This window comes from Paenibacillus sp. J31R30, assembly GCF_059692115.1.
Genome location: NZ_JCAUAV010000002.1, coordinates 230,686 through 288,356, shown reverse-complemented (window position 1 = coordinate 288,356; position 57,671 = coordinate 230,686). Strand labels below are relative to the sequence as shown.

Here is a 57,671-nt window from a genome sequence, read left to right as displayed (position 1 = left end):
ACACGATGCCGCTCAAAAAAATAAAAACGGGAACAGCAAAATAACTTATTTTGTTCATAAATAAAATAAACAGCTGCGTGCTGCTGCCTTTCAAAGCTGGATCCACTGTCCAGTCTGCCGTTACATGAATCATTACAACAGCAAGGATGGAAATTGCTCTGACAATATCAAGCTCCGTGATTTTTGCTTTTGCCATGTCGGTTAGCTATCCTCATTTCTTAATGAATACCCTTTTACTATAGACATTTTCGACATGTTTCGCAACAATTTCATTCCATGCCAAAAAGCCCCAAACCATAGCTTGGGACTTCATAATTGCTTAGTCTGCCCTACTTTGACTTGCCGTCTTCGTGCTGCGAGCAGAAACCTCATAATCGTTAATCCGACTACGATCGTCGCCGATGCCATGTACATAAACGTCACCAACCCCAACTTGCTATCTGTTCCGAGTAGTAGTCCATGCACCAAGGATAATATAAAAATCGGATACGACAAGAAATGAAGTGCTAACCAGAGCTTTCTCTTCAATTTATTTCTAATATCTGTGGTAAATAGCACTACCAATAATCCATACATGGCGAGTGTCCCTATACCGTTCAAGAGCGGATTATGTTTTGCTGTAAAAGGAATTAGGAGCTCCGCCCAGTCGAAAGGCATGAAAGTATCTATAATGAGAAGAAACGTGTGCATGAGGGCAAAGCAGGTCCCCGTGAGATTCATATAGCTATGCCAGCGGAGCAATCTGCCTTTTGTGTGCCCTTTGATTTGAGGATAACTGTAGATAATACCAATAGCTATTCCAGTAAGCAAGGTTAGATATGAAAATATACCAAAGGTTCGAATGAGCATCCACGTAGGCAATTCAACGAAAAAATGAATCATAGACTACTTACTCCCTCCAATCCAGTCCAGGTAAGCTCCAGCTCCATGCTGCCAAGGCGTGGCTTCACATGAAACACATCACCTTCGGAGGTGTATACAATAGCTTCCATACCATGCGTTTGATGCTGAAAGAGGGAAACTCCTGCTTCGACCCCAAGTATACACAGTGTTTTTGCCCATACTTCACAGGCGGTCAAATCTTGGCCGACAACGGTACATTGCACGACAGAAGATGTGCTCGGCTGCATCGTACGTGTGTCAATGAGGTGATGCTTCTCTCCTTCACTCGTCTGCCAACGCCTGCGCAGGATGCTGGAAGTCGCTACAGCACCGGTTATGAGTTGAAGCGTAGCTTCTTGCGAAATATCAGTTTCAAAAGGATTTGCAATACCAATGCACCACGGCTCGTTCTCCGACGCTCCTCCCCACACCACTACGTCACCGCCCGCATTCATGAGCCCCCTGCCTACTTGCAAATTCTTACGCAGAAGAGTTGCTATTTGGTGAGCTGTCCAGCTTTTCACAATCCCGCCGAAATCCAGTTGTTGACCTGCCGGGATTCGAACCGATTTCATCCTAGGATCCACTTGCAGTGCCATACGTGTCCCCGTACGGGATGGTTGTTGTTCAAGCTCCACTAACCTTGCCTGTATTCTCTCAAATGATTGTCTATACCCCGCTTGCTGCAAAGCATGTCCAACACAAATGTCAAAAATGCCATCCGTTTGTTCCTTATAATGATTCGCTAGCTCTAGCACCTCCATCATGCAATCAGAAACGAGACTAGGCTGCCCGCTTCGCGCATTGATATAGGAGCATTCACTAGAGGATAGGAAACGGCTAAACCGTTGTTCTTCCAAAGTAAACCTACTCAATATGGGGTTTTCAAGTTGAGCTATTGACGTTTCTGATTCCAATAGAACCTGCATGTGTGAATTCATTGCGCGAAATGTGAGTTCTTGAAGCATGCGGCCATCCTCTCCTATCCATTCACGTTGCTAGGATGCGTGACTTCTGGTATGCGGCTGTGTTTGGGACTGTGATTGTATTCCGCTGCGTTCCATCTTATTATCTGCGTTTCTACTATTGAATAACTCTGTCGACGGTGTGTTGACCTTCGGCTGTGTAGCCATGATTATCGAATTCAACTTTGCATTAGAAGCTTCTCGAACCGCACCAAGAAATTCAGGACTTTCTTTGACTTCCTGAAATAAATAGACCACAATCATCGCACTTACGAGTCCAATCTGCCATTTTGTCCATTTGGAGGATGCTTTCATTCCTAATCCATCCCATCTCTCTGAATAAGATTCTAAGGCTAATTATACGCGGATAAAGGCTTAAATTCCTGAGTAAACCCTAAAAATAAGCTGAAAACTCCCTGAAGTTATGTTTGAAGAATGGGCGCTTTCCGTCCGAAGCCTAGGCACAAAGGGAAATATGTCCTCATATGATGGAGTAGTTTACTTTGCTTGTTGGCAATAAAATCTACCTTTAAACGACGGTCGATCATCCTTGAATGGCCTCGATAGGGATTTTCTCATGCTGGAAGGAGTGTTCACTATTGACCACCAGAACGAAAGTTGGCGTATCCATTCAAAGCACCAGCATCTATTTGGATGATCGGACCGTTGTTCTAAGTGAAGCCATTGCAAGAAAATGGAAAGTTCCGTCCAATCAAATGATTACCATGCGATTCGGATCATACCAGCAGGATGTCAAAGTGGTCACAGCTGCTGTACCGAATAGCCTCCGTGTCGACCCTGCACTTGCATCCAAGATTGGTCTACACCAAGGGGCACGGCTTAACATCAACTATAAGCCAAATTCGAATACAATGTCGATCGGACCTTTAATTGGCGTCATGATTAGCCGTGTTAATGCGAGTTCACCAAGCCGCCCTTTTGGTCCTATCACCACTTTTTGTAAAGAATTGACCGATGCTTGTAATCAAGTAGGGGCTAGTGTGTGTTTCTTCCCTCCACAAGAGATGCGAGCAAACCCACACACACTTTCTGCCTATTCGTATGCTAATGGTTCTTGGAGTAAAAAAACGTTCCCGATTCCCAATGTTATTTACAATCGACTCACCTCGCGCAAGTACGAGAATATGCCCAATGTTCAGCAGTTCATGAAGGACGTCAAATCCAGGTATGGCACGGAAATCTTTAATGAGAAATATTTGAACAAAACAGAAGTTTTCGAGGCTTTGCGTAAAGATAGCTCATTGCACACCTACTTGCCTGAGTCGCATCTTTTCAAAAACTTTCAAATGCTGAAGTCTATGGCTGCTCGCCATAGTGCTCTTTTCCTTAAACCGATTACTGGAAGTCTCGGCAATGGCATAATTCGTATTCGCAGAGAAGGTCTAGGTGAATCGTATACGGCTCACTCAACAAGCCTTGCCGGTGTACGCAGACAGACATTCCCTTCACTGCTAGCCGTCTTCCAATCCATTTCTGGGAAACTCAAGACACAGCGTTATCAAATCCAGCAAGGACTTGATCTCATTACTGCGGAGGGAAATCCAATTGACTTCCGAGCACTTGTTCAACGCGGTGAAAAAGGAGAATGGGAAATCACCTCCATTGTAGGTCGGATTGCAGGCAGCCAGCACTTTGTCTCTAACCTTGCACGCGGTGGAAGCTTATCAACGGTTCCTGAAGCTTTAGCCAAAGCCGGCTTCTCCACGCCAACACGTGCCTCCATTATACGGAAACTACGCAAGGCCTCTATGGACATAGCCAAAGGGATCGAAACCCAAATTCCCAGTCACTTCGGTGAACTAGGAATTGATCTTGCTGTTGATCGATCAGGCCGAGTTTGGCTTCTGGAGGTCAACTCCAAGCCATCTAAGGATGATAATACAGCACTTAACACCGACCCGAATAGTAAAAATAAAATTAGACCGTCCGTTAAAACGCTAGTCAAATACGCTCGTTTCTTAGCGAAGTATTGAGGTGAAACATGCGATTGCGAACACAGCGACCCTTGTTGGGGATCATGGTAACTGAACTAAACAGAGAACTCCCGTTTGCCAACACGCGCTTCTATCAGAATCTGACGACGCACGGAACTAACGAGGGGATTGATGTGTTTGTCTTCTCACCAAATCGCATCGACTGGAATCAGAAAATGGTAAGGGGCTACATGTACGATCGCTTACAGCAGGCATGGCTTACAAAGCTGTTCCCCCTTCCGACTCTCATCTATGATCGTTGTTTCTTCAGCAATAAACACAGTTATCTTACCTATCAATATCATGTACGCAAGCTGCGTGCGATGCCCTCTATTCGGTTTCTTGGCTACGGCCTTGGCGGAAAGTGGGAAGTGGGGCAGATCTTACAGAAGGATCCTGACTTACATCCTTTCTTACCAGAAACCATCAGACTCCGAAGCGGACAACAGCTCGAAATCTGGTTGCAGCGTAAGGCAGATGCTTTCTTAAAGCCACAGGGGGGCAGTCAAGGCAGAGGGGCGTTGCACATTCATAAAGAAGGACACTTATACCACGTACAGGGACGAGATGGACGTAATCTCCCTATCTCAGAAGAGTTTGAGGAGTGGCATTCTTGTTGGCAATGGCTGAAAAGCTTGTTAGGCTCGCGGCCCTATCTCCTGCAAGAATATTTACAGCTTCACTCGATGAATGGGATGGCCTATGATGTCCGATCCTTAGTGCAGAAAAATGGTCACGGAAACTGGGAACATACGGGTATGGCTGTTCGCGTTGGCAAACCTGGAAGTATCACCTCCAATCTGCATGGCGGCGGCTCCGCCGAAGATGTGAGTGATTTTCTAATCAGAGAATTCGGTGAAATGAAGTCTCATCAGCTGATTAACACAATTGCCAGGCTCTCACAGCACATTCCGTCTGTACTGGAGTCTTATCACGGTCGACTTGCAGAGCTTGGTATTGATTTGGGGATCGATACCAGTGGACGTGTGTGGATCCTTGAAGTGAATTCGAAGCCGGGTAGAACGATTTTTGCCCGTTTGCATAATGAGCGAGCACGTAACAAATCAATTGCTAATCCGATCCACTATGCTGGATTTTTGTTAAACAAACAGCTGAGCTGAGCTAGCTAAGCTTTGTTTGAACGTGCTCATTGGGGGCAGAGAGCTATATCTGCCTGTTTTGACACGGAAAGCCCCGTAGGGCAACAAGTTTAGGAGGGTAACCTAATGAGTTTGACATCGTGTATGCTCCACGCCGTACAACGAACAGATAGATCGGTCTACTTAACGAGTGATCTCGCCAAAGCTTTACGGTTAACCGGAATCAAATCCATTACTGTAAAGGTTGGGAGTAAAGGTACTTCGTTACCGGTCCGTTTGATCAAAAAAAGTGGTCAGCATATGTACATCCCGCTTTCCTTAATGGCCTCCTTGCGTATACCTCGCACTGGGAATGTGTTAGTTTCAAACACCAACAATAGAGAGCTTCGTATCGGTCCACTTATCGGCGTTTTAACGAATGTGGAGAGCGGTACTTCGCCCTTCGGCTCCAAAACGGGCTTCATTCGCCAAGTCATAAATACAGGTTCACATCGTTCGTTCAGCTTCGCTTTCAGTCCCAAGAGTGTGAACTGGATTCAAGAGACGGTATCTGGTCTGATTCCGAAAGAAGGCGGAGGTTGGATGCGTAAAACATTCCCGCTTCCGGACGTTATCTACAACCGGCTTTCCAGCCGCAAAGCGGAGAAATCCGCAGGTATGGAGGGATTTAAAAATCGCTTCGTACAAAGAGGTATTCCGATCTTTAACTGGAGCTTCTTTGATAAATGGGATGTGTACAAAATGTTAGACGGCGACGATGCCTTCCGTTTCGTACCTGAATCCAGAATTAATCCCACTGCCGAGCAAATTAAAGAAATGCTCGATAAACATAAATTTATTTATTTGAAGCCTACAGCGGGCAGCCTTGGCATCGGCATTTATCGGGTAACTTATAATCCGAAGCGCGGTTATTTCGTTCGCTATCGTAAAGCGAATAAGAATGTTTTGATTCGTTATGCCAAATTCGAGGGCTTGATGCAAATGCTGGGTACAGGACGGGGACGCTTAGCTAGCTATGTCGCCCAACAAGGCATTCGACTCATCGAAATTGATAATTGTCCCATTGATTTCCGCTTCCACTTGACGAAAAACGGCAATAATCAATGGGTTGTAGCTGCGATTGGTGCTAAGAAATCCGGCAAAGGCAGCGTGACAACACATATCCGAAACGGTGGTCAGTTAATGACACCTGAGCAGGTTCTACGTTTAGTCTATGGCGGTCGCGCAGAGCAAATTCTAGATAACGCTAAAGAAACAGCGATTAAGCTTGCACAGGGGATCGAAAATAATTATGACCATTTGCTCGGTGAGTTAGGCTTCGATATCGGGATCGATCAGAATGAAAAAGTGTGGATGTTTGAAGCCAATGCGAAGCCAGGCCGATCGATCTTCAAGCATCCTTCGCTGAAAGATGGGGATGCAGCCACTATTCAAAGTGTTTATGAGCACTGTCTTTATTTGAGCCGCTTCCGCTCAAGGAGGGAAAACTAATGGGTTTTACCCTTCATGAGAAAGCACCTAGACCTACGCTGGCCATCCTCACGGTAAAAGACAGCTCCCGCGTATTTCGTGGGAACTTAGACAATTTTTTGGATTTGATCAAAACAGGTGAGCGTTTTGGCCTCGACGTCTATGTCGTGACTGCGAAAGACTTCAGTATATCGAACTCCGAGATGTACGGTTATCGCTTTCATGCGGGCGCTAATAAATGGAGCAGGGAACTCGTTCCCTCTCCTCAAGTTGTTTATAATCGAATACCCTACCGAAAAATGGAAATGAGACCTGAGGTTCAGCAAACCATTCAGGCCTGTAAACGCAGCACTAGCATTCATTTGTTCAACCCTTCCTTTTTTAATAAATGGACATTATTCAGTTGGTTAAATAGTGCCAAGGAAAGCAAGCCCTATATGCCAGACACACTTCAAATGAACGAGGTATCCGATCTCTCACAATTACTACAGAAACACGCTGTGCTTTACTTGAAACCAGTAAAAGGCAAAGCCGGGATGGGGATCATGCGAATTGATCGCGTGACCAACAAGAATAATCAATCGCAATATCGTCTAAGCCGTCTAGAAGATAAGAAAATGGTCTATAGCTTTCATAATTCTTCGGACGACATCTGGGATGAATGGGATCAGAAGCGCGGTGGCCAGGATTATATCGTCCAACAGGGGATTACCCTTACAAGATTCAAAGAACGTGCCTATGATCTGCGCGCATTAGTTCAGAAAACAGCGAAGGGCGAATGGAGCGTTTCTGGAATTGGAGCTCGTGTAGCTGGCAAAGCAAGTATCACAACGCACGTTCCACGCGGCGGATCGATCGACGAACCGCGGAAGCTGTTGACTTTTGCTTTCGGAGCTAAAGAAGCCAAAAACATTCTAAAACGAGTACGAACTGCGGTGATTACACTCGCTACTCAAATTGAGAAGTCCTCTGGCAATCCACTTGGAGAAATGTCCATGGATATTGGCGTTGACACGGCAGGACACATCTGGTTTTTTGAAGCTAATTCGAAGCCAATGAAATTCGATGAACCCCGAATTCGTCGGAAATCGCTTGAACGGATTATTCAGTACAGTCTGCATTTGATCAATAATCGGAGAAGAAGGTGATTATGCTTGGCTCAAGAACGACTAGGCGTACTCGCTATCTATTTAAACAACTCACGACTTGAAGAGCTTGCCTACTTCAAGAGGCTAAGCAAGGAAGGCCAGAAGCTAGGCGTTCAAGTCGAAGTGTTTACTCCGGCGGATGTACAGGGAAACGCAGTGCGAACACTCACATTTGATTCTAGCCGAGGAAGATGGCTTCGGAAGATCACGTCATTACCTCCTATTATCTATGATCGCTGCCGCTATAAAGCCGCGGCGAATTATCATATGCTTCAAGCCTTCCGCAACCGCCATGCCAAGCTGATTTATTTAAGTAAGCCGCTCGCCAATAAATGGGCGATGCATCAAACACTTTCACAAAGCAGCGCCATTCGTCCTTATTTACCAGCGACAGTGCGATACAGCACCATACATGAGTTGATGAGGTTTCTGAAGAAGTATAAGCTTATCTATGTCAAACCGAAGAATGGCACCGGAGGAAGAGGCATCATGCGAATTGAACAGCTTTCCTCCGATCTATATTTATTGCAAGGAAGAAATCAATACCGATCGATCATCGCGCCCTTCAGAGCCAATGAAAGACAGCTTGCGATTAAGCTGCATACGTTGAATCTGAGCCCTGATTATGTCGTGCAGCAAGGGATCCATCTGACACTGAATGATGGCCGTGTGCATGACTATCGTTTACTTATTCAGAAAAACGGTCAAGGGATGTGGGAAGTGACCGGATGTGCCGGAAGAATTGGCCCTCATCGCAGCATTACCTCCAATCTTCACGGAGGCGGCACTGCGGTCACGCAAGATCGATTATTAGGCTATCGCTTCTCTTCCCATGAGAAAATAGAATCTATCAAAGATGAGATGAACGATTTTGCTTACAAGCTTGCTGACTACCTAGAGGTCAAATTCGGCAAGCTTTGTGAGCTAGGTATGGATATCGCTGTCGATCCCAAAGGCAATGTATGGCTTCTCGAAGTCAATCCGAAGCCTTCACGCGAGGTTTTTCGCAGAATTGGTCAACACGCGACCTACCAGAAGGCTGTTACAAGACCATTGGAATACGCCCTTTGGATGCTGGGGCAAAGAAATCAAAACTCCGATAATTAATCCCGATAAACACCAGATGACACACCCCTGAGACCAACCCTCAAAAAATAATAAAAAACCTAAGACAACGAGATGACACGGAAATCTCGCGGCCTTAGGTTTTTCTTCATTTCTTTTTAGATCCCGTTACATATGCCCTAAATGCCCCATCGTCTGCACAAATAGTTGCTCAATATGCTCATCATCAAGGGAATAATATACAGTCTTTCCTACTTTGCGTCTTTTGACAATATGCAGGTCTCTCAAATACCGCAGCTGATGTGAAACGGCAGATTGCTCCATCCCAATCCGCGTCCCAAGATCATGAACACAGAGCTCCTTACTCAATAAAAAGTAGATGATTTTAACACGCGTTGGATCTCCTAGTGCTTTGAAGATCTCGGCAATGCCAATTGCCTGCCCATCTGTTAGTTCACTCTCAAGCTCCGCTTGGGACCGCTCCATATGCTCGCAGCTGCAATCGTCGGTCACCGTGCTTGCCTCCAGCAATCCTTTATCCATACGAAATCCCCCTAGCTTCATCACTTATTTTATACAGGAAGAACGCTATGATTGTTCGTTGATTTTTCAATTTGTATCGTTGCATGCGTAATGCCAAATTGCTTCTCAATAACCGTAATCCCTTGTTGAAGAATTTCCTGACTGTCACGATCATCCTGGATAAGCAAGTGACAACTCAAAGCTTCTATCCCAGAAGTAATCGTCCATACATGCAAATCATGGACATCAACGACACCATCAATCTCTTCTAAAACTTGTTTAATGTTTCCAATGGAAATGGAAGTTGGTGTCCCCTCCATCAAGATGTGCAGCGTTGATTTCAAGACGCTCCAGGCGCCTTTTAAAATAAGTAGAGAAACAATGATGCTGATGATAGGATCTGCCACATACCACCCGAAGAGCAGCATAAGCGCACCGGCTACTATCGCACCTACTGAGCCTAAGGCATCACCTAAAATATGCAGATACGCGCTGCGCATATTCAAATTGCCATGCACATCTCCTTTGCGCATGAGCGACCAAGCACTTAACAAATTAGCAAGCAGACCTATGCTTGCAATCACCATCATGGATCCACTAGCAACGACAGTAGGATGCAAGAAGCGTTCAATGGCTTCCCAAATAATGAGTCCCGCAATAACAAATAACGTCACGGCATTAAAGAGTGCGGCTAAAATTTCAAATCGGTGAAAGCCGAAGGATAAGCGCAACGAGGTCGGCTTCGCTGCAAACCATAACGCAAGCAGACTTAGAGCCAATGCGCCAGCATCACTTAGCATATGACCCGAATCAGAGAGCAGCGCTAAACTATTCGTCCATAGACCGCCTGCAAATTCGAGCAGCATGATACCTGCCGTTATACCCAGCGCAATGAGTAACCCTTGTTTATTCCCCGTGTGCCCATGGTGGTGGCCATGCCCGTGATGGTGGTGACCATGATGATGATCATGGTTATGGCTGTGGCTATGACTGTGGTTATGACTGTGGTTATGACTGTGGCCATCGTGGTCATGATGATCATGACTTTTGTTCTCATCTCCATGGTCATGTCCATTTGCGTGTTGTTTACCAGAATCGTGCTGATGCATGGCATTCCCTCCCTAGCTGCTCACTGCTTGAGCCATAAATGATGATATTGTAAAATGATATTTAATATATGAATGATTGCTCATATGTTTATAATAAAGAAGCAGACTTGCCAGTGTCAATAGGCTTCACCGAAAATGAGAAAAACTTGTACTCTCTTATGTGGAAAAAGCCGCTAGCGCACATTTTTTGTGCGCTAGCGTGCGACAGCCGGCGAGACTGCTTTCCTTGCGCTCATTTTTTGTGCGCTAGCGTGCGGCAGCCGGCGAGAACTCTTTCCTTGCGCACATTTGTTGTGCGCTAGCGTGCGGCAGCCGGCGAGACTGCTTTCCTTGCGCACATTTTTTGTGCGCTAACGTGCGGCAGCCGGCGAGACTGCTTTCCTTGCGCACATTTTTTGTGCGCTAGGGTGCGACGGCCGGCGAGACTGCTTTCCTTGCGCACATTTTTTGTGCGCTAGCGTGCGGCAGCTGGCGAAACTGCTTTCCTTGCGCACATTTTTTGTGCGCTAGCGTGCGACAGCCGGCGAGACTGCTTTCCTTGCGCACATTTTTTGTGCGCTAGCGTGCGGCGGCCGGCGAGACTGCTTTCCTTGCGCACATTTTTTGTGCGCTAGCGTGCGGCAGCCGGCGAGACTGCTTTCCTTGCGCACATTTTTTGTGCGCTAGACACACAATAGGCGCAGAGCCTGCTCTTTGAATTTTATAATTTCTAATAAATGAAAAAAGACCGATTCAACAACTCACGCGAAGGTGAGCTCGAATCGGTCTTTATCATGCGGGATTTACTGTTTAAGTCCCCGTTCCTACCTTATTCGCCCCTGCTTCAATCACGTCAGGATCCAACGTAATTGTTGCACTGAATACGGTCGTGGATATCGAAAAATCCCCCGTTATTCCCCCGCCCGCACCTGTATAAGTTTTGGAGGCACTCGTCGGGGCAATGACAGCCGTATCTCCGTTAATCAGGTTTCCTTCATTCCTTATGATGTTAAATATCCCTACAAAAGAAGGCATTCTGATCAGCACCTTTATCTCTCAATGTGCTATAGTGTATGCCCACCAATGCTGCTTTGCGACTGATTACACAGATTAGGTAATATGATCAAGCAATTCGGCAAATCGACCAAGACGCATATGTGCGCCATCAAGCTCGCCGGCTTCTCGGAAGCCAGCATAATCGCAAGCTGCAACGGTCAGGTTATTACGCAAACCTGCTTCTACATCCGATGAACGATCTCCAACCATCCAAGCCGACCCAATCCCGTGGGTTTCGAGCAGTATTTTGACTAAATCTACTTTAGATCTTGTTTGATACTCACCCGCACTGTATAACCCCTCAAATAGATGCGCAAGTCCCATCGCTGCAACTACTTCTTTCACATATGTCTCTAATCCATTGCTCGCAACAAATAATCGGACGCCTTGGGCGTGCAAGGTCTGCAAGGTTTCAGCCACACCTTCATATAACTCTCCGCGGCCCTCCAGAAGCCCTTGGACCTGGTATTTGATCAATAGCTTGTCGGCTTCTTGATGTGTAGCAATCGGTGCTTCTGGCATAACACGCATCCAAATATGTTCGAGCAGCATACCCAAAGCCCCTAGGATTCGTTCTTCTGGTGGAGTTTCCCCCTGGAAGAAGCCTCTGGCACGAAGCTCGTCGAATGTCGCATGGTAAGCTGGCAACAGTAAGGTTTCGGTTTGAAATAAGGTCCCATCCAAGTCAAAAAGCATCGCTTCCGGCAGTTGTCCCCGAGTCGTCATCTTCTTACTCCTTTATATGTATAAAATAGTTGTAATGATCTTAGTTAAGAATGGCAAACATACCCATGTAAGTCAATGTACAATCATGGAAAAATGGTTATTGCCGATCTCAAAAATTTCAGTTATGATTGAAATGAGAATAATTTGATCGAAAAATGAAACATTCATGCAAAATATTTTAACTACTTCTAAATAGTCTTACAAAAAAATCTTCTCCCCCTACAACTTACATTCATGAAAGCGAGGAATACGATAATGAATCTTCATATTTTCCAAAACCAACAAGAATTGAACGAAGCCGGTGCTGGTATTATCACTTCCCTGGTTCAAATGCAGCCGAGAGCTGTTCTCGGCTTAGCCACTGGCGGTACTCCCGTCGGTATTTATGAAGAGCTTGTCAAAGCTTATGAGAAAGGCCGTGTTAGTTTCAAACAGGTTACGACCTTTAATTTGGACGAGTATGTCGGATTGCCAGAGGACCACTCTGAAAGTTATCACGCTTATATGAAGCACCATTTATTTGCCCATATCGATCTTCCCGCTGAATCCGCACATATCCCCAATGGCAATGCGACTGATTTGGAAGCGGAGTGTGAGCGATTCAATCAACTTTTAGATGATGCTAAGCAAATTGATCTGCAAATACTAGGCCTTGGCCATAACGGTCATATCGGCTTTAATGAGCCTGACGATTCCTTGATCAGCGGTACTCACCGTGTGGAATTAAAAGAAGAAACACGCGAAGCGAACGCGCGTTATTTTGATTCGATCAATGATGTGCCTACGCACGCTTTGACGATGGGGGTTGGCACCATTCTGAAAGCCAAAACCATCCTATTAATTGTACGCGGCACAGATAAAGCCGAAATCGTACATCGTGCGCTTACTGGACCGATTACAACCGAAGTTCCAGCGACACTGCTTCAGACGCACCCTCACCTAGTTGTTCTTCTGGATGCTGAGGCTGGGAGGTTGTTCGAATGAGCGAGCTTCTCATCTTAGGTGCCAAGGTTGTTACGGAACAAGGTATAATTGAAAATGGGTTGGTTCATGTAATTGATGGCAATTTAGCCTACGTAGGTGAAGCCTCTGGCTTGCATGCGGACACTGCTAGTCCAAGTGCCGTACGTATAGACGCAGCCGGCAAATGGCTGCTTCCTGGCTTCATCGACGTTCACGTGCATGGCGGCTATGGCGCCGATTTCATGGAGGCGAATCCAGAGACATTGGATACGATCACACGTTATCATGCCTCGCATGGCACAACTGGCATGCTGGCAACAACGATGACGGCTACGCATGAAGCGATAGAGCGTGTGCTTATTGAAGTGCACAGCTATATGAAGCAGGGGATGCCTTATGCGCAACTGCTTGGCGTGCACTTGGAAGGTCCTTTCATCTCGCCCAAATGGGCGGGCGCTCAAGATCCAAAGCTCATGGTCACGCCGCAGCTGCCATGGCTCCAAGATTGGCATGAGCGGTTCCCACAGCTCATGAAGCAGTTGACGTTGGCCCCCGAGCGCGAGGGGGGCCACGAGATGATCGCTTGGCTGCGCGATCATGGCATCGTTGCCGCATGCGGCCACACGGACGCCTCTTACGCCGACATTCAGTCGGCTGTGGCAGTGGGGCTCTCGCATGCGGTGCACACCTTCAACGCGATGAAGCCGCTGCATCATCGCGAGCCCGGTACCGTCGGTGCGGTACTCACCGACGCACGCATCAGCGGCGAGGTGATCGCCGATGGGATTCACGTTCATCCAGCAGCGATCAAGCTGCTGACGATGGTGAAGCAGCCGCATGGCTTGCTGCTGATCACGGACGCCATGTCCGCCGCCGGGCTCGGCGACGGGCAGTACGACCTTGGCGGCCAAGCCGTAACCGTGCAGTCGGGCGTGGCCCGGCTGACGGAGGGCGGCGCGCTCGCCGGCAGCACGCTGACGATGATCGATGCGCTCCGGTTTATGGTGCGCGAGGTCGGTGTCAGCGTCGCAGACGCGAGCCGCTATGCGAGCGGCAATCCGGCGAGGCTGCTTGGCCTCGAAGCGACGCACGGCTCGATTGCCGCGGGCAAGCAAGCCGATTTGCTGCTGATCAGCTCGGAGCTTGAGCTGGAGCAGGTTTGGGTTCGCGGCGAAGCGATGGAAGCATAATCATATTGGGTCTCGCTATATATATGTCCAAAAGCCAGCTCATCCGAGCTGGCTTTTATTGTTTAAAATAAGGAAACAAAAACAGCGCCATAATTGGCGCTGTTTTGTCTGCAATACCGGCTATGTTCGGTAAAGCGCTGCATGATTCAAATCCAGCCTACTACTGCTTACTGCTTGAACATTTAAATATCTTTACCAGCGTCGCTCAGTTGCGCGATCGTTTCGCCAGACAGCACAATTTCAACATCCGGTGTTTCAATCTGCAAATTAATTTTTCCAGATGCAAGCTCTGACACTGCTGTGGTTGGTATGTTCACATACTGTTCATCTGCCGGGTCTTCCGGCAAATCTGATATCACTATTTTGGCAAAGTTGCTTTTGCGTTCCTTCGCATCTGCTGCAATTTCCTGTTGTATAACGCAACTTGTATTAGATGATCTCGAACAAGACAAAAAACGCCTATCTGTCCCCATCCGCAGTGGGATGAGTTCTTGATAGGCGTTATATATGTTCATAAATCTGATCCAAGCAATAGACCTTAAAAAATCTTCTTCGCCACCCGATCATCCTTCAAAATTTCTACAGCTTCCCTGAAGCGCAGCGAATGCACAATCTCCCTTTCCCTGAGAAATTTCAAGCTATCCTGTAAATCCACATCATCCGTTAGGTCGATTAACCATTGGTAAGTCGCTCTCGCCTTCTCCTCGGCCGCTATATCCTCATAAAGGTCGGCGATTGGGTCACCCTTAGCTTGTATGTAGGCTGCCGTCCAGGGGACGCCTCCGGCGCTCTGGTAGAACAGCCCGCGATCGTGAGCAACATAGTGATCATCCAATCCTGCAGCCTTAAGTTGCTCAAGCGTGGCATCTTTCGTCAGCTTATACACCATCGTAGCAATCATCTCAAGATGAGCAAATTCCTCCGTACCGATATCCGTCAGCAAGCCCACGACCTTATCCGGAATGGAGTATCGTTGGTTCAAATATCGCAGCGCCGCAGCAAGCTCCCCATCTGCCCCACCATATTGTTCAAGAAGCAGTTTGGCCATCCGAGGATCACATTTGCTAACTTTAACTGGGTATTGCAGCTTTTTTTCATAAATCCACATGGGCTATCCTCCTTCTTAAACTTGCCACGGCCAAGGTGTTTCTACCCACTGCCATGGCGCTTTCGTGAAGCTATGTCCGAAAGGCATCAAAGGGCCGAATTCCAGTTCAAACTGCTGAACCATGTGCATACGCTTATGAGCAAATTGATTATATTGTTGAATCACACTCAGATCGTCGGGATGTGTATCCAAATAGAGCGTCAACTCCACCAATACAAAATCCACGGCTTGCAGATCACGAAGCTGCTTGTAATAGGCTTCGGGTAGCACATGCTCGCTCATGTGGATTGGCCTCCTTCATCAGCTCTTGGCTCCTGCACAGGCATCGGGTAAGGCCCGTAAAGCGCTGGCCAGAGTGTCCCTATTCTCAAAGCTTCATACGGGCTAAACTGTGGCAGTCCTGGCGGTTGGAAATGAATATATAACTGCGGCGGCGTATTATACCATTTCACTCGGATCGGTGGACAAGGGTCGCACGGTCCGATATACGGGTACCACTTTTTAAATTGTGAGTTCATATGTCTCCTCCTTTTCAGAGCCTATATGACTCGTTATATGCGGCATAACTTGACCAAAATCACCGATTTCCCATCTTTTTCGAGGAGACGCTCTTTTTTCTAATTGTAAAAGGCTCTTGTTGAGCAGCTTAAGCTAGTTTCCCCGCTCATATCCCCAGCACAGCCTACCCTCCTGTCTCCATCTGATAAAAACAAAAAAAATCCCTCTCCAATTGCACCCACGCAATTCAAAGAGGGATCTCGGTATTTCTCAATCTAATTTAATATTAAAATTCAACACGCCTGCTTTGCGAAGCGCTTGATATATAATGACGACCAAGGGACCGAGGAACAAGCCGGCAAAGCCTAGCCACTCAAAACCGATGTACAACGAAATGAGCGCGGCGAGTGGATTGATTCCGACAGCATCGCTAAGCACTTTGGGCTCTATAATCCGGCGGAGGATGATAAGTACCAGGAAGAGGACAAATAAGCCGATCCCCATACCCGTATATCCCAGCAGCAACTGATAAATAATCCATGGAATGAAAATAATGCCGGTCCCAATCACAGGGAGGAATTCCATCACCATCACCAGCAGCGAAATCGCGAGCGGATACTCTGCTCGAAGTAAGAGCAGTCCAATGAAGGTGAACAAATACGTAAATATCGCCATGATCAGCTGCGCGCGAATGAAGCCAAAGATAGCCTCACGCAAATAAATGAGCATATGCTCCATTTTCTCTCTCGTTTTCGTCTCAAATATAGACAGAAACGCAGCCTTCATACTGGCCATGTTGTACAAGCACAAATACAGGGCGATCACGTATACGATCAACAAAATGAATAAATTAGGGATTTTACCTGCCATATTGAGGAAAAACCCGGACACTCCGCTCAGGATACTTGTTAAAGCGCCTGTTAGCGTTTCTGTACTGCGTTCCAGCCAGGACTGCACCTGGGCTGCCATTTCTGGCGATAAAGACTCATAGAATACTTGGGTTCGCACGACGGCTTGATCCACGTATTTATTGACATCCTCCATATAGTCAGGTGCTTTACGCCCGAGATCGATCAGCTCCGTTACGACATTCATCCCAATGAAATAGATGACGGCGCCCATCAGAAGAGTAAAGGCTGTGCTAATGATAGTTGCGGCGATAAAGTGTCTCATTTTCGCGGCACGCATCAAGAGAGACGTCAATGGGTCTAAGAAAATAGCTGTCACCAATGCTAGGAGAAATGGCAGTCCTATAGTGAACGACACGTATAACAGCACTAATCCTAACACCATGAGTATGGCTGTTTTAGGTGACATAGGGACTCCTCCGATTATTCATTTCCCGGTTTGACACTATCGATATTCGTTATATGTATACGAACAATACGCAACCGATCAACCTCTGTTACTTCAAACACGTGGTTGGCGTAAGGTACTTTTTTACCTTTGACAGGAGCGCCCTCCACTTTCTTGAACAGCCACCCGCCAATTGAATCTACATCATCATCCTCAATTTGGAGGTCCAGCATATCATTCAGATCTTCCAGCAGAACACGACCATCGACAGAGGTGTATTTGTCCTTGACTTCCACACCTGGCCGCTCGTTCACATCAAATTCATCATGCAATTCCCCCACGATTTCCTCGATGATATCCTCTAATGCCAAGAGGCCAGCAGTCCCGCCGTACTCATCAACAACGATAGCGAGTTGGGAATGCTTTTTTTGCATGAGCTTGAGCACACGGCTAACTTCCATCGACTCCGGCACATTTAAGATGGGACGAATAAAGGTCTTGAGCTCCTGCTCGACGTCCGGATCTGCTGTCAGTAAATCCGCAATATGTACAAAACCGACAATGTTATCTTTGTGCTGATCAGCAACAGGATAACGTGTATGTTTGGTTTCGTGTACGAATCGTAAATTATCGATAAAACTTACTTCCAGAAACAGACAATCCATATCTGTCCGCGGCAGCATCACTTCCCGCGCGATGAGATCGGAGAATTCAAATATATTATCAAAAAGCGTCATCTCATCTTCATTGATATGGCCGCTTTTGACACTTTCATCCATCAGGATTCGTATTTCTTCCTCTGTATGTGCGGCCTCATGCTCACTCGCAGGCTCGACACCAATCATCGCGAGAAATTTATTCGCTGCCCCGTTTAGTACCCAAATAATCGGACTAAAGATTTTATAGAAAAACAATAAGGGCGCAGATAGCCACAAGGATGTCAATTCTGGCTTTTGAATCGCAAAGGATTTAGGAGCCAGTTCACCAAGCACGATGTGCATGAATGTAATAAAACCGAAAGCAATAATGAATGACAAAGTCGTTGTATACACGGATTCCCCTAAGCCAAATACATGAAAGAGGGGTTCCATAATCAGATCATGAATCGCTGGTTCTCCAACCCAACCAAGTCCCAATGAGGCAAGTGTTATTCCAAGCTGTGTAGCAGATAGATACCTATCAAGCTGAGACGTCACCTTGCTCACATATTTGGCTTTAGCACTGCCTTCATTAACGAGCTGTTGAATCCGAGATACTCGAACCTTAACAAGCGCGAACTCCGCTGCAACGAAAAATCCATTCAGCAAGACGAGCACGATAACGAGGAAAAGATTGAGAACGATTGAACCGAAATCAAACGACGTATGTAGCAAATGTATTTCTCCTTCGGAAAAGTGATTAGATAATAGCTTTACGGCTTTTGAAATCCACATTGCGATAGTACGAGTCAGCAACAAGCAGGTTGGGACCGCAGCAGGATGCGGCACTACAGAAGCAGTTCACGCGCTGGTTCAGCGGATTATTCTCCCAACGTGCAAAGATGGCATCAAGCCCATCATCGTGTATATTTCCAAGCGGAGGCTCATTAGCAAAATCGGTGACGAAAACTTCGCCTGTGAACGTACTAACGTTCAAGCGGTTTCGTCCATCGGGGTCGTTACGAACCGTTACATTCTGTTCCTCGCGTAGACGCTTAACTAACCTGCGATCCTCCTCCAACTCATTACATGCGAAGAAAGGCAGTGTTCCGAACAGCATCCACATGTCTGGATTTCGCTCATCTAACAAGCGATGGATACTCGCGCGCAATTCATCCAGCGAGACCATCGGAAGATGTGAAGCGAAGGAGCTCGCATACATGGGATGTACCTCGTGACGCTTGCACCCCATTTCATTAATTAGCTGATGAATCTCTGGCAATTTCAAATGGGTCCGCGTGTTAATCATCGACTCCGCAGAAACGTACAAACCGCCTTTGCTGAGTGCGATCGTATTACTCACCATTCTCTCATACATCCCTGCAGCCGCCCCTTGCCCCACAGGACGCTGGGCATTCACAAACCCGACTTGATGGAAATCATCTGCATTCAAATAATTGAATGAGATATGCATGACATCGAGATAAGGCGCTAGCAGCTCATACCGCTCCAAATCCAAGGTTAAATTGGAGTTGATTTGTGTGCGAATCCCCCGCTCCCGCGCATACTTGAGGATCGGAAGCATGTAGTCCTTCACGATCTTGATGTGGTAAGAAGGCTCCCCGCCTGTTAGACTGATCGTTTCCAAGTGCTCGATCTCATCCAGCTTTTGCAAAATGACCGGCAACGGGATACGCGGCCCCTCTGTCATCGTTAGTGAATCTCCAACCGCACAATGCTCACAACGCATGTTACACAGATTGGTGATGGTAAGCTCTATACTGGTTAATACATGTTTCCCGTATTTCCGATACGACCGAATGGGATCCCATGGATCATAATGGGGAGTTAGCTCCGGTAATATGGACTGTGTTATGTTCCTATTCATGCTGTTTACACCTGACCTATCATTTCCTATTCAAGAACATGTTACTACCTTTTATGCCTATACCTATGCCCTTTATTGTAACTTATGATTCACAAAAAAGGAAACAGGGGCAGGAATTGCAGATGTCGCTAACGCTTATCCGCTTTCGCTTGGTGCTTAACGCGAAGCCACTTCGGTGCCCACCAATTTGCATTACCAAGCAGCTTCATCAGGGCAGGCACGAGCATGACGCGTACGATCGTGGCATCGATCAAGACAGCAAGTCCGAGACCTAGTCCCAACGCCTTCATAATTTCGATATCCGTGAAAATAAACGAGCCCACAACGACAACAAGAATGAAAGCTGCGCTTGTAATCAAGCTTCCTGTTTTTTTCAAACCTTCAGCCGTACTCTGATCGTTATCTCCGCTGGCCTCATATTCTTCCATGATGCGCGAAATGAGGAAAACTTCGTAATCCATCGATATGCCAAAAACGACACAGAAGATGATCACAGGCAGCGTTGCACTTACATAGCCAATCGACGTAATGTGCAGCATGTCCGCCATATACCCGTATTGGAAAACTAAAACAACAATGCCTAAACTAGCCCCTAGACTAAGCATATTCATTAGTACAGCTTTAAGTGGAAGCAAGACTGATCGGAAGGCGATCAGCAGAACAAGATAAGTAATGCCCATCACGAAAATTAATACGGCAGGAATCTCCTTTTGAATTCGGTCAATGATGTCCAATCGGTAGGCAGGTCCGCCTGTGACGGCAGTCTCTAATCCCTCTTTATCCAGCTTGCGAAGCTCTCGAACTAATATATCTGTTGCTGGATCATCGGTATCTTTCTCAGGTACAACGACCAACAAAGCAGTATGGTTTTTCGCTAATTGTGTGTTTTCCAGCTGCTTTTTAGCATCTGAACTGGCAAATAGACCGGCTAGCTCGGCATCCGAATGCGAACCTAAGACACTTAGATAGCTCTGCACTTCTTTGACACCAGCGACAGCTTTAACGCGATCAGCATAAGCATGGATTTCACCAATGGAAGCTGAAGACCACACTTCATCTTTAGTATGTATCACGATTTGAATCGGACCTGTCATGCGAGGGTCATAGGCCGTCTTCATCAGTTCTGCTCCAAAACGGGATTCATAGCTCGGAGGAAGCACCTCTGCGTTCGGCACACCTAATTTCATATGACCGATGGGCGTCATGCTATAAATCAGCACACCACCAACTAGAACAACCAAAACAACTGGACGTTTCATCACCGTATAAGCAATTTTTTCCCAGAACAAGGAAGTTTCTTGCTTGCGGAATCGTTTAGGAATGACCTGCAAGGAGTTAATACGATGTCCTAGAACACCTAGCAGGGCTAGCAGCACTGTATTGGCCACAATCACGGAAATGGAAACAACGACAACGCCACCGAGACATAAAGAGCGGAAGAAGGTCAAATCTACAAAAAGCATACCCAATAAACCAATCAGTACAGCGATTCCTGAAAAGAATATTGATTTCCCGGCTGTTTGACTCGTCATGGCTACGGCGTCGGCGACATTGCCCTGAACTTTGAGCTCCTCACGAAAACGACTGACCAGGAAGAGCGCATAATCGATCCCGACAGCAAGCCCCAGCATCGTCACCATATTCGGTAAAAAATTCGATAACGATTGATGCTGTGCGATAAAATAGGTAACCCCGAGTGTAAGGGTCACACTCATGATACCCACGATCATGGGCAGGAGCGCACCAACGAATGTCCCAAAAACAATCAGAAGCACAATGAGGGCAATTGGTAAACCAATCGCCTCCGATTTGGCAATATCATGTTTGCTCGCTACTTGCATGTCATACAGAACGGCCGGTCCCCCAGTTACATAGACATCCATTCCTGCGGGCGGATGCACAAGCGATTTGAACTCCGGATACTTCTCAAGCGCCGGATCCGTATCCAACGTGAGTGACACCGTCACAGCTTGAACATCCTGATGTCCTTCAATTCGAGAGCTAGATACGAACTTCACACCCTCTACATAAGGAAGCTCTTTCAGTTTAGTAAGAGAGTCCATAATGGCATCTTGCTGGGCTTTCTCCGTTACATGAAGACCGTTAATCCCCTGATAAACGAGATTTAGTTGTGTTCGCGGTACGCCAAGCTCATCCCTCATTTGAATCAATCCCAGATCGGATTCACTCCCTTTCGGTGTAAACCCATTGTCCTTGAGCATGCCTGGCGTTTTCTGCGCGAAAACAGCAAAGATGAGCATTAAGATGATGCCGATCGTTAGGACAAGCCAGCGAAACTTATACATGGCATGGCCCCATCTCCAAAACTTCCCTTGTTCCGTTGATTCCCGCATCGTTCTTCCCCCTTGATCTACAAAAAGAACCTGGTTTCCCAGGTTCTTCATCCAATAAGTACTATAGCTGTTCTAAAAAATGGTTGGTATGGTTGAATCAAATTCCGATTCGTTCACCTTAATTTCTCCAATTTCGGAAATTAAAATCGATAGCTTGACCGAAAGATCGATTTCATAAGGTTCTTTAAGCACGGTGCCTGCTTCATCCTGAAGCACGCGAATCGTCGGTCTGTGCGGAACAGCCATATTCAACTTGGATACAATTCCGTATTCTCCTGTATTCAGGCGAACCGTAATACCTAATGGGTAAATGGCAATTTTGTCTCGGAACAGTGCAATCTGACTTTGATCATACATCGTGCCTGAACCAGCAAATAATTGCTCCATCGCTTCATGCGGCAATAACGGTCTTCGATATACCCTTGTTGTCGTCATAGCGTCATAAGAATCGACAAGTCCAATCCATCTGGCGAACTCATTGATTTCACTCCCTTGAATCCCTCGTGGATAGCCGCTGCCATTAATCCGTTCATGATGCTGTAAAGCACAATGTGCAGAAAGCAATGGGATATTCGGCTCATCCTTCAATAGATTGAAACCATAGGTCGTATGATTCTTCATCTCCTTGAACTCATCAGGCGTTAGCTGGGATGGCTTGCGCAAAATCCCTAACGGAATTTTGGTTTTCCCAATATCGTGCAATAAGGCACCCAATCCAAGTGTTTCCAGCTTTTCCCGGCTGTATCCATAGCTGATGCCAAGCATGATTGCATATATACTTACATTCACAGAGTGCTGGAATAAGTAGTTATCCTTCACATTCATATTATTTAGCATGACCATAGCACCTTCATGCGCACTGAGATCATCAATAATCATCTTCATGACATCGCGAAAATTACGCCCAATATCATAATAATTAACGGCTCCGCGTTTATTCGAATCCTCCATTACTTTCTTGAAGGTATTGCGAATCTCCGAAACCGCCCTGCTTCTTGTTTCATCTTGAATCACATCTTCTTGAATAATGTCATTCGTTCTAGCGTCTTCTATATAGATATAATCGATCCCATACGTGAACAAGCGATCGAGGAGTCTCTGTGTAAGCTCAACATTAATAGCCAGAAGGACCATACCATCATCGTTGTATATATTCTTGGCCAGCCTCATTCCAGGTTGACACATGTTGATCGGCATTAACAGCATTTCAGGACCCCCGCCTAGGTGAGCATTACTTTCTATTTAAATGTAATAGATTTTATTCAAAACTTCAATATAAAAAACCGCGTCTTTCGACGCGATTCGCTAGTATTACGTAATATTTTACTTTAAAAACATATATAGCGCAAAAATAATCGCAATTGCAAAACGATAATAGGCGAAGTAAGTTAGCTTCATCTTTTGTACAAATTTAATGAAGGATACGACAGCAAGTAAAGCAACAACGAAAGCGACTAGAAACCCTACAATAAAAAAGGCCAAATCGTCCGAGGAAAGGGCGTCATAATTTTTCAAAAAGTAAACGCCGGAAGCTCCGAACATGATAGGAATCGCCATAATGAACGTAAAGTCAGCTGAAGCTGCACGGCTTACACCAGACAGCATACCACCCGCAATTGTTGAGCCTGATCGAGAGAAACCTGGCCAGATCGAAATGAGCTGCCATAACCCGATGGCAAAGGCTTGTCGATACGTCAAATCATCTAGGACCATCGTCTTTGGCTGTTCCTTCTTCTGCTCAGCAATGATCAACAGAATACCGCCTAACACAAGTCCAACTAACACCGTTGTTGTGTTGAATAGCTTCTCATCCACAATATCATTAAATAAGACGCCGATCACACCAGCAGGCACGATACCAATTAGAATGTGTATTAAATTCAGCTTTTTCCCTGTTTTGCTTTCACTTTTCCGTTTCACAAGTCCAAATAACGAGAGGATTCGCTTCCAATAGATGATGACGACTGCCATAATGGCACCCAACTGAATCACGAAATCAAAGGTTTTCATGACTTCATCATTTTGTGTGTTTAATAAGCTTTGCGCCAAAATCATATGTCCTGTCGATGATACGGGTAAAAACTCAGTTAAGCCTTCAACGATCCCAATGATGATCGCTTCAAAAATTGTATGCATAATTGCCCCCTATGACCTATCCAATATGATGAATCTTCTTCCAATTTCCTATTCTACCTGTTTGTGACTGGGTCTGACAACATCTGTGAATCTAAGATTGTGGCTGCTTGCGATCGCAGCCTCATCCTGCAGTTGATCCGCCAGTACATCACGGATAAATTCTGGCAGCATATAAACGATCTGCTTGCCGCGGCCCAGCGATAAATACCCGGAGCCGAACGTAAACATATCGATCGTACCTACGAGATAAGAGCGTTCTGGATCTAGCAGCTCCTCGCCCACATGCACAGCGAGGATGCGCTCGTAAGGAGGGCGCGAGGCATCCACTTGGACGGTTATTCCGTCCACACAGAGTACGCCGAGCACCTCCCCGCGGAAGCCGTAGCCGCGTATCGGCTTCTCCATGAATTCGTCAAGCAGCGACTCTTCGAGCGCTTGACGAATATCCGCGCCGCTGAGCAGCATGCGGCAGGGATTGATCGGGCCGGGGCAGATTTCCAGCAGCCGGCCCCGGGTCAAGCCCCCCTCCTTCAGTCCCTGAAGGAGCTGCCCGCTGTTGACCAGCCCGATCTCCGCGCTGGTCCAGCGGCGAATACCCGCGGCAAGCAAGTTGCCGAGCGGGGATTCGCCGTACCAATCCAGGCGCAGCGGCTGCCGCAGCTGCGCGACCTCCACCGCCAGCGAAGCTGCGCTGGCGATGCGGTAGTGCTCCAGCAGCGTGGTAACGCTGCTGTCTTCTTCGCTCGCGTCCGTCATCGGGACGACGCGGCCGTTCATCTCCACGATCCGGCGCTGCGCCGGGTCGTAGGCAAGTTCGATGTGGCCGGCATACTGTCCGAACTTGCCGGCCGCGCAAATATAAGTGCCGCCGAGCAGAAGCGGCTCTTCGAGCAAATGATGGGTATGTCCACCCAGAATCAGATCGATGCCCTCCAGCTCCTCAGCCATCCGCTGATCCATTCTCAGGCCTAGATGGGACATAACGATTAAAATATCCACCTTGGGGCGCAGAAGGCTCACATGGGCGCTCACAGCCTTCATAGGATCGCTTACATGCCAACCAAGCAGCTCATAATAATCCTGATAAGCCGCTGTAACACCAATTAGACCTATACGAAGTCCCGACTTTTCAATTGTCAGCGACGGCAGCATCCAATCCGGCGTCTCTTTGGTAGCGATTTCGGTAATATTGCTGCCGATAATCGGGAATTGCGCGTGTTCCAGCACAACCTCTCTCAGCCAATCCGGCGTGAAGGTTAAGCCTTCATTATTTCCCAGAACCATCGCATCGTAGCCAGTTGCATTCATAATTTCTAAATTCGCGATGGCATTCGTTCCCTCCGTCTCTGGAAACATCCGATCCATGTGGTCGCCAATATCGAGTGTCAATACCTGTTGTGGCGGCCAGAGGCGGCGAACACGATCAAAATAGGCGCTTATTTTGGGCATCTGTTCAAAATGACTGTGAATATCGTTCGTATGTAATATGACTAGCCGTTGCAAGTGGGCCGACATCCCGTTCACCTCTCTTCATACTCAACAAGTTCCTAGCATGTCTCTATGTTATGCAAGTATCCTTCTGCTCATTTCTTGAATTTCAATTCATCGAGGGACACTTTGTTTTTAAACCCATAAGTCGCTTCTTCCCCCAACGCTGGTTCGTTTAGGAACCATACCTTTACAATACTTTTAACATTGAGACATTCGCTGCTTCCATCTGGTACGTATAGACGAATGGGATACCCTTTCTGGAGCGGTTGTCCCTCTTGGGCATATAGAAATAAGGCTTGATCAACCTGTGACCACGGAATCACCGCTTGGAACTCATCTACGGCTTCCACCTTCACGTGGCTTGGCTCCTCACTGTTCATCGTTTGCGACTGGCTTCTCCAGCTGTGGTACCAACCCTTGAGATCAAAGGCATCGCCCTCTACGGCCGGTACGCGCTCTTGAATGTTCAAAGTTTGTCCCGCCAAGGCGACCATTTCATTTACCGTAAAGGTTTCCATCTTCCTATGTATGTCAGACACTTCTATGACTAAATTAGTTTGCATACTAACATCTCCTTCCAACTCCAAAGGCATTTACTTCCAAACGATCACTCCATTATACCATTTTCAGGGCAAAATATGATATGCTGTAAGGGATTCTAACATCTATCGCTAGGAGAAACAAATTGAACCTACATATCCAACTTTTCGCAGGTCTCGTAGACCTATTCGGAACTTCTAATCTGACGATTTCTGTTGAACAAGAGTTCATCACGATCGCACAATTGAAAGAGAAAATCCTTACTGACTATCCTGCAGCCTCGGCGCAGCTTCATATATGCTTTTTCGCCAAAAACCAAGCTTATGCCGGTGATCAGGAGACCGTTTCCGCTGCCGATGAGCTTGCTCTCATACCGCCTGTTTCAGGTGGACAGCCTTCCTTATATGAAATCACCCATACATCGATTGATGTTGTATCCGTAACCGCGAAGGTGAATCATCCCAACCATGGTGCTTCTCTCGCTTTCATTGGTACCACACGAGAAATGACTTATGAGCAGCGAACCGTGCTATTGGAGTATGAGGCTTATGTGCCGATGGCATTGAAAACGATGGCAAGCATCGGGGAGGAAATGGATGCCAAGTGGCCCGGCACCTTGTGCGCCATTACGCATCGCTTAGGTAAGGTTGCGATTGCAGAGGCGAGTGTCGTCATCGCCGTGTCCTCACCTCATCGCGCTGATTGCTATGAAGCCAGTCGATATGCAATAGAACGCTTGAAACAAATCGTACCCATTTGGAAAAAAGAAATATGGGAAGACGGGTCCGAATGGAAAGGCAGCCAAACTGGACCTTGGAACCCGCTTTCAACACCTGAAGCTTAATCATGACTTGATCGGAGATGACTTAACTTGGATCCTCATTTACATACAGATGCTGTCTCTGACATTGACTCGCGCTATTCGAGACAAATTTTATTTCCCCCCATCGGCCTTGAAGGGCAGCGAAAGCTAGGCCAAGGACGCGTTGCGATTGTTGGCATGGGCGCTTTAGGCACCGTTCTTGCTAATCATATGGTGCGTGCAGGCGTTGGCTTTGTTCGCATTATTGATCGTGATTTTGTAGATAGAAGCAATCTGCAAAGGCAAATGCTATACGATGAAGAAGATGCTTCCGCTACAATCCCCAAGTCGATCGCCGCAGCTAAACGTCTACAGCTTGTCAATTCAGCTGTTGTAATTGACCCTCATGTCTGTGATCTTAATGCAACGAATGCGGAGCAATTACTGCATGATGTTGATGTCATACTCGATGGCACGGATAATTTTGCCGTCCGCTTCCTGCTCAACGATGTCAGCTTGAAATTAGGGATTCCTTGGATCTACGGCGGTGCTGTTGCCTCAAGAGGTGTCTCATTAACGATTCTCCCTGAACAAACGCCTTGCTTGCGCTGCCTCTTCCCACAAGCGCCAGCTGCAGGTTCTACGGATACTTGTGATACAGCCGGAGTCATTGGCGGTATCATACATGTTGTTGCGTCATTTCAAGCCACAGAGGCACTCAAGCTGCTTGTAGGGGCAACTGAGCAGCTCAATCTCAGCATGCAGCAATGGGACTTATGGTTCAATCAAAGCTCAGCCATCCGGGTATCTGGGGCTAAGAAGTCGGATTGTCCCGCATGTGCACATCAGCAATATGAGTACTTGGATGCCATTCTCGAAAGCGATACGATTCAATCCTTATGCGGGCGTAATTCGGTTCAAATTCATCCAATCATTCCTAGTACACAGCCGCTTGAATACTGGGAGGAACGCCTGAAACCCCTAGGTATTGTTGAGAAAAACCGCTTTCTATTGAAGTTTCATGCTTCTGACGATATTCAAATGATTCTCTTCCCTGGCGGCCGCGTTCTCATACAAGGGACTGAAGACCTAATTCAGGCCAAAAGTCTTTACAGCCGTTATATAGGGATGTAGTATTACAATATACCTACAAGATACTAGGACTTGGAGAGGAGCTTCTATGCGTGTACATGTGCTTCAACTTATCGTTGGTGATCAATTGATTTCCGATTCCTACAATGCAGTAGGCCTAAATCTTCTATCTGCCGGCACGGTTCTTGATGCTGGAGACATTTCGATGCTCAATCGCCACAGTGTGGATTATGTTGATATAGCTCCTAGAAGCAGTGAAATCGAGAAAGTGGTTGAGGAAGCCCCATCCAGACAAGCCAACATGTTGCAGGTTGCCTCTTTTAACAACGCTATCGAGGGAATCAAAGAACTATTTGAAGTATTACAAGACGGGGGTTCTATTCGTAATGAGGTTGTAGAATCCGCTTTCAATCCGATGATTGGGAGCATTCAAGAAGAGAAAGATGTGGTTTCACTTCTCTTATCGTTGACAAGCCAGGATGAGTACACCCTTCAGCACAGTGTGCAAGTAGGTATGTTATCTTATTATATTGCCAAATGGATGAACAAATCCGAGAAAGAAGCTTTGCTGATCGGTAAAGCAGGCTACTTACACGATATTGGGAAATGTAGAATACATCCGGATATTTTGAATAAACCGGGCAAGCTGACGAAGGAAGAGTTCGAGGAAGTTCAGAAGCATACCATTCATGGTTATGATATTATTCGTAAGTCATTAAAGGATGATACGCTTGCACTTGTTGCTCTTCAGCACCACGAGCGTATGGATGGTTCAGGCTACCCCCTCCGGAAATTTGGAACAGACATACACTCCTACTCGCGTATTGTCGCAGTTGCAGATGTCTACAGCGCAATGATCTCAAGCAGAGTCTATCAACAGCGACGTGATCTTCTGCATGTTCTCAAGGAGCTGCACCGTATGAGCTTTGGTGAGCTGGATCCCAAAATCACGCAAGTATTCATTCGCAATATGATTCCTAATTTTATAGGCAAGAAGGTGTCTTTGAGCGACGGACGCGAAGGTACAATCATCATGACGAACCCTTCTGATTTCTTCCGACCGCTCATTAACATCGACAATCAGTTCTTGGATTTATCGCAGCTCGCTAATGTTGAAATAACGAAAATTGCGATCTAATCGAACTAATTGGCCGCCTGCTTCTTAAATAATTAGACTGCTCACCGAAATCGCAATCCCAACATATACAGCTGCAAGTAAGGTTCCTACGGCTACATTCCCTTGCTTCAACTGATCTGATAGCTTCATGCCGGGGGTTAACCAATCAAAAACCCAATATGAAGCTATTAAACATGCGTACCCAACCGCAAACCAGAGGCTCATATGCCAGATGGAGGAGTTCGTGTAGGCAGCAATGGCTAGAATGATCGCTGTTGCCACGAACTTACCACCCATGGTGATGCCAACGGCCAAATTGCCGCTATTTATTTCTTCCATATCACGATAGGGTGTCATTAAACTAAACACGTACATCCCTGCAAACTGTAGTAGGACAATGACAAATAAACTAATAATAATATCCAAAACGATCACTCTGCCCACCCCCGAAATTTAGCCATGGATTGATCAAAATCTGTATAATCATGTACTTCTTCCAGCACAACGCTCACTTCTTTTTTATCCTTGAACGTTTTGTACCGATCTTCTGGAATCGGCTGCTTGACCTTCTGCCCCGTTGGTAATTCAACTACGGCAAAAAATCTAAATTTGCTGTCCATCTCTGTTTTATAAACCCCGACCAAGCTCACATCCGTCTTTATTTCTACTTTCAACTCCGCTAAATCTTTGTCTGCTTCTTCTTTGGTTTTGAAAGACTTGATGGGCTTCCATTGCGACAAAGTGACTTCATTCTTTCCTTGACTATCCGCATGCATCGAAGCCTGCATAAAGCTCAATACCCAAATGGTATCTCCCGTAGCAAAATTCTGATCATTAGAAATGCGATCATTGTTCGGCAACAGCACCATGTCACCATCGATTAAATCGCCAACCTTAACTTGCTGAACCTGGTAGTCCCATGGCACCTCACCATTTGAACTAGTTGTGACTGCAGCTGCGTTACCTGATGTTACATTGCTTAGAACAGATGGTTTCTTATCGAATGCCAGGCTAAACAACCAGATGATACCAATGATTCCGATAAGTCCTACTGCCAATAGCATGAATCTTCCTTGTTTCAAGGCGCTTTCACTCCAATCGCCACAAATTGACTTGCATTACCCGTGATGATTCCACCAGCTCTTCCCAGAAGGCCGCATGGCGTACCATTCAATACAAAAAGGCCAGTTAATAAATGACCTTGACCATGCTGGAAGGAAAGCCGCGGCAAGTCAGCCCTCTCTTGATACACACGCTTGAAGAACACACTCGTATCGAAGCCTGCTTCATCCTTGAATTCCAGCTCTCCTTGTTCGTTATACAGCTCCACAGAGCCGCCCTCACGACCATACATCGACTTGGACACATAACTACCTACGATAACGGGTTCCATGTACGTAGCCAGCATGTAGGTCTTGATCACGTCGTGGTCCTCTTGGGTGAATAACTCAGACTGTCTGACATGAAGATCCCAGATTAACGCCTGTAAGCCTTTGGATTGCAGCACCACAGCGTGCAAAGGATTAAACAAGTGAACGAACTGTTCTTCGATTGCATACGACAGTGCTTCTCCCCCGTCGTCGACCCCCATCCATTCCTTCGGATACAAGGCAAACATACGATGAATGGTCTGATCCGCACCAACCTTGACCACGCCCTCATCAATCCATAAATCCAAACAATCCACACAAGTCATCTCTCTCTGGCTATGTGCCACAAGTGCACGTATTGTACCAGAGTCCTCCTCATGCTGTCCGTACGCAATACAGGCCGCGTAATCGGGAGCCTCAATGTCCCAAGCGGCTCTTACGAGCTCTTTCATCCCCACATTGGGTGAGTCAACACCATATTGCTCACATAGCCAAGGAGTAGCAATTGCTGCCTCTACATAGCCTGTAGGTGTATCTGCGTTCAATTCAAGCAATTTAATCGCGCCGTCCTGACTGATCGTAAAATCAAATCTAGCATAACGGCTAATGAAGCCTTCTTCATTCAGTTCCAGCCGATCCAAACCATCCCACAGCACTTCTGGGATCGATAATTCTGCATAAAGCTCTCGATTTCTGTGTACGTAACGGGCCGCTTTATCGAACACCTGCCACAGTCCTGAAGCTGCTTGAATAAGCTCCTGATAAACCCTATTTGGCATCACGACAAGTTGATCAATCCAGTACTCTTCCTTCTCCAAATTGGCCCACGTGAACCCTAGTTCAGCCAATTGCTGAACTCTCAAGTCTCTGTCGGGTGCTGGAGTCCCCCATACTTCAAATTCCATGCAATTAACCCCCGGAGCTTGAGCTAGAGGATGAGCTAAAGCCACTTGATTTTCCACCTATGCTGCCTGATGAAGTTGAAGTTGACTTGGTGCCACTGGATGAAGTGCTGCCGCTTGAATTAGAACTATTGACAGAATTGCCAGAAGAAGTTGTCGTGCTCGTGTTTGATTTGTTCGTTGTAGACGATTTATTGGATGTAAAAGTGCCGCTTCCGCTTGAAGTCGTAGGTGTCTTCGTGGTGGAACGATTTGTAAACGAGCTCGGTTGATATGTTTTATTGACATAGGGAGTATTCGAACGATAATAATACGAGCGATGATTGTTCCCCCAGCTGCTAGACGAATATGGGCTTACCGTGTTGAAAATAAGATGATACAAGAGCAGATCATCCCAACCAAAGCCTCCGCCCGAAACCTGATTCACAATAACAGTAGAACTGGCACTGCTGCTTGCTGTAGCACCAGAAGTGCTCGGTGTTGGCGTTGGTGAGGGGGAAGCTGAGCTCTTATCCGCCGGGATAGGTAAGCTCCAATCTACCTGCGGGTCATAATACGCTTTAACGTCTTCATTCGACCATTCCACCAATTTGGATGAACCTGTATTCGGACTCGGCGTCTCTGCAGCCTGAGCCGATACCAGCAGCATTTGTCCTAACAGAATAAGAGTAAGTGAAGCTGACAGTACTTTAAGTGGTCGTTTCACTACTTGCTTCCTCCCCCTTCTGAGCTGGCTGCAACGAGAAGCAGTTCAAACACTTGGAGATCCAAATTCAATCGACCTTCAATCATTTCGTATTCCTTCCCGCCAACGAGGATAAAATTAGCCACATTTAAAGCTTGAATTAGCTTCTCATCCCATGCGCGTTCTCCAATTCGGAGCAGCTGCCCTTCAATCAGTTTTTCATAAAGCACAATTGTCATTCTTCCTTGCCTCCTCCACAAACAAACTTCCTACACATTTAAACGCATGACGGATACATTTGTTTCAAAATTAACAAAAATAAAAGCCTATCTCATGGATAGGCTTCTACCATTACTTCCATTAATAGGCAATTCGCTTCGCTTTTAGAAATGTTTTTTTCCAATATGCCTTATTAATATTTGTGATTTGTACGCCATTTTTCGGCTCAGGAGAGGCATGCAGCATCTTTTGATTTCCGATGTAAATCCCAACATGGCCAACCGTTTTGTTCGATTTGAAGCGGCCTGGCACGTAGAAAAACATAAGATCTCCCTTACGCAATGATTTGCGAGAAACCAAAGAGCCTTTAGCCCCTTGTTGGCGAGCTACGCGAGGCAGCTTAATATTATATTTCCCGTAAACATATTGGGTAAATGTGGAACAATCGAATCGGCCTGTTTTCGGATAAGGGCCCGTTCCAAATTTATATTTGACCCCTAAATAATTCTTCCCTTTATTAATCATGGCGTTCACGTCGATATTCTTTAGAACAGGAAGTACCTCTTCTTGGTCAAATGGGGACCAAACTTGTAAATCAACTTCGGATTGATTCGGCTTCATCGCCGGATTGGCGCCTTCATCATTGCCTTTGAAGGGATCAGTTGGGTCATCTCCGAAATCCAACTCTGGTGAATTATCATTCGCGCCTGCAGGATCATCCTCATGCTCGATAATCGCAATAGGCGAAGCGTGGATAAGGACATCGTTTTGCCTTACTTCATACGACATATCATCTTGAAATAAATCAGTTAGGTCAGAGACAGGTAAAAAAGCCGTCCCTCCCTCTTTGATAACGGGCTGACTTAATTGAATATCTGCGCCATCCTTAATGGCTTTATTCGAGTTCATAACCAATTCAAAGTTGGCATCGTTATCGCCTAATATTAGCTTGTTCTCCGATTCTTCCCATTCTGATTGGAATTTTAACGTCTTAATGAGATCTTGGGCAGACACATAATTGACATTGCCAATCTGCTTCATCGGGAGAACTGCATCATTGCTCGCAAGCGCAATAATCTCCTTGCCTGCTTGTGATAGGCTTTTCGTAGCCGTGTTTCCTTGGCCTGTAAGACCTGTCGGACTCTGCGTAGGTGTTACACTTCGGGGGCTCGCATTATCCTTCCCACAAGCTGTTGTAATCGCCAGCATGACGACCATACTTCCAATCGCTGGTGCCTTTAGCTTACTCCACATGAATTTCTCTCTCCTTAAGGAAAACATTATTATCCTTTATAGAGTGAGACAAGTGGCATGCAAATATGCAATCCGTTAGCTCAAACTGACTTGGAGTATGTTGGAAAGCTGGCTTTACACTGCAATCCATGTTCTGCTTACTTGGATGTGAATAATCCTTTCACCCAGTTGGCAAAATCCACCGTGATCGGTACCAAGCCGAATCCATGTTCACCGATGGCAACGACTCCATAGGCCGTTTCACCAATTCCCACTGCACCAAGAGCCGTTTTACCTATCGCTACTGCACCTAAGGCTACATCACCAATCGCTACCGCTCCAATGGATAGCCAATGCGAGATCGCAACAGCTCCTCCTGCCAAATATGAAGCTACCGCGACAGCGCCAAAGGAGGCTAACCAAGATAGAGCAACAGCACCAAAGGAAACGAGGCCTACGCTTACAGCTCCTACCGAAATTAAACCTACCGCGACGTCTCCCACCGCAATAACACCAATGGCTACTCTACGTCTAGATTTCTTTACGCCGCCAGTCCGAATGTTGATGATCGGCAATTGGGGGGATGGCCACTGATAGTCGATTTCTGAAAGGTTCCAGCCTTTCGTTTCCCACATGCCATTAAACCATTTGGGATTACTCATCACGAACGCCTCCTAGTATGTAAAATGACACGAGATTCCTTCGATGTTACTACTAAGCATATCATCCTTAACCCATCATAATAACCGCCTCAAGCAGGCTTCGTATTCCGTCTGTAGACGGATGTGGTAAAAAGGATATCACAGTATAAATGTGGAATACGTACTTTTCAGTGGATTATTAGGAAATTTATCGGAAGTTTCGGTCGAGGAGCTTTCGAAGCAGTATGGTATGTATCTCATGCCGAACGAATCCATTACAACAGGCTTCAAGCTGGTGAGAGACTCTTTCGTTATCACCGACGAACGTATTATCCTCATTGATCATCAAGGTGTAACTGGCAAAAAGACCAAGGTTTCCACCATTGATCTAGACGCTATCTATGAAGTATCGATGGAATCTGGCGGTACAGGCTTTGATGACAGTGAGTTAACTATCCATTACATAACCTCACCTTATTACAAAGCGAATAACATTACTACGGCCGCATATCGTTTTGAATTCAAGAAGAAGTTCAATATCCAATCGTTGTATGTGGCACTCCAATCGGCAGCGACACAGAATCGTAAGCGGATTAACGGTTAACATAAGTAAAAAAGCGTCCCAGAGAAGATCTCTGGGACGCTTTTTCTATTGTCAGGAGATTAACCGATGGACCCTTCCATCTCGAACTTGATGAGACGGTTCATTTCCACGGCATATTCCATTGGAAGTTCTTTGGTGAATGGCTCAATAAAGCCCATAACGATCATTTGCGTAGCTTCTGCTTCGGTAAGACCACGGCTCATGAGGTAGAACAATTGATCCTCAGATACCTTAGATACTGTCGCTTCATGCTCCAGCGTAATGTTATCGTTCAAGATTTCATTGTAAGGAATTGTATCTGATGTCGACTCGTTATCCAAGATCAACGTATCGCATTTGATGTTGGCTTTGGAGCCTTGAGAGTTACGTCCGAAGGAAGCCAAACCACGGTACGTTACTTTACCGCCATGCTTGGAGATCGATTTGGAGACGATCGTCGATGTTGTATCTGGTGCCAAATGCGTCATTTTCGCGCCCGCATCTTGATGTTGACCTTTGCCCGCAACAGCGATGGAAAGAACCATCCCTTTAGCGCCGCGGCCTTTAAGAACAACTGCTGGGTACTTCATTGTCAGCTTGGAACCGATGTTACCATCAACCCACTCCATCGTTGCTCCTTCTTCTGCAACCGCACGTTTGGTAACGAGGTTGTAGATGTTAGGCGCCCAGTTTTGGATCGTTGTGTAACGAGCACGGGAGTTCTTCAAACATACGATTTCAACAACTGCGCTATGAAGGGAGTTCGTGCTGTAGATAGGAGCTGTACAGCCCTCTACATAGTGTACGAAGCTATCTTCGTCAGTGATGATCAATGTACGCTCGAATTGCCCCATGTTCTCGGAGTTAATACGGAAGTAAGCCTGTAATGGCACTTCACATTTAACGCCTTTTGGTACGTAGATGAAAGATCCGCCGGACCAAACAGCACTATTCAATGCTGCAAATTTGTTGTCGGCTGGAGGAATGATTGTTCCGAAATATTGTCTGAACAATTCTGGGTATTCACGAAGAGCAGTGTCCGTATCCGTGAAGATAACACCTTGATCTTCAAGCTCTTTTTGCATACTGTGGTAAACAACCTCGGATTCATACTGTGCAGATACACCAGCTAGAAACTTTTGCTCTGCTTCAGGAATACCAAGCTTGTCGAACGTTTCTTTTATTTCTGTAGGAACTTCTTCCCACGTCTTACCTTGCTTCTCGGATGGACGCACATAGTACTGGATATCATCGAAATCCAAGTCATCCATGTTGCCGCCCCAACGAGGCATTGGCATTTTGAAGAATTGCTCAAGGGATTTCAGACGGAATTCCAACATCCATTCTGGTTCGCCTTTAATTCTTGAGATTTCTTCAACGATTTCACGAGTTAAGCCTTTACCGGATTGGAAAATGGATTTGTGTTCGTCTCTAAAACCATATTTGTAATCCTCTAAATCTGGCATTTGTTTAGCCATGGTTGATTCCTCCTTAACGATCTCTTGCTTACCTATGTTTAACCTATTCCATCGCAAATGCGTTAGTTATCGGTCTTATGAGAATGTTCAATCCCTTTGCGAAGAGCGTTCCACGAAAGAGTTGCACATTTAATTCTCGCTGGGAATTTGTTAACGCCCGACAGGGCCTCAATGTCTTCATATTCAAATTCTACGGATTCGCCCTTCATCAACCCAGAGAAATCATCAGCCATTTTCAGTGCTTCTTCGATTGTTTTTCCTTTGACTGCATCCGTCATCATGGATGCAGAGGATAAGCTAATCGAGCAGCCTTCACCTGTGAATTTCGCCATTTTCACGATACCCTCTTCAACTTGCATCTGTAGTGAAATTTTATCTCCACAGGTTGGGTTGTTCAGGTCAATCGTTACGGTCTCGCCGGACTCAAATTTCCCACGGTTGCGAGGAGTTTTATAGTGATCCATAATTACTCTACGGTATAAATCATCCAATTGCATCGCCGAAGTACTCCTTTGTTTTAATTAGAGCCGTCACAAGACGGTCTACATCATCTTCCGTATTATATAGATAAAAGCTCGCACGAGCTGTGCTGCTTTGTTCTAACCATCTCATTAACGGTTGGCAGCAGTGGTGACCGGCACGAATTGCAATACCCATGGAATCCAACACGGTTGCCACGTCATGAGGATGAACATCCCCAAGATTAAAGGTAACGAGACCTGCACGATTCGTCGTCGGTCCGTAGACAGATAAATCTTCGATCTGCTTCATACGGTCTACCGCATAATTCATAAGCTCTACATCATGTTTATATATATTATCCATCCCGACTTCAGTTAAGAAGTCGATTGCCGCACCAAGACCTACTGCTCCTGCTATGATAGGTGTTCCGCCTTCAAATTTCCACGGAAGTTCTTTCCAAGTTGACTCGTAAAGATCGACATGATCGATCATTTCGCCGCCAAACTCAACTGGCTCCATGTTATTTAACAAAGACTTCTTCCCATACAATGCCCCGATTCCAGTAGGACCACACATCTTATGCCCTGACAGGGCATAAAAGTCACAATCCAAATCCTGTACATCCACTTTCATGTGCGGTGTGCTTTGCGCACCATCGACCATGATTTTGGCACCATGCTTATGGGCAATGGCTGCAATTTCCTTGATCGGATTGATAACGCCTAACACGTTGGATACATATACAATCGAAACGATTTTCGTACGATCCGTAATCGTATTTTCAACATCAGCAAGAGAAATGGATCCGTCAGGTTGTAACGGGATATATTTTAAAGTAGCGCCTGACTTCTTAGCTGCTTGCTGCCAAGGAATCAAGTTGCTGTGATGCTCCATCGGGGTAAGGACGATTTCATCGCCCTCACGGAGTACCGATTCGGCAAAGCTAGCTGCCACAATATTGATAGCGGTTGTTGTGCCTCTTGTGAAAATAATTTCCTGCTCACTCGCTGCGCCGATAAACTTCGCCACTTTGGCTCTAGCTCCTTCGTACGCATCCGTTGCTCGGGAACCTAGGGTATGAACCCCGCGATGAACGTTCGCATTATCCCACTCATAGTAATGCTTCAGTGCCTCGATCACCTGAATAGGCTTCTGGGAAGTAGCAGCACTATCCAAGTAAACCAGAGGATGACCGTTCACTTCTTGCTTCAGAATGGGAAAAAGTTCACGTATCTCTGCAGGTATCATTGTCCTAGCTTCCTCTCCACTAAGCTTTGCAGCTGTTCTTCAACGCTCTTAACTGGAATTTCAGAAACGACTGGCGCTAAGAATCCATAAATAATTAAGCGTTGAGCTTCTTCTTTGGTAATACCACGGGACATCAAGTAGTGAACTTGCTCTGCATTCACTTGCCCAACACTCGCAGCATGACCTGCTTTAACATCATCTTCGTCAATCAGAAGAATCGGGTTCGCGTCTCCACGAGCTTTCGGGCTAAGCATCAAGACTTTCTCGGTTTGTTGACCGTTACAGCCTTGTGCGCCTTTCTCGATCTTCGTAATTCCGTTAATGATTGCTGTTGAACTATCACGCATAACCGCACGTGTAATCATATCACTTGTAGACGCTTTGCCCCAATGAACAGCGCGAGTCGTCAGGTTTAGTTTTTGTTCATGAGTTCCAACACAGATGACTTTCGCATCGGAATCGGACCCTTTACCTTTGAGAATAGATGTCGTATCGGACATCGAGTTCCCATAGTTCAATTCACCAACTACCCAACCAATTCGGGAATCATCTTCAAGGATCGCACGACGGTACGTGAGATCTGTTACGGATGCTTCCAAGCTGTGGATGGAGGAGTAGCTTACGCGTGAACCTGGTTTTGCAAATACTTCAACGATTCCGTTCTGTACAAGCGCTGCGTCGCCAACGGAGGACACAAAGTTATCTACATACGTAACGGAGCTGAATTGCTCAGCAACGATCAGGACATGCGGTGCAAATGTTGCTTCTGCATCATCAGCTACAAACAAAGCTTGAAGCGGAATGTCTACAACAACATTTTTCGGAACGTAGATGAAAATACCGCCATTCCACAAGGCTGCATGCAAAGCAGTCAGCTGATTTTCATTCGCTTGAACAGCCTTCATGAAGTAAGGTTTAACCAAATCTCCATGCTCACGAACAGCTGTTTCAAGATCTGTGAAAATAACACCTTGCTGTTTCAAAGCTTCGGATACTTGATTGTACACGATCCCGGAGTTGCGTTGCACAATAAGGTTATCGGAATTCGTTAAGCCTTTGGTCACTTCAGGCAATGCATCCAGTGAACTCAAAGCTGCTTGCTCTTTATAGGAACCGTAGGCGGAAATGCTCCAACGGTCGATTCTTGTTTTTTCTAGTATAGGTAATTCCAACGAATTCGCTAATGCTACCCCTTCAGTACGAAGGGCTGTCATCCACTCCGGCTCTTGCTTGCTGCGGGAGAGCTCAGTAACAGCATTAGTATCGATGGAAAGTGTTGTTTTAGTGCTCATGATTTCCTCCATTTATAAGTATCTTTGACCCTAAGATCAAAGTCTCTCATCTCCTAGTACTTCGGCCCTGGTGTGTTCATAGGAACTTTGAATTCTTCCTCGTCTTGACCAACAGTTTCATCAACGATGCCAAGTTCTTCTTTGATCCAGTCGTAACCTTCCGCTTCCAAACGCTCAGCAAGCTCAGGACCACCGGATTTCACGATGCGACCTTGCATCATAACATGTACAAAATCAGGCTTAACGTAGTTCAACAAACGTTGGTAATGCGTAATGATCAAGAATCCGCGCTCTTCACTACGCATAGCATTAACACCTTCAGCAACGATACGCAAAGCATCGATATCTAGACCGGAGTCAATTTCATCAAGAATAACGAATTTCGGCTCAAGCAAAAGCATTTGAAGAATTTCATTACGCTTCTTCTCACCGCCGGAGAAGCCTTCGTTCAAGTAACGGTGCATGAACTCAGGGTTCATTTCTAGTTGCTTCATTTTCGCTTCCATTTGACGAATAAATTTGATCAAAGAAATTTCGTTACCTTCACCGCGGCGAACATTCATTGCACTGCGCAAGAAGTCAGCATTCGTTACGCCAGTGATTTCGCTTGGGTATTGCATAGCCAAGAACAAGCCAGCGCGTGCTCTTTCGTCAACAGCCATCTCAAGAACATCTTCGCCATCTAATGTAACAGACCCCTCTGTTACTTCATATTTCGGGTGACCCATTAACGCGGATGCCAATGTACTTTTACCTGTACCGTTCGGCCCCATGATCGCGTGAATTTCGCCGCCTTTGATTTCTAGGCTAAGACCTTTCAAAATTTCCTTTCCTTCGATGGTCGCTTTCAGACCCTCTATTGTAAATGTTGATGAATTTGCCATTTTCTTTAAGCCTCCATAATGTTTGAGTGTACTAGATAGATGACAATCAAATGTAATGATTATCACTGATTCTCATTAGAATAATTCTATTATAACTTACTGTGACAAATCAAGAAAGGGCCATCAGGTGAAAAAGGAGAGCGTTTTGTGAAATACTACGTAAATTTTACGCCAAAGTACGTTTTATTTCAGCAACTTGCGTGGTAAATTCTTTCTCAATCAACACAGGAGTCATCGCAGTACCATCCGGTACCGAAGCTCCCAGCTGTATCCATGATTTGCAGCCGATATAGGCCTGTTCGATCTCGATTTGGATCGGTTGATGAAGTGTATATACCCTTAAAATCATTATATGCAATGGGTTTTTACGTTTCCACCTCAAGCGCTCTTCTGTGAAATTTTCTGTCCAAATATGAAAAGGAAATAACTGATTCAGCTTTTCTTGATCGCTAACCTCGATATCTTCAACCATTCGGGCAAAGGAACTGATCGTAACGTGTGTATCTTCAGCGCTCCAATTCACCAAAGTTTCATCGATAACCCCGCGATATTGATCTTTCAGCAGCTCTTTTCTCTGATGTTCATATGTTGGATAAAGAAAGAAATCAGTCGATTCCACTTGGAAATCTCTTGTTTCTTCGACAATACCTCCCTTGCGCATAATAAAAATTTGCGAGCCCGCCTCTAATGCTTTAACCGCAGATGCCCATTCCTTTAAAGCCATCCCCTGCCCCATAAAGCCAACTCCTCGTTCTCCACATTAATCCATCTATTATAAATAAACTTTCTAAGCAAAACAAATATAAATTGACATTTTTCAGGAAAAATAAAAAGGAACGGCGCATAAAACTGCCATTCCTTCTCCTTACTTCACTGTATCTGTGTCACCACATAAGAAAGTTTCTCATAGGTGAGCTGCATTCGGGTAAACTGTTCTTGATTATATTTCATAGGGTTCGGATCATGGGGCGTGTCTGGAGCGTCTGCATGATACGCTATGAGTAGGAAAATGGTGCATACAACGATGACCATCATGACATTCAGGAATTTCATAAATTCCACATCCTTCGAAACCATTTGTCTCTAGGATAACTGAGTTTCATTTTACGAATGTTTGAACAAGTTAAAGATTGTGTAAATCTCTTGCTTAGCCCAAAAATGATTGCAGCATCCAGCGATGTTTTTCCAGGGACGTTTGGATCGCTAAAAGCATATCTGATGTGGTATCATCACTCGCTTCCTCACATACCTGCATGCCAGCCTTCAGCTCTTGTGTAAGAATAGTGAAGTCTTCAATGATCGCTTCGACCATTTTCGTAGCTGTCTCTGTGCCAGAGGCTTCTTTTAATGAAGAAATCTCCAAATAAGCTTTCATCGTGGCAGCAGGTTGACCGCCAATAGCCAGTAATCGTTCAGCCAGCTCATCAACATGAAGTGCAGCCTCATTATACAGCTCCTCGAATTTCACATGGAGTGTGAAAAATTGATTCCCTTTTACATACCAATGGAAATTATGCAGTTTAACAAATAGTAAATTCCAGTTAGCAATTTGCTTATTGAGAACAGCTTGAATGGATTGCGCCCCAACTAATGTCGCGCTCGTCATCGAAATCCCCCTTCATTTTGACTAAAAATCGTGCTTGTACATGCTAGTTTGCGTTTATTTCGCAGATTTTATGTAAATTCAACGACATTTCTGAAAAGTGTATTTCATGCGGAATCAATTTGTCTTATACTAGGTAAAGACTATTAATACTCAGTAAATTAGTTGGAATTAATTCCAATCACTTATAGGAGGTTCGCAAATGTCCACTTATCATCCATTATCGGAAGCGCAAGCCATCGAATACGCGCGTCGTATTCCGCAACTATTTCAAGCAGGTGCTGATCTGGCTAGCCAGGAAATCGGGGACGGGAATTTAAACCTCGTATTTCGTATAACAGAAGCTGCCACTGGAAAAAGTATTATTTTGAAGCAGGCTCTTCCTTATGCCAAAGTTGTTGGGGAATCTTGGCCGCTTACGCTGGATCGTGCACGTATTGAGAGCGAGGCTTTGATTATTGAAGAAGGACTCGTTCCAGACCTCGTCCCGCATGTGTACGCCTACGATGCCGACCTAGCCCTTACAGTCATGGAAGATTTGAGCGATCACGTCATTATGCGCAGAGGGCTAATTGAGGGCAATCAATACCCGCTTTTTGCTGAGCATATTGGGCGCTTTCTCGCTAATACGTTATTCTTCACTTCGGATTTAGGCAAAAATCAACAAGAAAAAAAGATTCAGCTGGGACGCTTCATCAATCCTGAGCTTTGCAAAATCACCGAAGATTTGATCTTCGATGATCCTTATCGTGATGCGGAAACGAACAATATTGAAGCTCCTATCCGTGATGCCGCAGAGCAGCTATGGGCAGACAAAGAACTTCACTTCGAAGTTGCGATTCTGCGCAACAAGTTCCTAACACAAGCACAATCTCTGCTTCATGGCGATTTGCATACAGGCAGTATTTTCATCAAGCCCGATTCAACGAAAGTCATTGACCCTGAATTCGCTTACTATGGACCGATGGGCTTCGATATTGGTGCTGTTCTAGCCAACCTCCTTCTTAATTTTGCTGCTCAAGAAGGTTGGAGTAAGGACGAAGAAAGCCGTTCCTCTTACCGCGCTTATTTAACGCAAACTGTAAAGGATGTATGGACGCATTTCGAACACAATTTCCGTGCATTATGGAACGAACAAGGGGTAGATCGTGTATTTGCTGCTCCAAGCTACCAAGATTATTACATTTCCAACTTGCTTCGTGATACGGTCGGATTCGCAGGCGCCAAAATGGTGCGTCGCGTAGTCGGTCTAGCCCACGTCGCAGATATCGATAAAATTGAGGACGCTGCAGCAAGAGAACGCGCGCAGCGCATGGCACTAACGATCGGCACAGCATGCATTCGAGCTAACCGTCAGATAGCAACGATTGATGAGCTAATTGCCATTGCAACACGAGCAGAGAAAGAGGTTATGTACTATGACAACGACGAACAACGTAGACAATGAAAACGTAAATAAGGAAAACGAAAATAAGGAAAAACAAGAGCAAGGTGCTTTGCAATCCTTGCGCTGGAACGGCCAGCAGCTTGATTTGCTGGATCAACGACTCCTGCCGGAGGAGATTGTGTATCTACCGCTGGAGACACCGATTGAGGTGTGGGAAGCGATTCGGCACTTGAAAGTACGCGGCGCACCTGCGATAGGGATCGCCGCCGCGTATGGGGTGTACCTCGGCATCCGCGGTGTGGATGCTGTGATTGAAGGGCTTCTGGCGGAAGTCCAGAAGCAAGCGGATTACCTGGCGACGTCGCGTCCGACAGCGGTGAACTTGTTCTGGGCGCTCGATCGCATGCGCGCGAGAGCAAGTGCTTTGGCAGCCGAGGGCGTGAGCACGGTTGCGTTCAAGGCTGCGCTTCTGCAAGAAGCGCAGGTCATTCAGGCGGAGGACGAAGACACCAACCGCCGTATCGGCGAACATGCGCTCACGCTGTTCGAGGATGGGTTTGGCGTGCTGACGCACTGCAATGCCGGCGGTTTGGCAACAGCCAAGTACGGCACAGCGTTAGCGCCGTTCTACTTGGCGAAGGAACAAGGGCTGAACATCAAAGTGTTCGCCGATGAGACACGGCCCGTGCTGCAAGGCGCACGGCTGACGGCTTTTGAACTGCAGCAAGCTGGCGTAGACGTCACGCTGATCTGTGACAACATGGCCGGCGCGGTCATGGCGAAGGGCTGGATTCAAGCGGTCATCGTCGGAACGGACCGCGTTGCGGCCAACGGCGATGTTGCCAACAAGATCGGCACGTACAGCGTGGCTGTGCTGGCGAAGGCGCATGGCATCCCGTTCTATGTAGCAAGTCCGCTGTCAACCATCGACTTGAACACGCCGACTGGCGGGGATATTCCGATCGAGGAGCGTCATGAGGACGAGATTACACAAGGATTTGGCAAACGCACAGCACCGGTTGGCGTGAAAGTGTTCAATCCTGCGTTCGATGTGACGCCGAATGAGTATGTGACCGCGATTATCACGGAAAAAGGCATTGTTCAAGCGCCGTATACGGAAAATCTTCGTAAGCTGTTCGAATAGATCATCTTCCAGCGTAGCCCAAAAAGAGCTGTCCGTAAGTAGATTTCTCTACTTCCGAACAGCTCTTTTGGGTTTTACATTATGCTTGCGTACTGGAGCTGCCTGTTTTCACGATAGGCATTGGGGGTTGTTCCATGCGCTTTTTTGAATACATAGTGCAGGTAATTGCTGGATGTGAAGCCGCTTCGCTCTGCAATTTTCTCCAGAGTTAGCGAGGTTTGCTGCAGCTCACTACAGACGAATTTGAGGCGAATCTGCTCCAAGTATTCGCTAAATGAAACATTCGCTTTCTCCTTGAAAATCCGTTGCAGCTGTCTCGAGCTAATCTGCACACGCTCTGCTACCTCCTCCAAGGTCAGAGGATGGCGGAAATTGTCTGCAATGAATTGAACAGCCATTTGATAGCGATAGCTTTTCATGTCGCGAGCAGGCAGGTTCACGCCCTGCTGTTCCGGTCGATAGGCGCTAACCGTTCTGAGCAGCATCTGGACAATGGACTGTTTAATAATCGTATACTGGCCTAGCTGATTGCTCCGCCAAGCTTCATAAGCAACTAGGAAGCATTTCATCGCTTCATGGCGATCTACAGCTGGAATAAGAGGCAGCTCACTCAGCTGTCCAATACACGCTTCCGCTTCTGCCATCTCCCATTCTTCTCCCCAGCTATGCGCAGCGCTTGAGCCATCAGCATCGTTCTGAGCTAGCTTGACAATATCCACATGGAGACAAAGCTCCCCCATTGCTTCCAGCTCATCCGCTTCTTGCCGATGGATGACACCAGGAGCGGTGACATAGAGAAGTCCTTCATGGAGTGAATGTGTAATCCCATCCAGAATGACTCTCCCTTTGCCGGAGGGAATATAATGAATCTCGTATTCGGAGTGTTGATGATAATTCACGATTGTTCCTGCTGGAAAGGAAGTCAGGTGGCAACGCAATACCCTAAGTCCGTAAGCTCCCCAGCGGAAGCTTAATTCCAGACGATCTAAAGCCATCGGATTTTCTAGCATGGGTTCGAAGTAAAAGGGTTGACTCATTGGGATAAACACCGTTTCCTTTCCAGCTTATGACAACATTAGTTAACCAAGGAATCCAGTCGGACCTGGCTCTTGCTTGCTACGGATAGATTGGAAGCTTCCATAAGCTTCGTTAAATCCACAGCCAACCCGATATTTTCAGTGGCTTTAGTACCATTTTGAATATGAGCGACCCATTGATCAAAAGCAGTCGGCTTCGCCTCTGGCAACGCCTCGTAAGCCACCCATTTTCCTGTAGCTTCCTCTAGCTTGTTCGTACGCAGCATAACGCGTCCATCTTGGTCCGAATATAAGACACTGCCTGCAGTGCCATGAACTTCAATGACGAATGGTGAAAAAGCGTTCACAAAGCCCGCTTCAACAATTCCCAATGCACCGTTCTCATATTGAAGCAACGATACCGCGTTATCTTCAACTTCTCTTCCCGTCACGTAGCCGTAAGAAGCGCTTACAGCAACTGGTAATCCTAGCAATAGACGATTGAGGTACATCGGATGGCAGCCCAGATCAATAAGCGCTCCGCCACCACATTGTTCGGCATTATAGAAATGCTCCGGCAACCAACCATTCGGATTCGCAGTGGTAGAAATACCGCCATTATGAGAGAGTCGTGTGCGCACAAGCGTAATTTGACCTAACAGTTCTTTCTCAACGATTTCTTGAATTGCTAAAGTAGATGGCGAATTCAATCGCGGTAACGAAACCGTTAAAGTCACGCCTGCTTCCTCCACAGCTGCGAGGATCTCATTCACTTCGCGGAGCGTAGGAGCAATAACTTTCTCTGTAAAAATATGTTTACCTGCCTTAGCGGCAGCGATGATTACATCACGGTGAAGGTTAGTTGGTGTATCCACAACAACCGCTTCTATTTCTGGAATTGCTAATAGCTCTTCGAGACTTGCATAGAAAGTCACGCCCCGTGCTTCAGCCTCTTGCTGGCCTCTTTCCACAATCTCGTCCCAAATCGCGACAATTTCAGTATCTGGGTGTTCATTCACCTGTTTTGCATAATCCTTGGCATGTACATGCCAGAAACTCAACATTGCTACTTTCATCCTAAATAACCTCCAAATAAGTGACTTGGGTTCATTGTAACACGGTGGTGAAGGCGGTTAAATTTCGAATTAGCGACAGATGAAGGTGCAAAATTACGACATATGAACGAATGTTTTCTTACTCGAAGATTAAGATAGAATGTCTAGAACGTCAAGCATTTTTAATTGCGTTACATATTACTATTTTCCAGTAACCCTATCAAAGCTGTAGATAAAGGAAGAACCCCACCGGAAAATGACCTCCTTGTGGGGTTAAATGCTCTGCTTAATTGGCGACTGGAACCGTGTGATAGTATTCTTCCATCGTCAAGTTTTTCGATTGGATCTCCGTCGCTATATCCGTTCCGACATATCTCAGATGCCATGGCTCGTATTGATAACCTGTAATGGTGGATTTTCCTTGCGGGTAGCGGACGATGAAGCCGTACTCTACTGCATGCTGTCCTAACCAGACAGCCTCTTTCGTGCCTGCGAAGCAATCGGATGCTGCGCATTTCCCGTTGCTGCCCGACACATCGATCGCAAGCCCTGTTTCATGCTCACTTGTTCCAGGAACCGCGCTATACGTTTTCGCCTTTTCTAGGCCGTCTTTTTTCACATAGCTGTCAAAAAGAGCTTTCTGAGTGGCATACGAGCGATACGCAGAAACACCTGCTAAAGGGACGCCATCCTTTGCCGCCCCAGCGAAAAGCTTCTCGATAGCTGTAGCGGCAGCTTGCCGCATTTTGCGCTTTTCATTTTTTTCAGAAAACGTAAATGCAATGTTTGGATAGACAAGATCCTTCGGCTCATAGCTCGATGGGAGCATATTTTGCTTATTGACAAGAACGGTTATGCTCTCTGGTTTAGCTATGACTTGAACCGCTCCATCCTTAGGCGGGGTAGTGCTTGCCGCAGGAGAAGCAGAGGGTTTCACAGAGGGCTTTGCTGTAGTCGTTGGCACAGTAGTCGCAGTAGTCGCTGGTGTAGTCGGTGTCGCTCCAGCACTTGGCGTAACAGATGCTGATGGTGATGCTGTAGCTGTCGCCGTTGGCGAAGGTGAAATGGAAGACATCTCTTCGCTTTTATTGCCGCAACCAGCTAAGACCGATAACCCTATAAGCAAGGCAATGCTTATTTTCGTTTTCTTTTTCATTCGTTGTCGTCCTGCCTCCTAGAAGTTCTCAAAGCTTTTCAAAGTAATAGACCGTTGATCGGGAGAAAAAGTTTCATACCTAACGTAATTTCACTGAACCACAAAAAAAGACTGCATTTAGGTGAGCTCCTAAATCGCAGCCTTCTCATATTTTATGCGGAACCGGTTAACGTTTCAAGTTTACTTTTGACTGGCCGCGATCGCTTGTTCCAAATCATAAATAATATCTTCAATCGCTTCTGTTCCAACAGATAGACGGATAAGTCCAGGCGACACACCTGCTGAAGCTTGCTCTTGCTCCGTCAATTGCGAATGTGTGGTACTTGCGGGATGAATAATTAATGATTTGGAATCGCCGACATTGGCCAAATGTGAGAATAGCTCCACAGCGTGAATCAGCTTTTTCCCCGCTTCGATACCGCCTTTAATGCCAAAGCTCAAAATCGCGCCTTGACCCTTCAGTAAGTATTTCTTTGCTAATGAATAAGACTGGTGGCTTTCTAGGCCAGCATAGCTTACCCACTCCACGGACTCATGTGATTCTAGATATTGAGCAACCGCCAGAGCATTAGCGCTGTGACGCTCTAGACGTAAGTGCAACGTTTCTAAACCTTGAAGTAAAAGGAATGAACTATTTGGTGACAGAGACGCTCCCAAATCACGCAATAATTGCACGCGTGCTTTGATAATATAAGCAATCGGTCCGACTGCTTCTGTATAGATAACACCATTATAGCTTGGATCTGGCTTCGTCAACCCTGGGAACTTCCCGCTTGCCGCCCAATCGAATTTCCCTCCATCTACGATGACGCCGCCTATGGTCGTTCCGTGACCGCCGATGAACTTGGTCGCAGAATGTACCACAATATCGGCCCCATGCTCGATAGGTCTCAGCAGATAGGGACTTGGGAACGTATTATCTACAATCAGCGGAATACCATGCTCATGTGCAATAGCCGCGACAGCTTCTATGTCTAGGATATCTCCCTTGGGATTGCCGATGGATTCGGCATAAATCGCTTTCGTTTTCTCGGTGATGGCGCTTCTGAAATTATCCGGATTACTAGAATCTACGAATTTTACCGTGATCCCTAGTTTGGGTAATGTATTTGCAAATAAATTATAAGTTCCGCCATACAAAGCCGATGCAGATACAATTTCATCACCGACCTCAGCAATGTTCAGGATTGAGAACGTGATGGCCGCTTGACCCGATGCCACAGCAAGAGCGGCAGGAGCACCTTCCAACGCGGCAATGCGCTGTTCGAATACATCTGTCGTTGGATTCATTATCCGTGTATAGATGTTGCCAAATTCCTTGAGCGCAAATAAATTAGCGGCATGCTCCGTGTCATTAAACACATACGATGTTGTTTGGTAGATAGGGACAGCCCGTGAATTGGTCGCTGGATCAACCTTTTGACCTGCATGAATCGCTAGTGTTTCCGGTAAGTGCTTACGTTCAGAATTTGACATGAGCATGCCTCCTGGGAAAATAGATTATTTGGGACGCGATCGAGAAGGATAATTAAATTATTCCTACTGGAATAGTATGTTATAATTTTAATGGAATTTTCTTCCTAAAGTCAATATAAGATTTCACAAAACAAAAACGCCCGCTCTCGAATCTATCTTCGATGACGGGCGTTCCTTATGCTTTGTCTTGTGGAAGCAGGATAATTCGTCCATTTTCCAACTCTACGCGAATTTTGTTCGTTCCAGCAGCACCAATGGATTCAAGATAGTTTGCCGGGATTTGCAATCTGCCTGCCTTATCAACGACAGCGTACTCAACATGAGAATCCTCGTCTGACGAAATAATCCCCTGTTCCAGCTCCAACAATTCTTCTTGATACGATTTGCGCCGCAGAATTTCGGAGGAGGTTTTGCCGTCACGAATCGCCACCACCCGATCTACTTTCTTCGCCAGAAGCGGATCATGTGTAACAATGACGACGGTCAATCCAAAGGTTCGATTCAACTCACGAAACAAATCAAGGATCTGATTCGCCATTTTCGTATCGACAGAGCCTGTCGGTTCATCTGCCAGCAATAGCTTCGGCTGATTAGCGAGCGCAATCGCAATCGCAACGCGCTGCTGCTCCCCGCCGGAAAGCTCATTAAGCTTGTTGTTTCTCCGGTGACTCAAGCCTACTGCATCCAATAAATCCAGCGCACGATAGCGTTTGCGTCGTCCCTGGAGCAGAATGGGCAATTCCACATTTTCCAATGCTGTCAAGTAGGGAATCAGGTTACGAGCATTATTTTGCCAGACGAAACCCACGGTTTCCCGTTTATATTTCACCAAATCGGACTCCTTAAACTTCAATAAGTCCTTCCCATCCACACTCAGATTACCTGCTGAAGGTCGGTCCAGCCCTCCCAGCATATTGAGCAGCGTCGATTTCCCACTGCCGCTATTACCGATAATAGCCATCAACTCTCCTTCTTGAATGTGGAGATCAAGCCCTTGCAGGGCAACGACTTCAAGATCAGCAGCTTTATAAATTTTAACTAAATTTTCACAGTGAATCATGCTTAGTCCTCCCCAAGCTTCACGGCTTGATGAATCTTAATTCTGGAGAGCATCGTACCGAGCAGCAGCAATCCCAGGCCGATCATAATCGTGACAATGACATATAAATGCAGTTGATCTCTCGGATCAAAGCTGACTTGAAATGGCGGGACTTGGCTTGACGAATCGAACGTTATTTGGAACAGCGGGACGAAAAGTCGGCTGCCCGTATTCCCCGTGATCATGCCAATCAGCACTGCTGCTCCTGAAGTGAGAAGCTGCTCAGCGACCAACATTCCGATCAACTGCCTATAGGAAATTCCCATCGCGCGAAACACGCCGAATTGTAAAATCTGCCCATACAAAGAGAGTAACCAGTATAAGAGAAATCCAATAAAGCTGATGCCAATTGCGATTAGAAATCCAAGCGTCATTACTCCGTTCACGGCCAGTTGGAAGGGATCGTTCTTCGATTGAATCACCATCATATTCGTATCCACTAAACGTGTGACCGACATATGCTTCTGTTCCAGCGCTTCATACAAGGCTTGACTCGTCATATCTGACTTCAGTTTTAACCACACATCATACGGCTCAACAGCTAAATTATTTTGGATAAAAGAAAGATGTCCGATGACAAGCTTCGGTGCGTCCACTTTACTTTGCTTCGATGCATCTGCTTTACTTCCGGAGCTCGTTGTCGCTTTCAATACCGGGTTCGGATTCCAGCTAGGCCAATAATCGATAATGCCATAGATGACAGCCGTTGCTCCCTCTACATCATTCCATCCAATTCGAACCACATCACCCACGTTGGCTCCGGTTTCCTCGGCAACAGACCTTGAGATCAACACGGCTTTGGAGTCCGTAGCTAACACGTTCAAATAGTCATTGATATGATGATCAAGTAACTGGTCACGGAACCAGGCTGTTCGGCCAAAATCGTCGGTATCAATCCCCATGAGCGTGGTTCTTTTCGTATCTTTGCCTAGTGCGATATAAGCATCATTCCTTTGAAAAACACGTGCTGCTGCTTCTACGCCTGTTAGTTGTGTAAATGGAATGAACGGCGGCTCTACGTATTGAACGCGCTTCTTGCCCCCGCCTTCGGTGCCCGGCGATTTCACCTCGCCAGGCGGACCTGACTGTGGAGGTGGAGCGTCATTATCCCATGCCGTTTGCAGAACAATATCGGATCCATTCTTATAATGGATTTTTTCTTCCACATTCTTATTCATCGTTCTTGCTGCGCTCGCACTAAAAATACCTGTTGCCAATGTCATAATAATAAATAGCATGATGAATTGGTATTGTGTGGTTGATCTCCCGACTTGCAGCAGTGTTGAGTACAAATAGGGCGGCCACCATTTGCGTCCGATGATATAGATCAATTGAATAACCCAAGGATATAGCCTCAACAGGAAAAGACCCATGGCGAATATAAAAAAGGCCGGCACGACGAAGAGGAGTGGATCAACCTTCATGTCTAGGGAGTCTAACCCTAGGGCTACCAGATCATCCATTCGTTGCTTAAAGCTTTGCAATAAATAGATGGAAACGACTAAGAGGACCACATCTAGATATATTTTATGAACAAATGAAAGTTTATTCTTCCTCGCAAGTGTTTGTTTATGACCTACAATGCTCACACGTGTAGCTAGTACAGCAGGAATGAGCGTCATACCTACCGAAGCGACTACAGCGATCAATCCGTATTGATAGGCCTCTTGCCCCAGCTTAACTTCCATCGCAGCACGCTGGACAAACGTCAGAAACCCGTTCGACGCACCCAGGATGTTAGTTAATTGGAGCCCGATATAAGGACCGATGAGCAGGGCAATGACACCGAGAATAACTCCTTCGATCACATACCCGATTAAGATTTGAGCGCGGCTTGCTCCTCGACTTCGCAGTACAGCGATTTCTGTTTTCTGCCGTTCTGTAATCAAATTAGCGACCATGAATAAATAGAAAGCAAGTAGAATACACACGGGTACATTCAATGACAAAAGCAGAATGCGGAGCTTCTTTTCTTTCTCTCCATAGGTTTGTAAGGTACTTATTGTTGGGTTACTAGTTGTATACGTTTCTAAATATTGACTAAAATAAGCATCCATTTTTTTGTACGTCGCGATGTAATTATCAATGCCCTCTAACTTTAATTGATGGTAGTCCACCATATAATTCCAATAGGAAAACATGTCGAAAAAATTCGCTTTGTTCGCGAAATCTTGCTCAAATAACGCATAAGGAATGAAAAACCTTGAACTTAAATCTTTCGTCGTATCGGTCCAGTAAGTATCGGAGATATCTGCGCGATCGATCACAGCAACGGGCTTGATGCGAATTTTCATCTTCACATCTTCTGTGTTCGAGATCGTTACTTCATTGCCTAGCACGATTTTCAACTTCGTTAACAGCTCTGGAAATACCCATGCCTCATAAACTCCATCAACGAGCTGATTCGAGGGCATGACGCCATCAACAAGACGAATATGCTTTTCCAATTCCGTCATGGCAGCTATTTCGCCGTACCGTTTCACTTTGGGATCTAATTTACTAGGATCACTAGGTGTAAGTTCAAACGTCTTGGTACTTCGCGTTATCGTTGAAAGGAGAATCGGCAATCCGAAGTGCTTGCTCGTCTCGGCCATAAAAGCATCCGTTTCCGTTAACTTTTTGTCTCCGTCTTTGAATTTTGTAAAGAAAGCATGGTTTGCCACTACTCCTGGATATTGCAGCGTATTGGTTTGTTGTACTTCCAAGTCTTTGATCAACATACGTTGCAAAATGGCATGCGTATAAATCGGCATCGAGCTCGCAAGAGCAACGGAAATAATGAGCCCCAGCAGTAAACTTAGCTCTAACCAGCGGTTCTTCACCATTTTACGGAGAATCATCAGAAATAAGGACATTGTAATCCTCCTAAGCGTTTTGCTTTAGCAAAACTAGCATCGTAAGCATAAGCTTTAAAGCGTGCTAATTATTTAAAATGACATTCTGGCCCTCTGCAAGCCCCGTTCGAATTTCTACTTCTGTAGCTGTGACAAGCCCTTTCTCAACATCGACTTCTTTGCGGCTTTCACCATTCAGCACTTGCACATAATCTCGGCCAAGATACGAACGCAGACCAGTTCTCGGTATGACAATGACATTTTCTCGCGTTTCAACGTTTATCGTCATATCGCCAGAAGCACCGATTTCTGCCCCTTCCGCACCCTCAGGAATCCCTACGATTATCGTTTTGGCATTTCGTTCAGCTTGCGCTTTATTATCGGATGGAGGAGCGCTGGATGGGGTTTGCAGCACTTTGCCTTTAATGATATTTCCTTTGGAACTGAACTTTACATCAACATTCATGCCAACCTCAACACCCGAAAGCGTTCCACTATCTGATGATTCATAAACTAGCTGCAGCTTGGTAGGGTCAGACACAACGACAAGCGAACTGAAGGCATCCACGATCTTCCCCTCTTGAACATCCGAGACATAGGTGACTACCCCACCAGCATCAGCGGTTATTCTCGTTCTCGCCAATTCAGCTTGGAGCGTTGCCAATTGCAGTTGGGCTGCCTCTACATCTATGGCTTTAAGACGAATCGCTAGCTCTTGATCTGGGGAAGTCGTCTTTACTTGCAAGCTTGCGATCTGAGCTTTCTCCAGATTTAATTTCTGAAGCGCAATCCTCGTTTCTAAATCTCCCTTTTCCAATTCAGCCAGCACATCACCCTGCTTCACGAGATCGCCAGACTTGACACGTATGCCAGCTAGACGATGACCTGCTTCTTTAAAATAATAACTGGTTGTTTTACTCGACTTAAACGTCGCAACCGCACTGACCTTCCTCGTAATCGTGCCCTTTTTCACTTCATAGAGCTCAAAATTTTCTTTGACTGGTTTAATTAAAGGCGGCTTCAGCGCTTCTTCTTCCTTCGGCAGCAACGAGCAGCCAGCAAGTATGAAAATGGCGCCGGTAATAAGCACAAGCTTTGAAGCGATTTGATTAACCTTCATCGACAATGGAACCATCCTCCAATGCATAGACTTCATCTACAATTTCCATGATCGCCAAATCATGCGTAGTCAAAATAATGGTCATGCCTTCTTGCACCAAATCCTTGAATAATTTGAGGATCTGAAGCCCCATTCGACTATCTAGCTCCGCCGTAGGTTCATCCGCCAATATCAGCTTCGGCTTATGTGCAATCGCTCTTGCAATCGCAACGCGCTGTTGTTCTCCGCCAGAAAGCTCATAAGGGCGATGCTTCATTCTCGACTTCAAGCCTACGAAATGCAGTGCTTCTTCTGCTAACGCTTTATATTGACTGGGATGAATGCCCGAAATTCGCAATCCGAACTCTACATTTTCGTAAGCGGACATATACGGCACTAAAGCAAACGATTGGAAGATCAGACCAATCTGCTTCCGTCTGAGTTCATTACGCTTGGACTCAGAGAGCGTGCTGATCTCCATCCCATCCAGGTAAACGGCACCTTCCGATGGATGGTCCAAGGCACCTATAATGTTCAGCAGGGTTGTTTTACCAGAACCAGACCTTCCGCGCAATGCCACTAATCTGCCTCTGGGAATGGAGAGATTCGCTCCACGCAAGGCGTGAACAGCCCCTGTCCCTTTCCCAAATACACGTGTGACACCAATGGCTTGCACCATGGGCACTTGAACCTCATGCATAGTCAAAGTTTTTCACCTCATCTTTACGCTAATCCTGCATCTTCTCTTTAAATGTAAACCTTTACATGATAAATAAACAGACCACCTTTGTTGGAAAAGGTGTCTGTTTGTTCGGTTTCAACAATTAGTAAGGAAGAGAAGCCTAATTAGGCCTCTCGAACTCTTTCGGCGAGCAACCAACAACGCGCTTGAACGTCTTCGCAAACGTTTTGGCATCGGGAAACCCTACTGCATCCGCCACTTCATATACCTTCATTTCTCCCGTTCGCAGTCTCCGCTTCGCTTCCTCCATACGGATGCGAGTCAGCGTTTCACTCAGAGACTCTCCCATTTCTTTGCTATATAAATCGCTTAAATAGCTGCGGCTGAGTCTAACATGATCTGCCATGTCCGAGGTACTGATCGGTGATGCATAATTCTCTTGCATATAGGTCAGAACTTTGCGGATAAAGGGATTGTTAGAGCGATGTTTCTGATCTTGACCACCGAGAGATTGCTGATGCTCACTGAGCATACTCATCGCTTGCAGAAGAAGCTCCGTCACTTGTTCATAGCTTGCGCAATGATGAAGTGCTTTGCTATGGACGAACAGCTCTTCATAGCTTTCAAGCCCCGCGTAGCCGCGTTCACGCGCATAACCAGCGGCTAGCGCAAGCAGCTCTTGCATAAAGGACAACACCTTATCCTTCTCGTGTCGTTGCTCTCGTAATCTGGCGCAAAGGACTTCCGCATGATACAGATACCCCTCGCTGTTATCGTGCACGATACAGCGCAGCAGGTCGCTGCGTATGTCATACGGCAGCGGTAGGTTCTGCGTGCTTGCAGCCTCAGGCGCAAGCACGATTCGGCGATTCCGGCTCACGCCGTAGAATCGCTCATGCAGCTGCTGCGCGTGAAGTGCCGCAGCAGGCTGCACATCTTGGAGCCGGCGAAGGACGACGCCGGCTCCGATGAACCAGTCCGGCGCGTCTGCGAGCCGGACTTGCGCCGCGCGCTCCAGCGCAGCCGCAGCGGCGAGGGCGTCTGTAGCTGCTGCCGGCATGAGCAGCAGCACGCTGCCTTCGGCAAGCGGCAGCGCCGCGAGGCAGCCGGTCCAGTGCCAGCCTGCGGCAGCGGCGCTGGACCCGGTGTGCAGCAGCAGGCTGACTAGGCTGCTGGGTGTCTCTTCCCCTGTGCTGCCTGCTCCAGCACCAAACAGCTCTGCCTGCAGCTCAGCTTCACCAACACCCGCTTGCAGATACGCCTGCAATCGGGTCGAGAGCTGCATCTGGAGCGTCGATGCCAGTTCACGCTCTCGAATTCCTTGTTCCTTTTGCACATTCCGGTGAATTTCGAGATCTCGCTTCACGCTGAGCAGAATGTCTATTAATGACTCCGGCTCCATTGTTGGTTTTAGAATATAATCCTTGGCGCCTAGCTTCATCGCTTCTTTCACATAGGTGAAATCATCCATACAGCTCAGTACGACGCTACTTATCGATCTTGGACTATCTTTTAGCTTACGTATTAAAGCTAAACCATCCATTCGCGGCATAATGAGGTCGGTGATTACAATGTCGATATTCAGATCTTCTAGTCGCTCATAAGCCTCATAGCCATCCTCTGCATCACCCGCATAGGTGAAGCCATGCAGCTCCCAATCCACCAACTCTCGTAACCCTTGCCGAATGATAGGTTCATCATCCACAACAAGCACATTCATCTACCTTCACTCCTCGCCCTGATGGATGGGAAGAAACATCCTTATCGTGGTTCCTTCACCAGGTTTACTGCTAATATGCATCTTGAACTCAGGCCCATAGATCAGCTTAATTTTCTCTCGAATATGTGCAATACCAACACCGCTCATACGCTCCTTCAGCATACGATCAGCTTGCGCTCCTCCTGCTGCTTGCATGGCTTGCCAGCCTGAGCTGCCCTCTTCTACCTGCATGCCAATGCCATTATCTTCTACCTGGCAAAATAAGAGGTCCCGATCTAACCATGTCCGGATCGTAATGATACCTTCACGCTTCGTTGGCCCAATGCCGTGAATAATCGCGTTCTCCACAAGCGGCTGTAGGAGCATCCGCGGAACTAAACAACCTAAAGTAATCTCATCCACATGAGTTACGATTTGAATACGATCCCCATATCGAAACCTTTGAATTTCCATATAATCATGGGTCAGACCAATTTCATCACGCAATGTGATAAAATCACCCTTTTTACCTAGGCTAGCTTGTAAAAGACGTACTAACGCACTAACAACCTCTGAAATCTGAGGTGTCTTATGAATTTTGGCCACCCATTTTATCGTATTCAATGTGTTGTAGAGGAAATGCGGATTCAACTGATAGTGGAGCGCTTCCATTTCAGCTTCTTTCTTCAGAGATTCTTCCCGCTTCACTTGTTTAATGAGATCTTCCAATCGATTCAGCATCTGATTATAGCTTTGGCCTATTTGCATCCACTCGTTCGAGCTTTTGAAGGTCCAATAGGCTCTCAGATCGCCACGCTCCGCTCGATTCATTAATGCTTTCAAGACATAAAGCGGTTTCGTCACCGATCCGATAAAGAGCAATAGCCCCCCTAGGCTAAGCGCAATAACTAAAGTGAATAGTGCGATAAGCCAAGCACGGTATGTTGGAAATACGTCCACGCTATGTAAGGACAGAGGAGCTTCATAATATGACAGCCACGTGACTCCTCCAATGACCTCTACCTGTTTCACAGAATCCATCATCGTTCCATTCTTTCGGATGCTGCTGGTTCCTTGGAGGACTCCATGCAATTCCCCTGAGTAGACGCCATCTCGATAAAGCACCCGCTTATCCGAATCCATCAACATATAGGTATGAGGAGAGCTCTTCCTGCTGAACTCCTTCCATAACTTGTTCATATGTATCCAAATGGTAACTTTACCGAGTTCCTGCGTACTTAAACTGTCAATAATGGACTCCGAATATGTCATCAGATAGGCATTATTACGACTGG

At 46.3% G+C, this 57,671-nt stretch carries 58 protein-coding genes (2 of these 58 only partly in view); 13 read left to right on the top strand and 45 right to left on the bottom strand.

Features of this window, described 5'->3' with window-relative positions:
• The 4 genes from AC58QO_RS07270 to AC58QO_RS07255 form a co-directional block, all read right to left on the bottom strand.
• Positions 1 to 196, bottom strand: the 5' end (the start) of a protein-coding gene (locus AC58QO_RS07270; RefSeq protein WP_497264631.1) for an acyltransferase. The gene continues 860 nt to the left of window position 1, outside the view; 196 of the gene's 1,056 nt are visible here — the first part of the coding sequence; it begins with the start codon at positions 194 to 196; the stop codon falls past the left edge of the window.
• 113 nt (positions 197 to 309) lie between these two features.
• A complete protein-coding gene (locus AC58QO_RS07265) occupies positions 310 to 882 on the bottom strand; it encodes a ferric reductase-like transmembrane domain-containing protein (RefSeq protein ID WP_497264630.1) in 573 nt (190 codons plus the stop codon).
• Complete coding sequence (locus AC58QO_RS07260; RefSeq protein ID WP_497264629.1) at positions 879 to 1,850, bottom strand: FAD:protein FMN transferase; 972 nt, start codon at positions 1,848 to 1,850, stop codon at positions 879 to 881. Before AC58QO_RS07260 ends, AC58QO_RS07265 begins: the two co-directional genes overlap by 4 nt.
• A 30-nt stretch (positions 1,851 to 1,880) precedes the next feature.
• Positions 1,881 to 2,162 (bottom strand): hypothetical protein, encoded by a 282-nt coding sequence (locus AC58QO_RS07255; protein WP_497264628.1) that lies wholly within the window; start codon positions 2,160 to 2,162, stop codon positions 1,881 to 1,883.
• 284 nt (positions 2,163 to 2,446) lie between these two features.
• On the opposite strand from AC58QO_RS07255, the gene AC58QO_RS07250 reads away from it, so the two are divergent.
• The 5 genes from AC58QO_RS07250 (at position 2,447) to AC58QO_RS07230 (ending at position 8,666) form a co-directional block, all read left to right on the top strand.
• Positions 2,447 to 3,841, top strand: a complete 1,395-nt coding sequence (locus AC58QO_RS07250; protein WP_497264627.1) for a YheC/YheD family endospore coat-associated protein — start codon at positions 2,447 to 2,449, stop codon at positions 3,839 to 3,841.
• Positions 3,842 to 3,849: 8 nt separating this feature from the next.
• Positions 3,850 to 4,962, top strand: coding sequence for a YheC/YheD family endospore coat-associated protein (locus AC58QO_RS07245; RefSeq protein WP_497264626.1), 1,113 nt, complete (start codon positions 3,850 to 3,852; stop codon positions 4,960 to 4,962).
• A gap of 105 nt (positions 4,963 to 5,067) precedes the next feature.
• On the top strand, positions 5,068 to 6,432 hold the full coding sequence (locus AC58QO_RS07240; protein WP_497264625.1) for a YheC/YheD family endospore coat-associated protein: 1,365 nt from the start codon (positions 5,068 to 5,070) through the stop codon (positions 6,430 to 6,432).
• Positions 6,432 to 7,559, top strand: coding sequence for a YheC/YheD family endospore coat-associated protein (locus tag AC58QO_RS07235; protein ID WP_497264624.1), 1,128 nt, complete (start codon positions 6,432 to 6,434; stop codon positions 7,557 to 7,559). Before AC58QO_RS07240 ends, AC58QO_RS07235 begins: the two co-directional genes overlap by 1 nt.
• A 6-nt stretch (positions 7,560 to 7,565) precedes the next feature.
• The gene (locus AC58QO_RS07230) at positions 7,566 to 8,666 is read left to right on the top strand and encodes a YheC/YheD family endospore coat-associated protein (RefSeq protein ID WP_497264623.1); all 1,101 of its coding nucleotides are present in this window, start codon (positions 7,566 to 7,568) and stop codon (positions 8,664 to 8,666) included.
• A 126-nt stretch (positions 8,667 to 8,792) separates the two neighbouring features.
• On the opposite strand, the gene AC58QO_RS07225 is transcribed toward AC58QO_RS07230, so the two are convergent.
• The 4 genes from AC58QO_RS07225 to AC58QO_RS07210 all read right to left on the bottom strand — a co-directional run bounded on the left by AC58QO_RS07225 (position 8,793) and on the right by AC58QO_RS07210 (position 12,016).
• Positions 8,793 to 9,167, bottom strand: a complete 375-nt coding sequence (locus AC58QO_RS07225; RefSeq protein ID WP_497264622.1) for an ArsR/SmtB family transcription factor — start codon at positions 9,165 to 9,167, stop codon at positions 8,793 to 8,795.
• Between the two features lie 29 nt (positions 9,168 to 9,196).
• Positions 9,197 to 10,255, bottom strand: a complete 1,059-nt coding sequence (locus tag AC58QO_RS07220; protein ID WP_497264621.1) for a cation diffusion facilitator family transporter — start codon at positions 10,253 to 10,255, stop codon at positions 9,197 to 9,199.
• A gap of 789 nt (positions 10,256 to 11,044) precedes the next feature.
• Entirely contained in the window at positions 11,045 to 11,269 is a 225-nt protein-coding gene (locus AC58QO_RS07215; protein ID WP_497264620.1) for a spore germination protein, read from the bottom strand.
• 75 nt (positions 11,270 to 11,344) lie between these two features.
• Positions 11,345 to 12,016, bottom strand: coding sequence for an HAD family hydrolase (locus AC58QO_RS07210; protein WP_497264618.1), 672 nt, complete (start codon positions 12,014 to 12,016; stop codon positions 11,345 to 11,347).
• 255 nt (positions 12,017 to 12,271) lie between these two features.
• Between AC58QO_RS07210 and nagB the strand changes: the two genes are divergently transcribed.
• Together nagB and nagA are read left to right on the top strand one after the other, a co-directional pair.
• On the top strand, positions 12,272 to 13,000 hold the full coding sequence (gene nagB / locus AC58QO_RS07205) for a glucosamine-6-phosphate deaminase (RefSeq protein WP_497264617.1): 729 nt from the start codon (positions 12,272 to 12,274) through the stop codon (positions 12,998 to 13,000).
• Positions 12,997 to 14,169, top strand: a complete 1,173-nt coding sequence (gene nagA / locus AC58QO_RS07200; protein ID WP_497264616.1) for an N-acetylglucosamine-6-phosphate deacetylase — start codon at positions 12,997 to 12,999, stop codon at positions 14,167 to 14,169. Before nagB ends, nagA begins: the two co-directional genes overlap by 4 nt.
• A 182-nt stretch (positions 14,170 to 14,351) precedes the next feature.
• Here nagA and AC58QO_RS07195 read toward each other — a convergent pair whose 3' ends face one another.
• From AC58QO_RS07195 to AC58QO_RS07140, 12 genes are all read right to left on the bottom strand, one after another.
• Positions 14,352 to 14,684, bottom strand: coding sequence for a hypothetical protein (locus AC58QO_RS07195; RefSeq protein WP_497264615.1), 333 nt, complete (start codon positions 14,682 to 14,684; stop codon positions 14,352 to 14,354).
• Positions 14,685 to 14,707: 23 nt separating this feature from the next.
• Positions 14,708 to 15,277: a manganese catalase family protein gene (locus AC58QO_RS07190; protein WP_497264614.1), complete on the bottom strand. Its 570-nt coding sequence runs from the start codon at positions 15,275 to 15,277 to the stop codon at positions 14,708 to 14,710.
• 15 nt (positions 15,278 to 15,292) lie between these two features.
• Complete coding sequence (locus AC58QO_RS07185) at positions 15,293 to 15,559, bottom strand: spore coat protein CotJB (RefSeq protein ID WP_497264613.1); 267 nt, start codon at positions 15,557 to 15,559, stop codon at positions 15,293 to 15,295.
• Complete coding sequence (locus AC58QO_RS07180; RefSeq protein ID WP_497264612.1) at positions 15,556 to 15,795, bottom strand: spore coat associated protein CotJA; 240 nt, start codon at positions 15,793 to 15,795, stop codon at positions 15,556 to 15,558. The genes AC58QO_RS07185 and AC58QO_RS07180 overlap by 4 nt, the downstream gene beginning before the upstream one ends.
• Positions 15,796 to 16,045: 250 nt before the next feature.
• Complete coding sequence (ytvI, locus tag AC58QO_RS07175; RefSeq protein WP_497264611.1) at positions 16,046 to 17,092, bottom strand: sporulation integral membrane protein YtvI; 1,047 nt, start codon at positions 17,090 to 17,092, stop codon at positions 16,046 to 16,048.
• Between the two features lie 14 nt (positions 17,093 to 17,106).
• The gene (locus tag AC58QO_RS07170) at positions 17,107 to 18,444 is read right to left on the bottom strand and encodes a hemolysin family protein (RefSeq protein ID WP_497264610.1); all 1,338 of its coding nucleotides are present in this window, start codon (positions 18,442 to 18,444) and stop codon (positions 17,107 to 17,109) included.
• A gap of 25 nt (positions 18,445 to 18,469) precedes the next feature.
• Entirely contained in the window at positions 18,470 to 19,597 is a 1,128-nt protein-coding gene (gene yfkAB / locus AC58QO_RS07165) for a radical SAM/CxCxxxxC motif protein YfkAB (protein WP_497264608.1), read from the bottom strand.
• A 128-nt stretch (positions 19,598 to 19,725) separates the two neighbouring features.
• Positions 19,726 to 21,951 carry an MMPL family transporter gene (locus AC58QO_RS07160; RefSeq protein ID WP_497264607.1) on the bottom strand — a complete coding sequence of 742 codons (2,226 nt, stop codon included), beginning with the start codon at positions 21,949 to 21,951 and terminating at the stop codon, positions 19,726 to 19,728.
• Between the two features lie 72 nt (positions 21,952 to 22,023).
• A complete protein-coding gene (locus AC58QO_RS07155) occupies positions 22,024 to 23,157 on the bottom strand; it encodes an HD-GYP domain-containing protein (RefSeq protein WP_497264606.1) in 1,134 nt (377 codons plus the stop codon).
• Between the two features lie 117 nt (positions 23,158 to 23,274).
• A complete protein-coding gene (locus AC58QO_RS07150; RefSeq protein WP_497264605.1) occupies positions 23,275 to 24,087 on the bottom strand; it encodes an undecaprenyl-diphosphate phosphatase in 813 nt (270 codons plus the stop codon).
• 48 nt (positions 24,088 to 24,135) lie between these two features.
• On the bottom strand, positions 24,136 to 25,602 hold the full coding sequence (locus tag AC58QO_RS07145) for a bifunctional metallophosphatase/5'-nucleotidase (RefSeq protein ID WP_497264604.1): 1,467 nt from the start codon (positions 25,600 to 25,602) through the stop codon (positions 24,136 to 24,138).
• Positions 25,603 to 25,670: 68 nt separating this feature from the next.
• Entirely contained in the window at positions 25,671 to 26,141 is a 471-nt protein-coding gene (locus tag AC58QO_RS07140; RefSeq protein WP_497264603.1) for a molybdopterin-dependent oxidoreductase, read from the bottom strand.
• Between the two features lie 122 nt (positions 26,142 to 26,263).
• Here AC58QO_RS07140 and AC58QO_RS07135 point away from each other — a divergent pair, with 122 nt between their 5' ends.
• From AC58QO_RS07135 to AC58QO_RS07125, 3 genes are all read left to right on the top strand, one after another.
• The gene (locus tag AC58QO_RS07135; RefSeq protein ID WP_497264602.1) at positions 26,264 to 26,962 is read left to right on the top strand and encodes a molybdenum cofactor biosynthesis protein; all 699 of its coding nucleotides are present in this window, start codon (positions 26,264 to 26,266) and stop codon (positions 26,960 to 26,962) included.
• Positions 26,963 to 27,025: 63 nt separating this feature from the next.
• The gene (locus AC58QO_RS07130) at positions 27,026 to 28,054 is read left to right on the top strand and encodes a ThiF family adenylyltransferase (RefSeq protein ID WP_497265443.1); all 1,029 of its coding nucleotides are present in this window, start codon (positions 27,026 to 27,028) and stop codon (positions 28,052 to 28,054) included.
• A 46-nt stretch (positions 28,055 to 28,100) separates the two neighbouring features.
• A complete protein-coding gene (locus AC58QO_RS07125; RefSeq protein WP_497264601.1) occupies positions 28,101 to 29,150 on the top strand; it encodes an HD-GYP domain-containing protein in 1,050 nt (349 codons plus the stop codon).
• A 24-nt stretch (positions 29,151 to 29,174) separates the two neighbouring features.
• On the opposite strand, the gene AC58QO_RS07120 is transcribed toward AC58QO_RS07125, so the two are convergent.
• From AC58QO_RS07120 to AC58QO_RS07090, 7 genes are all read right to left on the bottom strand, one after another.
• Positions 29,175 to 29,564, bottom strand: a complete 390-nt coding sequence (locus AC58QO_RS07120) for a DUF350 domain-containing protein (RefSeq protein WP_497264600.1) — start codon at positions 29,562 to 29,564, stop codon at positions 29,175 to 29,177.
• Complete coding sequence (locus AC58QO_RS07115; RefSeq protein ID WP_497264599.1) at positions 29,561 to 30,211, bottom strand: signal peptide protein; 651 nt, start codon at positions 30,209 to 30,211, stop codon at positions 29,561 to 29,563. Before AC58QO_RS07115 ends, AC58QO_RS07120 begins: the two co-directional genes overlap by 4 nt.
• The gene (locus AC58QO_RS07110; protein ID WP_497264598.1) at positions 30,208 to 31,404 is read right to left on the bottom strand and encodes a glutathionylspermidine synthase family protein; all 1,197 of its coding nucleotides are present in this window, start codon (positions 31,402 to 31,404) and stop codon (positions 30,208 to 30,210) included. The genes AC58QO_RS07115 and AC58QO_RS07110 overlap by 4 nt, the downstream gene beginning before the upstream one ends.
• Positions 31,405 to 31,408: 4 nt before the next feature.
• Positions 31,409 to 32,107 (bottom strand): hypothetical protein, encoded by a 699-nt coding sequence (locus AC58QO_RS07105; protein WP_497264597.1) that lies wholly within the window; start codon positions 32,105 to 32,107, stop codon positions 31,409 to 31,411.
• The gene (locus AC58QO_RS07100; protein WP_497264596.1) at positions 32,107 to 32,325 is read right to left on the bottom strand and encodes a hypothetical protein; all 219 of its coding nucleotides are present in this window, start codon (positions 32,323 to 32,325) and stop codon (positions 32,107 to 32,109) included. Before AC58QO_RS07100 ends, AC58QO_RS07105 begins: the two co-directional genes overlap by 1 nt.
• 121 nt (positions 32,326 to 32,446) lie before the next feature.
• Positions 32,447 to 33,559: a C40 family peptidase gene (locus tag AC58QO_RS07095; RefSeq protein WP_497264595.1), complete on the bottom strand. Its 1,113-nt coding sequence runs from the start codon at positions 33,557 to 33,559 to the stop codon at positions 32,447 to 32,449.
• A 137-nt stretch (positions 33,560 to 33,696) separates the two neighbouring features.
• Positions 33,697 to 34,200, bottom strand: coding sequence for a hypothetical protein (locus AC58QO_RS07090; RefSeq protein WP_497264594.1), 504 nt, complete (start codon positions 34,198 to 34,200; stop codon positions 33,697 to 33,699).
• A gap of 151 nt (positions 34,201 to 34,351) precedes the next feature.
• Between AC58QO_RS07090 and AC58QO_RS07085 the strand changes: the two genes are divergently transcribed.
• Positions 34,352 to 34,783, top strand: coding sequence for a PH domain-containing protein (locus AC58QO_RS07085; protein ID WP_497264593.1), 432 nt, complete (start codon positions 34,352 to 34,354; stop codon positions 34,781 to 34,783).
• 59 nt (positions 34,784 to 34,842) lie between these two features.
• On the opposite strand, the gene sufB is transcribed toward AC58QO_RS07085, so the two are convergent.
• From sufB to AC58QO_RS07045, 8 genes are all read right to left on the bottom strand, one after another.
• Complete coding sequence (sufB, locus tag AC58QO_RS07080; protein WP_056624188.1) at positions 34,843 to 36,240, bottom strand: Fe-S cluster assembly protein SufB; 1,398 nt, start codon at positions 36,238 to 36,240, stop codon at positions 34,843 to 34,845.
• Between the two features lie 62 nt (positions 36,241 to 36,302).
• Positions 36,303 to 36,737 (bottom strand): Fe-S cluster assembly sulfur transfer protein SufU, encoded by a 435-nt coding sequence (gene sufU / locus AC58QO_RS07075; RefSeq protein WP_497264592.1) that lies wholly within the window; start codon positions 36,735 to 36,737, stop codon positions 36,303 to 36,305.
• Positions 36,724 to 37,950: a cysteine desulfurase gene (locus AC58QO_RS07070; protein WP_497264591.1), complete on the bottom strand. Its 1,227-nt coding sequence runs from the start codon at positions 37,948 to 37,950 to the stop codon at positions 36,724 to 36,726. The genes sufU and AC58QO_RS07070 overlap by 14 nt, the downstream gene beginning before the upstream one ends.
• On the bottom strand, positions 37,947 to 39,242 hold the full coding sequence (gene sufD / locus AC58QO_RS07065) for a Fe-S cluster assembly protein SufD (protein ID WP_497264590.1): 1,296 nt from the start codon (positions 39,240 to 39,242) through the stop codon (positions 37,947 to 37,949). Before sufD ends, AC58QO_RS07070 begins: the two co-directional genes overlap by 4 nt.
• 53 nt (positions 39,243 to 39,295) lie before the next feature.
• Entirely contained in the window at positions 39,296 to 40,126 is an 831-nt protein-coding gene (gene sufC / locus AC58QO_RS07060) for a Fe-S cluster assembly ATPase SufC (protein ID WP_171637983.1), read from the bottom strand.
• 166 nt (positions 40,127 to 40,292) lie between these two features.
• The gene (locus AC58QO_RS07055) at positions 40,293 to 40,862 is read right to left on the bottom strand and encodes a DUF1802 family protein (RefSeq protein ID WP_497264589.1); all 570 of its coding nucleotides are present in this window, start codon (positions 40,860 to 40,862) and stop codon (positions 40,293 to 40,295) included.
• Positions 40,863 to 40,996: 134 nt separating this feature from the next.
• Positions 40,997 to 41,179 (bottom strand): hypothetical protein, encoded by a 183-nt coding sequence (locus tag AC58QO_RS07050; RefSeq protein ID WP_497264588.1) that lies wholly within the window; start codon positions 41,177 to 41,179, stop codon positions 40,997 to 40,999.
• Between the two features lie 94 nt (positions 41,180 to 41,273).
• Positions 41,274 to 41,732 carry a Dps family protein gene (locus AC58QO_RS07045; RefSeq protein WP_497264587.1) on the bottom strand — a complete coding sequence of 153 codons (459 nt, stop codon included), beginning with the start codon at positions 41,730 to 41,732 and terminating at the stop codon, positions 41,274 to 41,276.
• A gap of 199 nt (positions 41,733 to 41,931) precedes the next feature.
• Here AC58QO_RS07045 and mtnK point away from each other — a divergent pair, with 199 nt between their 5' ends.
• Positions 41,932 to 43,176, top strand: coding sequence for an S-methyl-5-thioribose kinase (gene mtnK / locus AC58QO_RS07040; protein WP_497264586.1), 1,245 nt, complete (start codon positions 41,932 to 41,934; stop codon positions 43,174 to 43,176).
• Positions 43,148 to 44,260, top strand: a complete 1,113-nt coding sequence (gene mtnA, locus AC58QO_RS07035; protein ID WP_497264585.1) for an S-methyl-5-thioribose-1-phosphate isomerase — start codon at positions 43,148 to 43,150, stop codon at positions 44,258 to 44,260. The genes mtnK and mtnA overlap by 29 nt, the downstream gene beginning before the upstream one ends.
• A gap of 74 nt (positions 44,261 to 44,334) precedes the next feature.
• On the opposite strand, the gene AC58QO_RS07030 is transcribed toward mtnA, so the two are convergent.
• The 10 genes from AC58QO_RS07030 to AC58QO_RS06985 all read right to left on the bottom strand — a co-directional run.
• A complete protein-coding gene (locus AC58QO_RS07030) occupies positions 44,335 to 45,297 on the bottom strand; it encodes an AraC family transcriptional regulator (RefSeq protein WP_497264584.1) in 963 nt (320 codons plus the stop codon).
• 38 nt (positions 45,298 to 45,335) lie between these two features.
• Positions 45,336 to 46,352 (bottom strand): Gfo/Idh/MocA family protein, encoded by a 1,017-nt coding sequence (locus AC58QO_RS07025; RefSeq protein ID WP_497264583.1) that lies wholly within the window; start codon positions 46,350 to 46,352, stop codon positions 45,336 to 45,338.
• Positions 46,353 to 46,617: 265 nt separating this feature from the next.
• A complete protein-coding gene (locus AC58QO_RS07020) occupies positions 46,618 to 47,487 on the bottom strand; it encodes a M15 family metallopeptidase (protein ID WP_497264582.1) in 870 nt (289 codons plus the stop codon).
• A 180-nt stretch (positions 47,488 to 47,667) separates the two neighbouring features.
• Positions 47,668 to 48,963, bottom strand: a complete 1,296-nt coding sequence (locus tag AC58QO_RS07015) for a homocysteine synthase (RefSeq protein ID WP_497264581.1) — start codon at positions 48,961 to 48,963, stop codon at positions 47,668 to 47,670.
• A gap of 175 nt (positions 48,964 to 49,138) precedes the next feature.
• Positions 49,139 to 50,023: an ABC transporter ATP-binding protein gene (locus AC58QO_RS07010; RefSeq protein WP_497264580.1), complete on the bottom strand. Its 885-nt coding sequence runs from the start codon at positions 50,021 to 50,023 to the stop codon at positions 49,139 to 49,141.
• 2 nt (positions 50,024 to 50,025) lie between these two features.
• Positions 50,026 to 52,917, bottom strand: a complete 2,892-nt coding sequence (locus tag AC58QO_RS07005; protein WP_497264579.1) for an ABC transporter permease — start codon at positions 52,915 to 52,917, stop codon at positions 50,026 to 50,028.
• Between the two features lie 64 nt (positions 52,918 to 52,981).
• Positions 52,982 to 54,016 (bottom strand): efflux RND transporter periplasmic adaptor subunit, encoded by a 1,035-nt coding sequence (locus AC58QO_RS07000; protein ID WP_497265442.1) that lies wholly within the window; start codon positions 54,014 to 54,016, stop codon positions 52,982 to 52,984.
• Entirely contained in the window at positions 54,006 to 54,695 is a 690-nt protein-coding gene (locus tag AC58QO_RS06995) for an ABC transporter ATP-binding protein (RefSeq protein ID WP_497265441.1), read from the bottom strand. The genes AC58QO_RS07000 and AC58QO_RS06995 overlap by 11 nt, the downstream gene beginning before the upstream one ends.
• 142 nt (positions 54,696 to 54,837) lie before the next feature.
• Positions 54,838 to 56,397 (bottom strand): response regulator, encoded by a 1,560-nt coding sequence (locus tag AC58QO_RS06990; protein ID WP_497264578.1) that lies wholly within the window; start codon positions 56,395 to 56,397, stop codon positions 54,838 to 54,840.
• Between the two features lie 6 nt (positions 56,398 to 56,403).
• Positions 56,404 to 57,671 carry the 3' portion of a sensor histidine kinase gene (locus AC58QO_RS06985; RefSeq protein WP_497264577.1) on the bottom strand. The gene runs 478 nt beyond the window's last position, so 1,268 of the gene's 1,746 nt are visible here — the last part of the coding sequence; its start codon lies beyond the right edge, outside the window — the gene reads right to left on this strand; the stop codon is at positions 56,404 to 56,406.

What these genes read in the sequence shown, in the direction of transcription:
- AC58QO_RS07145 (WP_497264604.1), bottom strand. Translation starts at nt 25,602, where the DNA reads ATGTCGGCCCACTTGCAACGGCTAGTCATATTACATACGAACGATATT.
- AC58QO_RS07195 (WP_497264615.1), bottom strand. Translation starts at nt 14,684, where the DNA reads ATGAACATATATAACGCCTATCAAGAACTCATCCCACTGCGGATGGGG.
- AC58QO_RS07045 (WP_497264587.1), bottom strand. Translation starts at nt 41,732, where the DNA reads ATGACGAGCGCGACATTAGTTGGGGCGCAATCCATTCAAGCTGTTCTC.
- AC58QO_RS07190 (WP_497264614.1), bottom strand. Translation starts at nt 15,277, where the DNA reads ATGTGGATTTATGAAAAAAAGCTGCAATACCCAGTTAAAGTTAGCAAA.
- yfkAB (WP_497264608.1), bottom strand. Translation starts at nt 19,597, where the DNA reads ATGAATAGGAACATAACACAGTCCATATTACCGGAGCTAACTCCCCAT.
- AC58QO_RS07010 (WP_497264580.1), bottom strand. Translation starts at nt 50,023, where the DNA reads ATGATTCACTGTGAAAATTTAGTTAAAATTTATAAAGCTGCTGATCTT.
- AC58QO_RS07095 (WP_497264595.1), bottom strand. Translation starts at nt 33,559, where the DNA reads ATGTGGAGTAAGCTAAAGGCACCAGCGATTGGAAGTATGGTCGTCATG.
- sufD (WP_497264590.1), bottom strand. Translation starts at nt 39,242, where the DNA reads ATGAGCACTAAAACAACACTTTCCATCGATACTAATGCTGTTACTGAG.
- AC58QO_RS07005 (WP_497264579.1), bottom strand. Translation starts at nt 52,917, where the DNA reads ATGTCCTTATTTCTGATGATTCTCCGTAAAATGGTGAAGAACCGCTGG.
- AC58QO_RS07215 (WP_497264620.1), bottom strand. Translation starts at nt 11,269, where the DNA reads ATGCCTTCTTTTGTAGGGATATTTAACATCATAAGGAATGAAGGAAAC.
- mtnA (WP_497264585.1), top strand. Translation starts at nt 43,148, where the DNA reads ATGACAACGACGAACAACGTAGACAATGAAAACGTAAATAAGGAAAAC.
- AC58QO_RS07025 (WP_497264583.1), bottom strand. Translation starts at nt 46,352, where the DNA reads ATGAAAGTAGCAATGTTGAGTTTCTGGCATGTACATGCCAAGGATTAT.
- nagB (WP_497264617.1), top strand. Translation starts at nt 12,272, where the DNA reads ATGAATCTTCATATTTTCCAAAACCAACAAGAATTGAACGAAGCCGGT.
- AC58QO_RS07000 (WP_497265442.1), bottom strand. Translation starts at nt 54,016, where the DNA reads ATGAAGGTTAATCAAATCGCTTCAAAGCTTGTGCTTATTACCGGCGCC.
- AC58QO_RS07235 (WP_497264624.1), top strand. Translation starts at nt 6,432, where the DNA reads ATGGGTTTTACCCTTCATGAGAAAGCACCTAGACCTACGCTGGCCATC.
- AC58QO_RS07210 (WP_497264618.1), bottom strand. Translation starts at nt 12,016, where the DNA reads ATGACGACTCGGGGACAACTGCCGGAAGCGATGCTTTTTGACTTGGAT.
- AC58QO_RS07265 (WP_497264630.1), bottom strand. Translation starts at nt 882, where the DNA reads ATGATTCATTTTTTCGTTGAATTGCCTACGTGGATGCTCATTCGAACC.
- AC58QO_RS07140 (WP_497264603.1), bottom strand. Translation starts at nt 26,141, where the DNA reads ATGCAAACTAATTTAGTCATAGAAGTGTCTGACATACATAGGAAGATG.
- sufC (WP_171637983.1), bottom strand. Translation starts at nt 40,126, where the DNA reads ATGGCAAATTCATCAACATTTACAATAGAGGGTCTGAAAGCGACCATC.
- AC58QO_RS07180 (WP_497264612.1), bottom strand. Translation starts at nt 15,795, where the DNA reads ATGAACTCACAATTTAAAAAGTGGTACCCGTATATCGGACCGTGCGAC.
- sufU (WP_497264592.1), bottom strand. Translation starts at nt 36,737, where the DNA reads ATGCAATTGGATGATTTATACCGTAGAGTAATTATGGATCACTATAAA.
- AC58QO_RS07160 (WP_497264607.1), bottom strand. Translation starts at nt 21,951, where the DNA reads ATGCGGGAATCAACGGAACAAGGGAAGTTTTGGAGATGGGGCCATGCC.
- AC58QO_RS07030 (WP_497264584.1), bottom strand. Translation starts at nt 45,297, where the DNA reads ATGAGTCAACCCTTTTACTTCGAACCCATGCTAGAAAATCCGATGGCT.
- AC58QO_RS07055 (WP_497264589.1), bottom strand. Translation starts at nt 40,862, where the DNA reads ATGGGGCAGGGGATGGCTTTAAAGGAATGGGCATCTGCGGTTAAAGCA.
- ytvI (WP_497264611.1), bottom strand. Translation starts at nt 17,092, where the DNA reads ATGTCACCTAAAACAGCCATACTCATGGTGTTAGGATTAGTGCTGTTA.
- AC58QO_RS07020 (WP_497264582.1), bottom strand. Translation starts at nt 47,487, where the DNA reads ATGAAAAAGAAAACGAAAATAAGCATTGCCTTGCTTATAGGGTTATCG.
- AC58QO_RS07225 (WP_497264622.1), bottom strand. Translation starts at nt 9,167, where the DNA reads ATGGATAAAGGATTGCTGGAGGCAAGCACGGTGACCGACGATTGCAGC.
- sufB (WP_056624188.1), bottom strand. Translation starts at nt 36,240, where the DNA reads ATGGCTAAACAAATGCCAGATTTAGAGGATTACAAATATGGTTTTAGA.
- AC58QO_RS07260 (WP_497264629.1), bottom strand. Translation starts at nt 1,850, where the DNA reads ATGCTTCAAGAACTCACATTTCGCGCAATGAATTCACACATGCAGGTT.
- AC58QO_RS07090 (WP_497264594.1), bottom strand. Translation starts at nt 34,200, where the DNA reads ATGAGTAATCCCAAATGGTTTAATGGCATGTGGGAAACGAAAGGCTGG.
- AC58QO_RS07015 (WP_497264581.1), bottom strand. Translation starts at nt 48,963, where the DNA reads ATGTCAAATTCTGAACGTAAGCACTTACCGGAAACACTAGCGATTCAT.
- AC58QO_RS07185 (WP_497264613.1), bottom strand. Translation starts at nt 15,559, where the DNA reads ATGAGCGAGCATGTGCTACCCGAAGCCTATTACAAGCAGCTTCGTGAT.
- AC58QO_RS07125 (WP_497264601.1), top strand. Translation starts at nt 28,101, where the DNA reads ATGCGTGTACATGTGCTTCAACTTATCGTTGGTGATCAATTGATTTCC.
- AC58QO_RS07100 (WP_497264596.1), bottom strand. Translation starts at nt 32,325, where the DNA reads ATGACAATTGTGCTTTATGAAAAACTGATTGAAGGGCAGCTGCTCCGA.
- AC58QO_RS07240 (WP_497264625.1), top strand. Translation starts at nt 5,068, where the DNA reads ATGAGTTTGACATCGTGTATGCTCCACGCCGTACAACGAACAGATAGA.
- AC58QO_RS07155 (WP_497264606.1), bottom strand. Translation starts at nt 23,157, where the DNA reads ATGCTGTTAATGCCGATCAACATGTGTCAACCTGGAATGAGGCTGGCC.
- nagA (WP_497264616.1), top strand. Translation starts at nt 12,997, where the DNA reads ATGAGCGAGCTTCTCATCTTAGGTGCCAAGGTTGTTACGGAACAAGGT.
- AC58QO_RS07245 (WP_497264626.1), top strand. Translation starts at nt 3,850, where the DNA reads ATGCGATTGCGAACACAGCGACCCTTGTTGGGGATCATGGTAACTGAA.
- AC58QO_RS07070 (WP_497264591.1), bottom strand. Translation starts at nt 37,950, where the DNA reads ATGATACCTGCAGAGATACGTGAACTTTTTCCCATTCTGAAGCAAGAA.
- mtnK (WP_497264586.1), top strand. Translation starts at nt 41,932, where the DNA reads ATGTCCACTTATCATCCATTATCGGAAGCGCAAGCCATCGAATACGCG.
- AC58QO_RS07150 (WP_497264605.1), bottom strand. Translation starts at nt 24,087, where the DNA reads ATGCATACAATTTTTGAAGCGATCATCATTGGGATCGTTGAAGGCTTA.
- AC58QO_RS06995 (WP_497265441.1), bottom strand. Translation starts at nt 54,695, where the DNA reads ATGCATGAGGTTCAAGTGCCCATGGTGCAAGCCATTGGTGTCACACGT.
- AC58QO_RS07220 (WP_497264621.1), bottom strand. Translation starts at nt 10,255, where the DNA reads ATGCATCAGCACGATTCTGGTAAACAACACGCAAATGGACATGACCAT.
- AC58QO_RS06990 (WP_497264578.1), bottom strand. Translation starts at nt 56,397, where the DNA reads ATGAATGTGCTTGTTGTGGATGATGAACCTATCATTCGGCAAGGGTTA.
- AC58QO_RS07110 (WP_497264598.1), bottom strand. Translation starts at nt 31,404, where the DNA reads ATGGAATTTGAAGTATGGGGGACTCCAGCACCCGACAGAGACTTGAGA.
- AC58QO_RS07050 (WP_497264588.1), bottom strand. Translation starts at nt 41,179, where the DNA reads ATGAAATTCCTGAATGTCATGATGGTCATCGTTGTATGCACCATTTTC.
- AC58QO_RS07255 (WP_497264628.1), bottom strand. Translation starts at nt 2,162, where the DNA reads ATGAAAGCATCCTCCAAATGGACAAAATGGCAGATTGGACTCGTAAGT.